Here is a 57671-nt window from a genome sequence, read left to right on the forward strand (position 1 = left end):
GTTTTAAAAGTGATACAGAAATGTTCTGTCGATTTGGGGCGACCTGGGTGAGGTTTGCCTCTTGCATGGTCTGGAACCGGCGAACGAGCGTTGCTGCAGCCTTGAAGGCTTGCATGCCGCGGTGGCACGGTGGTTTGTCAAAACTTGATGGTGAACAAAAACCGTTGCGTGAATTGCGAACATTCCCCGTCGTCCGTCGTCCGCAAAAGGAGCTTGTTTGCAAAGTGATTGATCAACTACACCTTCAGCCGGTTGGCGCTCTTGGTCTGGGCACTGACGAAACCCGACATAGGTTGGCGACCGAAGGCCGTGCCATACTTTCGGACCTCCCTGACCAAATTCACAATCGTGATGACTGCACTTCCCGCGTCCATTGGCTTTAACTTAAACCCGCTCGACCGCCGTTCCGAAAAACGCGACGACCACGCCTTCATCGAACGTCTGCGCAACGACCCGGCATCCCGCTTTCTCGTCTTCAACGGCGACGCCCCGTTGCTCAAGCAAGGCAGCGAGCATGACCCGTGGTTCCTCGCAAGCGAGACCACGGCTTTCGGCGAGCCGCTTCATAGCATCTTCCTCGGAGAGGACAGCAACGGAAGTGGACGCTTCGCACTCGGCTTCAGGGCCACGCCCGACGATGCGTCGAAAGATGTAATGCACGATCGCATCGACCTTCGCTCAATCGCGCTACGGGGCCTCGTTGCGGGGGGCTTGCTCGGAATCCTGGCCGAGGCGAAGTCAATGCTTGACTGGCACCTTCGCCACTCCTTCTGCGCGAACTGCGGCTCCGCAAGCCGCGTCGCGGCGGCCGGCTGGCAACGCATTTGCGATGTTTGCAGCGCGCGCCATTTCCCGCGGGTCGATCCAGTCGTGATCATGCTGGTGATCGATGGTGAACGGTGTCTGCTCGGACGTCAGCGTCAGTTCGCATCTGGAATGTACTCGGCCCTTGCCGGCTTCGTTGAACCAGGCGAGACCGCGGAAGATGCCGTACGCCGTGAAGTCATGGAGGAAGCGCATGTGAAGTGTGCAACGGTTGTCTACTTTGCGTCGCAGCCGTGGCCTTTCCCTTCATCGCTGATGATTGGCTGCTTCGCGCAGGCGAGCGACACCAACATCGTCGTCGATACAGCCGAACTTGAAGACGCCCGCTGGTTCTCGCGCGAGGAGGCCGCAGCAATGCTCGCGGGAACCCATGCGCACGGTCTGTCGGCGCCCCACCCGTTCGCAATTGCTCATCACTTGTTACAGGCGTACGTCGCCCGGGGTACATCGGTGTTGAACGGCTAAATTTGAACGGCCTTCTTTGCCAAGACCCGGTTCGACCCAACCCGGACAACCGGTGTCCCAGTTGGCCGATGTCCGTTCTTTGAGCACAAGGGTCATTGAAGACTCTCGTGAGCCTCCGTTAAGCCGCCATCTTCTTCGCTCCACGAAACAGAGCCTGGAGCGAGAGTAAACAGGACAGTGTCCGTAACGATCACGCGAGGTCAACGGTACGCACAAACTTCAGCAGTTGGTCGCTGACCTCGGCGGCGGCCTCATGTTGTACCCAATGCCCCACGTTATCGAGTTCGAGTCCTCCTGCAAGGCCCGGTAAGCCGGCGCGAAGGTCGTCCAGGCTAAGCGGATATAGCTCTCTCAGACCGTCCGCCTTGCCCCAGATAAAAAACGACGGCTGAAGGATCTTCGCGCCCTTCCACGGAGCGGACAAGACAAAATACGGCTCCGCCGCGCGGTAGTAATTCAACCCTCCGTGGAAACCGGTACGCTGAAATTCCGCGATGTTATGCGCGACGTAATCCGGTGGCGCCCACGAGGGCAACGCTCCGGGAGCAGCCCGATAAAGGCTTCGAGCCGGATCCATTGGACTCCACTGCTGGCCGGTTGGCGCAGTACCGGATGCCCAATACAGAATGCCGGGAATGGTCACCGCGGCATTGGCCCAGGTTTCGTCGGCGTCGGGCCGAATTTGGTCGAACATGTAGAACTTGTCTTGATGCCCTGCCTGTCGCATCCGGTCGAAAACACTGACGTCTCCGCGCGGCACGAAAGGGACACTGAGGCAGAATACCGCCGCGAATCTGTCCGGGCGCATCAGAGCCGCGTTCCACGCATGTGTCGCTCCCCAGTCATGACCGACGAGGACAGCGCGGGGAATCTTTAGCGCATCAAGCAAACCAATCAGGTCGCCTGTCGTGTGCAACGGTGTGTACAGACTTGCGTCGGCCGGAGCCGAGCTTCGCCCATAACCGCGCATATCGGGGGCAATTGCCCGATATCCCGCCGATGCAATGACCTTCATCTGCTGGCGCCACGTATAGGAGGTGTCAGGAAACCCATGGCAGAACAGCACTGCTGGCCCCTCCCCTTGCTCTGTCACGTGCAAGGAAATGCCATTGGTCTCGATGCTGTAGTGTTTGATGCCTTCGCTGAAATCCGAAGTCATGTCATCGCTGTTCGAGGCGCTCATTTCATTTAACTCCTTTAGTCGACGTGCAAGACCCGATGCGGGTCAGGATGCGTCCGTGACGGCTACGACAGCCCCTTCGCCTCGAGCCAGGAGCGGATTACCTGGACGAGTTCAGCCTTGCGTTCGAGCGGCAGCCAGTGGCCTGCGCCGAGCGTCGCCACAGACAGCTCCGTGCAGGCGTTTCGCATGGGCTCGCCGAGAGCGCTGCGGGTGATGTCGCAGATGCCATCGAATTCGCCGTTCACGAACAGCACGGGCTGGCTCAGGCGGCCGCTGTCGGGCGCAGTTCGAGCGTAGGCGATGTTGGCGTCATCGTTCAGATACCACGCGTTACCCGGACGAAAGCCGGTCACACGGAACGCATCAACCAGCGCGTCGAAGTCGGCAGACGGCCAGAGCGCCGCATCCGGCGCGACCGTCGGCGCGCGACGGGCCGAACCGAACCAGCCTCCATTGCGCGAGACCAGCGCAGAGCGATAGACGTGATCCACGGACTTAGGGTCTCCAGACCGATAGATCGCCGCCAGTGACGACGCTATGTCGGCATTGAAGTCGGTCACGGTCTGATCGAAATGCGTCAGGTAGAAGCGGTAGTAGTCCCATTGCCCGTCCGGATACTGATCGGCGGGATAAAGCGTCCGATCGACCAGGGGCAGCAGACTGCGCAACCCGAAGCTCTCGGGCATATACGGAACGGAGACGAAGACAACCGCACGGCTGCGTTTCGCGTGATGCGCAGCGAGCGCCGCGGCCACCGGGCTTCCCAGATCGTGGCCGACCCATATTGCCGGACTCGCGCCCAGATGGTCATGAAGCTCGACCAGGTCGTCCACTACCTCTTCGAGCGCATAGGCATCGGGCGCGCCTGGTGTCGACGAGCCGCCGTATCCGCGCATGTCCGGCGCAATGCAGCGCCAGCCATCCGACGCGAATGCCTCGATCTGCGCGCGCCACATCAGACCCAGCCCAGGCCAGCCGTGAAGGAAAATCATCAATGGCCCCTCAGCGGGTCCGGCCTCCCAATAGCGTGTGGAATGACGGGGTGAGGCGAAGGTGCGGGCGATCATGGCAGGAACATTCTCCGATGTACGGGTCGTCCGGGAAGGACGCGGACTTCGAATTCGATCTGCTTTTTTATCGATTCAATTTCCATCGAAATTATTATCACGATGTTCGATTAAATCAATCAAGCAGATCTCTATTCTTTAAAAGAAGTTCCCTCATCGCACCGCCGCGGCGGTTAGACGCGAGAATTGTTTGAGTTCGGAAGGATTTCGTGGAGGCCGGATCTGACTTGCTCGGCGATTGAAGCTCGCCGCGTCGCAAACTGCGAAAGATGCTTTCCCTTCAACATGCGCTCAACGTGCTCGCTGCAGTCAAGGCCAACGCCTTAGGGCCATGCAACGCCATAGCCGAATGATGTTCGATGACTCAAAATGAAAGAGATGGATCGTTTGCTTCATGTCTTTTCCCATGAATTCCGATACCGACTATCAGTAGTGGTAGCGGCATGAAACGATGTTGATCGGCGCATCCGTAACCTCATAAACTAGACGATTAACTTCGTCGATGCGTCGCGACCAAAAACCTGTCAAATTTGCCTTCAGCGGTTCAGGTTTTCCGATACCCTCGAACGGTGTTCGTAGAGTTTCTTTGACAAGCTGATTGATTCGTTTAACCGTCTTCTTATCTTGCCCCTGCCAGTAGACATAGTCGTCCCATGCCTCGGCAGTCCACATGATATTCAAGGTGCTCATTCGCCAGCTTCGTCCAGCTTGCGCGACTTGACCTTGCCCGCGCGCAATTGGGTAATAGACCGCTCAAGATGAGCAACGTTTGCTGGTGAGCGCAGCAGATAAACCGTCTCCATCAAACTGTCGTAATGCTCCTGTGACATGACAACCGCATTGGGTGCATCGCGACGAGTGATAAGCGTAACGTCTACGTCATCAACCACGTTATCGATAACCTGCTTAAGGTTTGCGCGTGCGTCGGTAAAAGGGATTGTGCGCATTTGTTCTCCTTGTTAACCTGTACCTAAAGATGTACAAGTGTAACGTAGCCGAACCAACATGTACAGCTACCTGTACATGCGCGTTTTCCTCTTCACGTGTTCAATTATCGAACCGGCCGAACACCGCATTGAAATCCGAAAGCCAGTCAGATCACTTTATCCGCCTCATATGACGCGTCCGGCTCTTCTGTCGTCGTCACGACGCTCCGCCTGCTTATCAATTTCCAGAACGATCGTATTTTTTACTTCTGCCTTCGATCAATACGCGCCGAAGATACGGTCGAGCGCAGCGAGGATGGCGTCGCGATGATCCGCAAGGGAGCCGATGCGCCGGCCGAGCGCATTCAACGGAATGGCGCCCATGGCAGGCGTGTCGAGGAAGTGTTTCTCGCCATTGATTTCAAAGACCGGCAGCAAATCGGACGGTTTGCCTGAGAACCCGAGATCCGGGGTAGGTCTCAGAGGAATCACGACGCGCGTCGGCAAGATTCCGACATGGGCACTCTGCACGTCGAGCAGGTACGGTGCAAGGCGCCGGGTCTCGTCGTCGGGGTTACCGTACAGATCAAAACGCGCCATTAAAACGTCCTGTACTTCGCGAGCGGCAGCCCGTCGCGTTCGACCATTGCAGTGTATGCCGCGACCAGCTCGGCGTTGTCGGCTGCCCAACGGCGCGCCTCAGTCTCCTGGATTTCTTCGCGCACACCACGCTCACTCGCGCGCGAAAGGTTGATCCCGAGTTCTTTGGCCCGATCCAGAATTTCAGGCGGCAGCGTGACGTTCGTGGACTTACGCGCCCGGACTTCAAGTGCCTTACCCATGCGCATCTCCATGTTGTAAACCATGTGCATTATAGTCCACATACATGATGGTCGCTATCCAATCCGACCGTCTGCCGGCTCGTGCTGCCGTAGGCATTCCTGCCGGTACGCCAACTTATGGCGGGGAGCAAAGACGCGATAGATCTCTCGACCCGCCTTTGGCGGCCAAACCTGCAAACCGATGAGTTAGCTTTAACCCATGCTGCCACTTCCGCAGAGTTTTAAGATTTCGTGCTCCTCGAGATCGGGACGCAAACGGAGTGGCTGACTGACCAAAGGTTGCTCCGGCGCCCGCCCGGGCCTGGATAGCGCGCCCTTCATCTTCTCAATGGACGAAGACGTATCAGAATCCATCGTCCGCGCCTCCCGCCCCTTGGTCTCGCGACATTTGCGATGCCGGCACCAGCACCTTGCTCTTCCATGCGATCAGCCGATCCACCTGCGTAGCATCGACAACGATCCCACGCCACAGCGCGTCGCGATAGCGCGCGTCCAATTCCGCCGCATCGATTGCGCCAGCCATGTTTTGAGGAGCTGCGAGCGCCGCATCGAATGGCACCACCTCCGTCGTGCATCGCACAATGATCTCTAGCGACGTGGTTCCTGCCTGCGCGTTGCAACCGAGGTAAGCGGGATACACTTCGTGCCCGGACGTCGCGGCAAAATGCCGGCCCACTCGGTCCGTCCACGACAGATCAAAACGGCGACCGCGCGCGCACATCGACTTCAGACCATACAGTGCGAGGCGTGGCGACAATGCATTCGATACCCTCACGGTACCCGTGCCCGCCGGCGTCGCCCTCGCCCATGCCAAGTCGAACGCCAGCAGACAACCTGCGAGTCCGGTACAGGATGTGTTGGGCTCCACGCGTGCGCCCGGCTTACCCAGAAGCGCTGGCTCGACGACATATTCCTCCTGGCGTGCGACGCCAAGAAGTCCGTTGATTGCCTCCATGCCGTCGAACCCCATCGCCTGCAACCACACGGCGGCGTCCGCTGCATCTTCGTAATCGCCTTGCGTCCAGCCGCTGCCTTCCAGCGCGCTGCGACACAGCGAATTCAGTTCGTTGAGCGCCATCTTCATGTCATGCGTCTCCTCGTTCGTTGCCGCCCGGGACGCAGGGAAACGCCCAATCGTCGACCATGTCCGGCGAGAGGTCGTCGAGCGTCGGCGCTCCCTGATAAAGCGTGACCCGGACCCACAGGTTCGACTTCGGATCGAACTTGCTCGCACCGAACATCGACAACTTGGCGCGCATCAGGTCGATGGGCAGCATGTCCTGCGCGAGCAGGTTGTGACGGATTTCGCCGTAAGCGTGCGATGCAAGCGTCTGGATTCGCCGCACGATGGCCCGGTACTCGGGACACTCGGCAACAAACCCTGCAACAGTGCGAACGTCGTCCCCCTGCGCCTTCAACTTGGTATGCAGCCGCAATACCTGACGCGAGATATCCAGCGGCTGCTCCAGCTCAGCGCCCGCTTCTTCAGCACGCACGCCAAGCCTCGGCTCTTCCTTTTCTGCTGACCTGTACCAGAAGAAATGATCATCGTCCCGCTGCGCGGCCGGCTGTTCCATCACCCATCCGTAGTCGCGCTCGACAAGCTCGCGCAACTCGCCAACGGACATGTCCGGATCAAGCGTCAGCGCGTCATCGACAGGCGTCGCGCATTCAATCGAATCCACCAGTTCGGGATAAAGCTCGATCAGCACGGTAACGAGGATTTCCTGCGTCGCACAGGAAAGCTGCGCGGTCGCCCACGAAAGCAATTTGCTCCAGCGGAACGCGCCCTTTTGCTCGCAGGTGATCTGCAATTCACGGGCGAGCCGGGGCAGTTCATCGATAATCAGCGCATTGCGCGCCGCTTCCGGCAGATGATCGGTGTGAACCTGCGCAACATGGCGACCCGCACGCGCAAGCAATCCCATCGCGCGCTCGACTGCGCCACGATCAACCGATTCAACCGCCAGCACGCGCGCCAGTGCCGTCTCGCGAGCGCGTATCCACTGATCGACCTGCACGGGATGACGCACGAGAAACGGCGCCATGCCAAGACCGGTTGCATTGCCTACGCCGAGATAACGCCGGAAGCTGTGCGCCAGCTTGACCGCTGCTCGCGGATTGCGTCGTGCGGCAACGTGTTCCACTAACCGCACGCTGAAGTCGCGCAGCACGAATACGGCGCACATCTGCGCGGAGAAACCTCGGTCGAATGCCCGGCTGTCGACGAGCCGCGGATAATCCGCTATGCCGAACTTGCCATTGCCGTACACCGCCGTCGTCCGGATCAGATAGCCGACCCGTTCGAACGCTGCGGGGTCCGGTTGCCTGCCTGCGGCGAGGCAGTCCACCACGTACCCGAAGTTGCGCACGCTCTTGTTCGCGCGACACAAGACCAGGTCGTTGGCGCGCAAACGGCCCGCCTCCTGCAACGGCACGTTGCCACGCAGATACACAATATCAGCAGCGCTCGGAACGCCGCAAATCAGCGCGGAAGTGATATCCCACTTCTGCGCGATAACGCGGTCGGTACGTTCCGAGTCATCGAGATATTGCGAGAAAATGACCTGACTGTAGCGCTCGCCGTAGGCTTCGATGGTATAGATGCAGACGCCGAAGCCATCGTCATCCAGGTCCATGCTCGTGGCACGAATGCGCCAGTTGTCGTACGCCATCCGTCGCACGAGAGAACGCACGAAGCTCAGGCGTGTACCGTGCATTGCGCCCAGCCGCTCGGTGCGGTTCGTGATATCCGGACTACGAAGCGGTCCGCTGGGCGTCTGGTCGCCCAGCACACGCACACGCTCTTGCCTATCGTCCGTGATTGCATGGATCGCCATCATTTCACTCCTTGCTCGGCCGCCATCGTGCGGGCTATGCGGACAGCGTCCCACAGCGAAGGCAGAATGATGATCGACACAGGCACTGCCGTAATGACGATAAACGACTGCAACGCACTCACCCCACCCGCGCCCATCGTAATCAACACCGCGCCCACCAGACCCATGCCCACGGCCCAGAAAATCTTCAGCCAGTTGCTCGGCTCCCCCCGGTCACCGGTCACCGCCATCGCGATGGTATAGGCCATCGATCCGCCGTTCGTCACCACCGAGAAAAAGCTGAGGAACAGGAACAGCGCGGAAACCAGATTGCGCAGCGGCATGGCCTGGGCAACACCGAGCAGCAGCGCTTCAGGTTGCGTGCCATGGCCGATCACGGCGCCCGGCGACTTCAGCTCAATGCCAATACCCGTTCCGCCAACCAGCGTGAACCACAGCATGGTGATGAGCGGCGCGGCAATCGAGAGCAACACCACCACTTCGCGGATCGTGCGTCCCCGCGAGACCTTCGCGACGTAGATCGCCATGATCGGGGCGTAGCCGATGAACCAGCCCCAGTAGAAGAGCGTCCATGAATTAAGCCACTTGCTGTCGCCGCGATACATCGCAGTCTGCGCGAAATCAACGATGTGCGTGGCGAATGCCTTGAAGAAAACCGTGGTGAGAAATTCCGTCGGCCCGAACAGATAGAGGAAAGCAGCGAGCCCGAGCATCAGCCACACGTGGATCTTGCAAACAAAACGCAAGCCTTCAAGACCGGCGATGCAGGCAGCCGTGAAGATTGCCGTGACTGCAAGAATGACGAGCGCCTGTGTTGTGATTGTATCGGGCACGTTCCAGACGGAATGGAGCACATAGGCAATTTGCAGACCGAGAAAACCGATCGGTCCGATCGTGCCTGCGGCCACCGCGATGATCGATGTTGCATCGGCAATTGCTGCGATCGGTCCTTTGAGAGCACGCGCGCCGAACAGCGGATAGAGCAAGGTGCGCGGCGCAAGCGGCAAGCCCTTGTCGTAGTGCAGATGCATCAACACAATGCTTAGCAGACTACCCAGTACTGCCCATGCGAGAAAGCCCCAATGCAGGAACGATTGCGAGAGTGCCGCGACGCCGGCCGCATACGTCTTGCCCTCTACCCCATAAAAGGGTGGCGGATTGACGAAATGCATCAAGGGTTCGGCAGCCGCCCAAAACGCGCCGCCACCGGCCAGCAATGCGCACATGATGATGACCACCCAGTTGAAGGTCGTATTGGAGGGTACTTGTCCTATACCGCCCAGCTTCACGCGTCCCAGCTTCGAGAACGCGATGCCCAGACTGACCGCGAAGGTGGCGAGCATCAGCACTTGCCAGTAGAGTCCGAAGCCCTTGGTGGCCCATCCGAAAGCGGTATCCACCGCCGTGGATAGCCAGCCCAGATTGACCATCGCTGCGATCAGGAACAGCAGGAAGAATCCGCCGCTGATCCAGAAAATGGGCCAGTCGATGCCGCCTTTGCGATGCTCCGACGCATCGCGATTGGCTTCAATGCTCGGCGTGGTTGGAATTTCCATGTCTCCTCCAGGAGGATAAATTGTTAAGGCACCCATACCAATACGTTGTTGGTTCAAGGTGGTGCCGGTTGAATTGTTCAAGGCCACACAGGGCGATGGCTAATGCACTAACGGACTAGCGCATTAACGCGCCGCCGCTGCGCCGGCCGACGCGTAAAGGTCACGGCTATTTTCTGCATCACGCAAGATCCTCATCCAGTTGCCACCCATGATCTTGGCGATGTCCGATTCGGCAAAACCTGCGTGATCCAGCGCGGCCGTCAGATTCGGAAAGTCCGCACTCGAACGGAACCAGTTGACCGGCTCGGGCCACGCGGCATTGTTCGCGCTGCCTTCGCCGAAATCGGTTTCCTTACTCCAGCGGCCGTTACGCATCCATTCGAGAACGCTGTACGGCTGCCCTTGGCACAGGTCGCTGCCAATACCAACGTGATCGATGCCAAGCAGATCGACGGTTCGCGCCACCATGTCAGTAAATTCACCGCGCGTGCAGCGGCTGCCGTTCTTCAGGTGAAAAGGATAAAGACTGAACCCGACCAGGCCACCGCGCGCGGCCAAAGCGCGTAAAACGTCGTCCGATTTGTTGCGTTTGGCTTCGTGAAAGAAGCTCGGATTGGCGTGGCTGATCACAATCGGCTGCTCGGAAATCTCGATCGCTTCCAGGGTCGAACGTTCAGCGCTGTGCGACATATCCACGATCATGCCGACACGGTTCATCTCCTTGATCACCACGCGACCAAAGCGGGTAATGCCGCTATCTGACGATTCATAACAACCCGTCGCAAGTGGACTTTGGTTGTTGTATGTCAGTTGCATGGTGCGCACGCCGAGATCGCGGAAGACCTCGACAAGACCGATATCATCTTCGATCGGTGAACAATTTTGTAGTCCGTATAAAATTGCTATTTTCCCCATGCTCTTCGCGCGCAACACGTCGTCCATCGTGCGGGCTGGCATGACAAGGTCGCCATGGTGTTCATAGAGCGCGTTCCACTCGGCAATGCGCGACAGCGTTTCGCGCGCATTCTCCCAGTAGACGATCGTCGCGTTGACTGCTGTTACGCCTCCGGCGCGCATCTCTTCGAAGATCTGCCGGTTCCAGTTTGAGTATTGCGTGCCGTCGACAACAAGCAAGGAGCGATGCATGGTCATGAGATGTCCCTGCCGTTCAGGCGCGCGTGTAGGAAGTTTTCAGCGTCGTATAGAACTCGGCTGCATTCGGGCCCTGCTCGCGCGGGCCGTAACTTGACGACTTGCGGCCGCCGAACGGCACGTGATAGTCGGTTCCTGCGGTCGGCAAATTCACCATCACGCAGCCCGCTTGTGCATGCCGGCGAAAATGCGTGGCGTGCTTGAGGGATTGCGTGACGATTCCCGCCGTCAGACCGAACTGCGTATCGTTCGACACAGCCAGCGCCTCGTCGTAGTCGCGCACGGGTATCACGCAGGCAATCGGGCCGAACACTTCGTCGCGATTAAGCTGCATGGTGTTATGGCCGTCATCGAACAAAGCCGGCGACATGCAAAATGCGCGCTCGGGCCGCGCGAGATGTTCGCCGCCGAGCACCAGTCGCGCGCCTTCGCGTTTGCCTATATCGATGTAGCGAAGATTCTGTTCAAGCTGCCCGCCGTCGATAACCGGCCCCATTTGCACGCCGTCGTCCAGCGCGCGTCCCACCTTCACGTTGCGTAGTTTTGTGGTCAGCCGCTCGACGAATTGCCGGTGCACAGCGTGTGTCACCACCAGCCGCGACGAGGCCGTGCACTTCTGTCCCGTGCCGGAATAGGCACCCTGGAACGCACACTCGACTGCGAGGTCAATGTCCGCATCGTCGAGCACGACAAGCGCATTCTTGCTGCCCATTTCCATCTGCAGCTTGATGAGGTTCGCCGCCGCGACGGCCGCGATACGCCGGCCGGTATCGAGCGAACCGGTAAATGAAATGCCGTTGACCGAGCGCGATCCCGCCAGCTCATTGCCAACCGATGCACCCGAACCCATTAACAGGTTGAATGTGCCCGCCGGCAACGCCTGGCGGCTGATGATCTCAGTGAGGGCCCATGCGCTGGCGGGGGTCAGATTGGCCGGCTTGAACAGGACCGCATTGCCGAATGCGAGGGCGGGCGCGATTTTCCAGCACGCGGTTGCCATCGGGAAATTCCAGGGCGTGATGACGCCTACAACGCCGAGCGCTTCCCGCTGGATATCGATCTCGACACCCGGGCGCACCGAATCAGCTTTGCCGCCCAACTGGCGAAGGACTTCGGCCGCGAAGTAATGGAAAAACTGGCCCGATCGATAGACTTCACCGATGCCTTCCGCAAGCGTCTTCCCCTCTTCCCACGCCAGTTGCCGGCCAAGCTCCTGGCTGCGAGCAATCAATTCATCGCCGATAGCCCGCAGCACGTCGTGCCGCTTTTCGAGTCCGGTCGAAGCCCAGACCGGTTGCGCGACGGCTGCGGCTGCAATGGCCGCCTGCACCTGGGCGCTCGTTGCCTGCGTGTAGCGGCCGATCAGGTCGTCTGTGTCCGACGGGCTGCGGTTCTCGATAACCGTCTCGCCCGCTGCCCAGCGGCCGTCGATCCAGTTCAAATAGGTCTGCGGATTCATCATCGTTCTCAATGCGTTTGACATGAGATCGATTCTAAGAACCCGCGTAAAATAATCAAAATCAATTGTTTATATAAAAATATTTATAAAACTTATTCAGATCATGGACAACTTCCCGGATGTGAAGATCACGCAGCTTCGGCATTTCGTGTCGGTCATTGAGCACGGAGGCTTCAAGGCAGCAGCGAAAGCCGTGTTTCGAAGCCAGCCGGCGTTGTCGCTATCGGTTAAGGAACTTGAAACCGCGCTTGGCACCCCGCTCTTCGAGAAGGGCAGCCATGCCACTGCCACGCCCTTCGGCGCGATGTTTTATGGCGAAGCCAGAAAGCTCGTGGAGCACTACGAGCGCACGCTTTCGGCCGCCATCGATGTTGCACGGGTGCGGGGTGGCAGCGTGCGCGTTGCCGCTGTGCCGTCGATCGCGCATGAACTGTTGCCGCGTGCAATCAGCCGGTTCGCCGCGCGTTATCCCGGCATCCAACTGCATGTGGAAGACGGCACCGCTGCGTACATCCACGATCGCGTGCGCTCCGGCGCGATCGATTTCGGAATCGCCAGTGAACCGGAGCAGGAATTCGAGCTGAGTTTTACGCCCCTGCTTGCAGACGTAATGTGCGTCGTCGTGAATTCCGGACACGCGCTGTTCAGGCAACGGCGCGTTGAATGGAGCGACCTGTCGGCGTACCGGATGATAGGCAATGGCACGCTTCGCGCGCTGCCTCCCGCCGTACGCGAAGCGGCTGCCCTGCAGGATGAAATCTTCATCGCCAATACCACCACGCTGCTCGCCGCTGTGGAGGGCGGCGTAGGACTCACCGTGCTGCCCTATCTCGCGAAGCAACGATACCGCGACACGCTACGGTTCATCCCCATAGATGCACCGCGGATCGAACGCACGGTTGGGTTTGTCGAGCTTGGCGGAAGGTCGCTCAGTCCGGCGTCGGATGCGCTACGAGCGAGTTTTATCGAGGACCTCAACGCTTCCCGGTTTTCGGAACTGGTGCGCCGGCTGCTTCCTGGTTGAGTGTGCGTCAGCGCGTCGGATGCATGCCATCGCCGCCAGAGCAGGCAAAAATTTCCGGACCGATAACGTCGGTACTGCGATGTTTGTTTGGCCTATCGTCTTTCGACTGGGTTATACCCGAAACATCATCCTGAGCCCTTCAGGACGTGTCGAAAAGAGTCGATATCCCGGACACGGGACTGAAAGTCCGGTCCGGAGATTGGAGAATTCCACGCGGCCTGTCGCACGGAATTCCGAGGTGAAAGTATGGAAAAGAAAGTGCTCGTCGCGGTCGCCGCCGCGCTGATGTCTTCCGTGGGCGCGCTGCATCCCGAACCCGCCCGTGCCGCTGACGCCGCAGCCTCGGCCACGGCTTACGAAGACTCGACCGTCGATGCATCTCTGGATCCCGGCGAAGAACGCGTCTCCGCCGATGGCGACAATCAGGCGCGCCTGAAGGACCTGCGCTATGCGTATTTCATCGGCTATAACGCGCGCGCCAGGGAAGACTCGACATCCTATGCGACCTTGGGTGACGAGGTAAAACATCCGCCGAAGCAGCTTGCCGCGCCGGCCATGCCCGCATCGCCGAAGCCGTTTGCTGAGCGGGTTGCGCCGCCAAAGCGGGTCGTGGCGCAAGCGGCGTCGCCAAGGCAAGTATCCGCGCCGGTTGCATCGCCGAAGCGGATTGCTGCTGCACGAGTCACGCCGTCCAGGCTGGTCGTCGCACAGGCGGAGCCTGCTCCGCTGAAGCGCGTTCCCGCGCATGTCGCAGCCGTGCCGCAAAAGCATGTTTACCCGCAAGTCGAGTCTGTGCCGCCGAGGCGGGTCTATGCGCCAGTCGCGTCGTTGAAGCAGGCTTCGGTGCAGGTCGCGCCGCCTAAGCGGGCTGACGTGCAACGTGCGCCTTTGAAGCAGGTTTCTACACGGACTACGCCGTCGAAGATGTTTGCGACCGACTCCCAGCCGCCGATACTGATTCCGACGCAAGCCGTAACGGCATTGCCGGAAGCAAAATCGGACGATGACGGTGACGCACAGGTATCACAGAGTCGCTATTCACAGAACGCTCAGCGGGCGCTGCCGCAGTATCGGCAGGCCGATGAGGAATCGCATTACGCCGCGGAGCAACGGACTCAAGCGGCTCCAGCGACCCAAGCGACCCAAGCGGCGCAGAACCGACAGCCCCAGCAATACGCGGCGGCGCCGGCCTATAACCAGTATCCGCCCGCTCAGTACCAACCGGCTTACGCGCAGTCCGCCTACGTACCTCGACCGCCTCCTCAAGCCGCGGTGCGGCAGGTCGTCATAGTGGCACGCCCGCCTGTTTATCCGGCCTATAACCAGATGTACACGCCGCCTGAACTGCGCCGCCCGTACCCCGCCGGTTACGGCAATTCGGGCCAGCCAGCGGGGTATCAGGGATGGGAGTAAGCGCACTCGCTAGCTTGCGCCGCCGGGCGCGCACTGACCTACGTATGCAACGGACCGGTGTCTGCTTTATAGGAGGCTAGAGGCGCTTTCAGTGGGCTCACGTTATGCTGCAATGCGTTTGAAACTGACGTAGTAATCGTCGGTGTAGTAGCAGTCGCCGGTCTGCTTGCGCAGTCCGCCACACACAATGCGGCGCTGCCCGCGATCCGCTGAGCCCGGCGTGCGAACTGTGTATGCGTGGTAATAGCCGCGCGGATGTTGCGGCAACATTCCCGCGCTGTTGCGGAACAAGACACCATCTTCGCCAAAAGGGAAAGGGCCGCCCGCTTTGATCAGACGTAGCGTTTCGGCTGCTTCCCCCGGCAACTGCGCCTTGGTGACGGTGGTTAGCGCGCCTCGCTCCTGCGCGCCCGATGCGGCGGGTGTGCCGCTCGCGGCCTGCCCGAGCTGAGCCGGTGCCTGACTCGCGGATGCGCCCGATTCCTGAGTAGCGTTCCGCGATCCATCCTTGCCGCATCCGCCGAGGATCGCGCTTAAGGCAAGGACGCAAGAGAAAGCCCAAGCTCGCTTCACGATACCGTTGTCTCCGGGTTGACCCGCATTCGACGACCACGAACGATTTAAGGGTATCGCTAATGGCAAAGCGAATCAATGGCCGGCAGACATAGGGGGGTTTATTCAACGACCAGGCCGATGCGCGGGCGCTTCAGCCCTTAACCAACCCACCGTCGACAACCAGGTTTTGTCCCGTCACCGCGCGCGCCCACGGCGAGAGGAAGAACAGCACCGCGTCAGCGAACTCGGCGGGCGTCGTGACGCGGCGCAGCGGTGTGAATCCCGCGACCATATCGAACACGGCTTCGGGCGTTGCGCTGCTGGCATCGGTGGTGCGCAGCAGACCGCCTGACACCATGTTCACCGTGATGCCATCGGGTCCGAGATCGTTCGATGCAGTTCTCGTCAGCGCGAGCAACGCCGCTTTCGCCGCCGTGTAATCGTGATACGGCACGACGGGATTCTGGAACAGATTGGTCCCGACATTGACGATGCGGCCGAAGCCAGCGGCGCGCATCGCGGGCAACGCAGCCTGAATCGTGTTGAGCGCGCCCTTGAGCGCCCCATCGATCTGCTGCTGAAAGCGCGCCCATTTGATGTCGCCGATCTTCGGACGGGCGTCGCCATCGAAGCTGAAATCGGCTAATGCGTTATTCACCACGGCATGCACCGGCCGACCGCTTTTCGCGTGGGCTTCGTCGAAGAGACGCGCGACCGACGCTTCATCGGTGATATCGGCCTGGACCGCCACGACACGCGGCCCAAGCCGCTCGACGAGCGCTTTCGCCTGCGCGTCGCTGCGGCGATAGTTGATGACGACGCCAGCGCCTTCGCGTGCGAGCGCTTCGGTGATCGCCGCACCAAGCCCGCGCGCCCCGCCGGTCACGAGGACGTTTTGTTCAGCCAGTAGCATCGATTTCTCCGAAGGTCGTTTTAGACAGGATCGGAGCATTATGCCGCACGCGTGTTTGGGTCGAATGCTAAGCCAGTGGCGTTTGAGGGGCTTCTCGCTCGTGCGGGCCAGACCGTTTTGTCGAACACATTCCAAGCGTACGTTAAGCGTTCTGGCAGCGACGGGCCGCGCTCGTCAAGTTAACATCAGTAGCGGATGCCTGGACAACGCCCGTGCCAGGAATGAGCTTCTTCCAGCGCCGTAGCCAATTGCAACAGCGTACCTTCTCCGCCGAGTCGGCCGACAAGTTGAACGCCGATCGGAAGTCCCGCGCTACTGCTGTGCAGCGGCAACGAAATACCCGGCTGCCCACTGACGTTGAATGGGAACAAAAATGCCGTATCGGGAAGAAATTCGGCGTTGTATGCCTCGTAGTCTCCAACGCCCATTTTGCAAGCCGAGCCCAGTGGGAACGCGGTCCGCCGCATGACGGGCGTGATAAAAACATCGAACGGCTCAACGTTTTGAGCGATCTTGACGCCCGCAGATCGAAGCGTGTCGATATCCTTCGCGTGTTGCATTCCGTCGATGCTGCGACCTTTCTCAATGTTCGCCCACGTGTAGGGTTCGACGTCGTCCCTTGTCAGTGGATGACCAAACGTGGACGCGGCGTCAGCGAACTGAACGGCCGCCTGAACAGCGATCATGTGCCGGTAGGCCCTCCACGAATTCTCCACGTCAAACTCAAGGTCGTGTTCCTCGATGCTGTGGCCAAGCGCTTCAATCTGAAGGGCTGTCATCCGAATTGCTTGCGCCACCTCGGGATCAACTTCTCCTCCGCCGGGCAGGGACACGCTGAAAGCGCAGCGCAATTTACCCGGCCGCGCCAAGGCTTGAGCAGAGAAAGACGTTTCAGGAAGTGGCAATGCGTAGGGCTCTCCCGTCAGTGCCCCGCCGACGGCATCAAGGTAAGCGGCGGTATCCCGAACCGAGCGCGACAGGCACAGGAATACGGCTCCGCCGTGCCAGAAGTCCGTCGCTGGCGCGACCGTGATGCGCCCACGGGACGGCTTTAGTCCCACCAATCCGCACACGGACGCGGGCATGCGGATCGAGCCGGCGCCGTCGCTCCCTTCGGCGAGTGGGACCATACGGGAAGCCACTGCCGCTGCCGCGCCACCACTAGAGCCACCCGGCGTAAGCTGTGGATTCCAGGGGTTTCTCGCCGGCCCGTTGAGTACGGACTCGGTCGTTAACGCCCAGCCGTTTTCGGGGACGTTGGTAAAACCGAAAGGCACCAGGCCAGCAGCTCGCATTCGACGGACAGCTTCGTTGTCAGCAGTTGAAACCGGATTGTATTTTTTATAGTAACGGCAGCTATTGGTTGTCTGCATCCCTGCCGCAGCTGTCGCAAGATCCTTTAGAAGAAACGGAACGCCGGCGAACACGCTCGTGAGCGGCACCTTCGATGCCTCCGTCCGCGCAAGCTCATACGCTTTCTGAGTGACCGCGTTCAACTGCGGATTCAATGTCTCTACTGCATCGATTGCCACTTCCAGCAATTCGAGCGGCGAGATCTGTTTTTGTTTAACCAACGCCGCAAGTCCCAGCGCATCGGTGTTTGCATAGACTTCTGCCAATTCTTTGGTAGTGCTGCTCATTTCCTGCTCCTTTTCAGCTATTGGTTTCCGCTGGCGCTCGATGGCCAGCGATTTTTTTACTTAAGATTGGCTCACGTCAGGCCGGTATTCTTGCAGTGCCGCCGGAAGCGAGTGCACCGACTCCGCTTTCTGCCGCCTGCGGAACCCAACGAGGTGTACGAAAGCCGCGACGCAGGCAAGTCCGAGCGGGTAAAGCCAGAACGACTTCCAACTTGCCAAAGCGAGGCCGCCGGACGCTAGAGGCGTATAGGAGTTGTAGATATGGCCTGCGATTTGCGCGCCAATCAGCATGCCGAGCCCGTACGTGAAGATCATCACCAGTCCTTGGGCTTGCCCCTTCGCGGCATCCCCGGCAATTTTCTCCGTATAAATGAAGGCCGTGACGAAAAGAAAGTCATAGCAGATGCCGTGGATTGCAATGCCGATGAAAACAAGCGTCAGGCTTGGTGGCACGGAGCCGAAGGTGTAGAGACAGTATCGGACGATCCAGCCAACCATGCCGGCAAAAATCATCCATTTGTAGCCGACGCGCTTGATGAGCAACGGGATCAACGCGATCGCCACGAGATCGCTCAATTGGCCGATCGTCATGACGGTGCCGACCTGTTTGAAACCAACCGCATCGGCGAACGTTGCTGTGTAGGCATAGTAGAACGTCAACGGTACCGAAATCAACATCATGCATAGCAGCAGGACGACAAATTGGCCATTCTTGAACAGCACCAGACCGTCTCGAAACGACGAACGGTGTTGCGCCGCGGCGGAAAGATCTGGACGTCGCTTCGGCAGCGTCAGGCTGACAAGTCCAAGGACTGCCGAGGAAACGGCAGCAATATCGAAGACTATCGTGCTGTCCGACAATCCCATTGAACCGATAAAGAAGCCGGGTACGATCCAGCCCACGTTAGCGAAGATCCGCAGGTAGGGAAAATTCTCCGCCGTGCCGAGATGGTGGAACGCCACGTTATTGGTCAGCGACAACGTTGGCATGAAGCACATGTTGTAGACGAACAGCGTGGTCAGCAGCCAGAACGCATCGTGACGTTCGATAAGCGTTGGGACCATGGCAAGCAAGACCGCCCCGATCAGGTGCAATACAGCGAGCACGCGTTCGGCGCTAAAGTACCGATCGATGAGATAGCCAAAGAGAAACGGAGTAATCAGGGATGCGATCGGAGCAAGCGAGTAGACGTTGCCGATTTCACTACCCAGACCGTGCTTGCTCAATACAAGCCCTGCGGTGACGTACCACGCCCCCCAGATAAAAAAGTTGAGAAACATTACTGCCGCTATACGCACATAGACGCTCATGATGCTCTCTCTTAACTGAAGCAAGACGTTGCATGCGAGTCGAGGCGCGCGCCGGTGTGTCCGGTAGCGACTGCCTGATTGACCCGAAAGAAGGCGTGCGCCAACTTGGCGCGCCGACGGTCAATATGATTTGTTTCGAATGCCATATAGTTCCTTCTGAAAGATGTTGATGCGGCTTACGATGGCTCTCACGCCGGTCGTCAATCCGGATGCGGCAAAAGTGCATTGATCGCGCCATGCCACACCGGATGAAAACAAAGCAGCGATAGATCAGAAGGAATGTTTCATCGCGATACGCAACGCCAGTTGACGCTTGTTGCTTGACGCGTTGAAGCCGGTGATCTGCGCGACTTGTGCGGCGCCCGCGGCCTGTTGATAGACCGCCATCGCATAGACATCCGTTCGTTTCGACAGGAAATAGTCAGCCATCAAATTGACCTGGTGGTATTTGGGACTCGTGTTCGTTGCGTTGTTGTCACCAAAGGTATAGGTATAGGATCCGAGCACGCTGAACGAAGGCGTCAGGTTGTAGTGCACCGCGGCTTCAAGATTCTTGAAGCTCACGTTATGGCCTGCATCACCCCCTTCAAACAGAGTGTCCGTATAACTCAGCAGAAACTTGGCTTCGCCGAGTGTGTACGAAGCGCCTGCACCAAGGATGTTTTGATAAGTCGCCGCCGCGAGATAACTTCCGTAGACCGTGTTAGTGAACCCGGCGCTGTTTTGCAGGTAACTATTCAAGCCAGTTGCGGGGCTGTTTGCACGAAGATAGCCTGCGCCAATCCCGAACGGTCCGTACGCGTAGTTCGCACCCGCGCTCCACATGCCGTTTTTATTGAATTGCCCCGCTATACCCCCAAGGCTGTACACCCCGCCGAACGTCAAGCCTCCGTAGTTCGCGCTTTTGTACTTGATGGTGTTTGTTTCAACGACACTGTTGTCAGTATTGTCGACGTCTTGCGGGTGTGAAAAGTACAACCCCGCATATCCACCATTTGACGTGTACGGAGCAACGAAATCAACAATCGAGTCGTATTGAACGCCCATGGTGAGCGTGCCGTATTGTCTGCTCGCGATACCCACGTAAGCTTGCCGGGTAAATTCCGCGTTGGGTCCATATCCCTGACCGGTGAATCCGCTGAACCCACTTTCGAGTTTGAACACAGTCGACAATCCACCGCCGAGGTCTTCCGCTCCCGTCAGGCCCCAATGGCTTCCCACGGGTACACCGCTTACTGCCTGAACGCTGCTTTTACCACCCTGGTTGGTCGAGTAAGTCAGACCTGAGTCAATCAGCCCATATAACGTAACGTTGCTTTGCGCTGATGCTCCACATGCGTAGGCGAAAGCGGTAAGACCAAGAACAAGACGCGGGTTCACTTTTATCTCCAAAGGTAGTTGCATAAATGCCATAGGCGGCAGTTGCGGTTCATCGGGCATCGCGTAGCAATGCCGCATTCGTTATGTAGTAGTGCTGATAAAACGATCTGAAATTTCTTGTTTCCAGCCGACAAGCCTCAGCGCCGTTCGCCAATAATATTCAGTACCTTGCTAACATGCGTCACGGCACTCTCTTGCTTCGGTCCGAACGCGCGGCTACTTGACTGCGACCGTGAAACAAGCTTAAGTAGAGGAAAATAATTTTTCAATAGGTAAAAACATGTCGGCCATGAAAAAAATTACCCAAACACTGCTTGACCGTATGCGCTCGTCGCTCCAGACGCTCAGCCCGGCCGAAAAACGCGTTGCGATGACCCTGATCGCAGACTTTCCCATCACGGGCCTGAAGACCCTCGTTGAGATCGCAAGCGCGGCGGGCGTTAGCGCCGCGACCGTATCGCGCTTTACGGAAACGATCGGCTTTTCAAGCTTTCCTGAGTTTCAGCGCGCCCTGCACGGTGACGTGGTTGCCCGGTTTTCATCGCCTGGTGCACTGTTCGAGAGACTGCCCGGACCTGCCCCGGATGCGGGCGATCCGGCAAACTCCACCCGGCTGTTTTCGCGCCTCATCAGCCAAACCATGGATTCGCTGAACATGGATGAGGTCCGGTCTTTCGTGGAAAAACTCGCCGACCCCAAGCGAACGATCTACTTTCTTGGCGGCAGGCAAAGCACATCGATCGCACGTTACTTTCAACAATTGCTGCACAACGTGCGAAGCAAAACCGTATTCATCGAAACGGTGGATACCGCCGCCATCGACATGCTGCTGGAACTGGACGCGCGAGCCACGCTGGTAGCCTTTGACTTTCGACGGTATCAACAAGACACGGCGGACTTCGTGCAGGCCGCCGACGCGCGTAAGGCACAGATTGTCCTGATTACCGATCCCTACATGTCGCCCGCCGTCAAGTTCGCCAGCCAGGCATTCATTTGTCACACTGAAACGGGTTTTCCGTTTGACGGCTACACCAGCGCGCTCGCGCTCGTCGATTTCTTCATGCATCAGATTTTCGTCACGAGCGGGGAAAAAGTTCACGACCGCATCTCGCGGCTCGAAAGTGTGCGCGAAGAGTTCGGGTTGGAATACGTGCTGAAGCAGTGAACCGTGCGACGCCGCCATCGCACGGCTCTAGCGTTAGGACGCGGTCATATGCGGATACCCATATGACCGGTCAGCGACGCGCGTCTCCTTGATGGTTCGCGGTGATACCCAGCGCAGGAGGTTGAGCGGCGAACCGGCCTTGTCATTCGTGCCGCTGCGGCGCGCTCCGCCAAACGGCTGCTGCCCGACCACGGCACCGGTCGGCTTGTCGTTTATGTAGAAGTTGCCCGCCGAAAAGCTCAGCGCGTCACGCGCCGAAACGACCGCGCTCCGCTCTTGCGCAAACACGGCGCCGGTCAGCGCATACGGGCTGGTTTCGTCGACGAGTCGCAGCACCTCGTCCCATTTCGCGTCCGGATAAACGTAGACGCTCAGCACTGGACCAAATATCTCTTCGCGCATCGTCACGGCCTCTGGATCAAACACTTCTATCACTGTCGGTTCAATGAAGTATCCGGTTTTGTCGTCGCTTGAACCGCCCGCTACGATGCGAGCCGTGGCATCGGATCTCGCTGCGACCAGATAACCCTCGATCCTCGAGAACGCTTTCCGGTCGATCACCGCGCTCATGAAATTTTCGAAGTCCGTCACGCGTCCCATCTTGATATCGGCGACCGCCACCACGAGGCGTTCCTTGACAGCGGGCCAAAGGGACGAAGGAATATAAGCGCGCGACGCCGCGCTGCATTTCTGCCCTTGGTACTCGAAGGCGCCGCGGATCAACGCGATACTCAGGGTGTCGACGTCGGCAGATGGGTGCGCGAGAACGAAGTCTTTGCCACCCGTTTCGCCGACCAGCCGCGGATAACTCCGATACTGCGTCAGGTTGGCCGACGCCGACCGCCAAAGCGAATCGAACACCATGGTGGAGCCCGTGAAATGCAGGCCGGCGAATTCGCGCGATGCGAGCACGGCTTGCGTAATGGTCGCAGCGTCCCCGGGAACAAAATTGATGACGCCGGGCGGCAATCCGGCCTCTTCCAGCAGTTGCAGGAACAGATAGTTGCTAAGCGCGGCCGTCGCAGCGGGTTTCCATACAACCGTGTTGCCCATCAGTGCCGGCGCGCACGCGAGGTTGCCACCGATCGCTGTAAAGTTGAATGGCGTCGCAGCGTAGACGAAGCCTTCGAGCGGCCGGTATTCGAGCGAATTGCTGACGCCCTTTGGCGAGCGTGGTTGCATCGCGTGGATCTGGCGCGCAAAGCTCACGTTGAAGCGGAGGAAATCGATCAGCTCACACGCCGAGTCGATCTCCGCTTGCTGCACGGTCTTTCCCTGACCGAGCATGGTCGCGGCATTCAGGCGTTGCCGCCATGGCCCCGCCAGCATGTCCGCCGCCTTGAGAAACACTGCCGCGCGGTCTTCGAACGACCAGCGTGCCCAATCGTGCTGTGCGCTCACGGCCGCTTCGATCGCACGCTGGACGTCAAGTGGGCTGGCCTGAGAAACCTGTGCAAGCACATGATCGTGCTGATCGGGACGCGTCACGCCAACTGTGTCGCCCGAAACAACGCGGCTTGCCCCGATCACGACTGGAATTTCAACGACTGCGGATAACTGTGCATTCAGTTCAGAGGTCAGGACAGACCGCTCCTCCGAGTGGGGGCGGTAGGTCAGGACCGGTTCATTGGGCGGTAAAATATCGCTGTTCATGTCATTGTCCAAATAGGATTTTTGCTTAAAAAACATGTCGGGACCGGCTACATATTCGGATAGTTCGGGCCGCCGCCACCCTCAGGCGTCACCCACACAATGTTCTGGGTCGGGTCCTTGATGTCGCATGTCTTGCAATGCACGCAGTTCTGGGCGTTGATCACCAGGCGCTCACTGCCGTCGTCGTTATCGACGAACTCGTACACGGCCGCCGGGCAGTAGCGCGACTCCGGACCGGCATAGATTTTCCGGTTCACATTCACCGGCACTGCAGGATCTTTCAGCGTCAGGTGAGCCGGTTGATTCTCTTCATGATGAGTGTTCGAAATGAACACTGAGGACAACCGGTCGAATGTCAGCTTGCCATCCGGTTTCGGATAGGCGATGGGTGTGCACTTCGAAGCGGGTTTTAACGTCTCATGGTCGGATTGCTGATGATGCAGCGTCCAGGGCATGTTTCCCCCAAGCAGCTTCTGCTCGACGGCAACCATGGCGGTGCCGAGATAAAGGCCCTTGCTCATCCACTGCTTGAAGTTACGCGAACGATGTAATTCCGCATGCAGCCACGACGTCTTGAAGCTCTCCGGATAAGCGGTGAGTTCGTCTCCCTGGCGTCCCGCCTGGACTGCATCGAATGTAGCCTGCGCCGCCAGCATGCCGGTCTTGATAGCCGCGTGCGAGCCCTTGATGCGCGATACATTCAGGAAACCAGCATCGTCGCCGACCAGTGCACCGCCCGGAAACACCAACTTTGGCAGCGACATCAATCCGCCTGCCGTTATTGCCCGCGCGCCATAGGAGACACGTTTTCCGCCTTCAAGAAACGTACGGATTGCCGGATGCGTCTTGTAGCGCTGGAATTCCTCGAACGGCGACAGGTACGGGTTCGTATATCCCAATCCCACCACAAACCCGGCCATGACCAGGTTGTTATCCATGTGATAGAGGAACGAGCCGCCGTACGTATCGCTTTTCAGCGGCCAGCCGGCCGTGTGCATCACCAACCCGGGTTTATGCTTCGACGGATCGATTTCCCACAGTTCCTTGATGCCGATCCCGTAGACCTGCGGATCGACGCCTTCGCGCAGGTTGAATTTATCGTTCAGTTGACGGCCGAGGTGCCCGCGCGCGCCTTCGCAAAACAGCGTGTACTTTGCGTGCAGTTCCATACCGGGCTGAAAGTTCTCAGTCGGTTTTCCGTCACGGCCATTGCCAAGGTCGCCGGTCGCGACGCCTTTGATCGAGCCATCGTCGGCATAGAGAATTTCTGCAGCTGGAAAGCCCGGAAAAATCTCGACGCCTAACGCCTCAGCCTGCTGACCGAGCCAACGAGTAAGGTTAGCCAGTGAGATGACATAGTTGCCGTGATTCTTGAAGTTATCCGGTAGCGCCCATGTCGGCGCGCTTCTCGACCCGGTGGCGGTCAAGAACAGGAAGCGGTCTTCGGTCACATCGACCGTGATCGGCGCGCCTCTTTCCTTCCAGTCCGGAATCAGTTCGGTCATCGCGCGCGGATCCATCACCGCGCCCGACAGGATGTGCGCCCCGATCTCAGATCCTTTTTCCAGTACGCATACGCTCAGTTGAGCGTCGTGTTCAGTCGCCAGTTGCTTCAAGCGGATCGCCGCGGAAAGTCCGGCAGGGCCGCCGCCGACGATCACCACGTCGTACTCCATCGACTCGCGAATTACCGCCGTCTCGCCGGCGCACAAGTCTTTGTTTGCTTCGAAACCCATGACGTCACCGATCCGCTATCACAAGCACAGCTCTGGCAGCGAAAGGTCGACAGACCTGTCCGTACCCTCTAGCGGATAGATGCGCCGCGCATTGCGAAAAGCGATCGAAGCGGCAATCTGCTCGGCATCTTTCGCCGTGCATGCACCATCGGCAATCCATTCGTCCAGTACGATGCCTAGCGTCTTTCGAAACTGCAGCGCGCCCAGAAAATGCAGTTCTGGCAGGCCGAACGCATCCGAACTGAAAAGTTGCTTTGAGAATGGGCCCATTTCCATCGCATGGCGCATGGCAGTCACTGCCGACGGTCCCAGGAAATTCAAAATCGCACCGACGTCGTAATACACGTTCTGGAAAATTTCTGAAAGCCACCCTGCTTCGCGAATGAACGGATAGTTGTGCAACAACGTGACCGGCACGCGCGCCTCTTCCGTCACTTTCAAAAAGTCCGTGAAGTGGGTCGGATCACACGCGTGCATGTAGACGTCGGGGTCTCCGAATCCGACATGCAGTTGCAGCGGGAATTGTTTCTCCCGGCAGATATCGAGCCCGAGGAAAAGACCGAAGCGCAACAAGACGGGGTCCATCAGACGAGGGGCGCCATCCCCCATCGACGCAAGCCATTGGCCCGCTGCTGCTTCGACGTCATGCGCGGACGGCCGCGTCTGATCGATCTTGAAGGTTGCGCGATAGGCAACGACACTCTTCAGACCAACCGCGTGAACGACGCGGGCGCGCAGTTCCGCTTCGCAACGCCTGGCGAAGCTGGCCGCATCGCCATTTCGCGCCACGCTTTCAATGACAGCTTCAATACGTACTACTTCGCAAGCCGCGGCTGCGCCGAGTTGACCGACCTCGAACGGGTCCGTCAGGCGAGCTGATCGATGTCCGGTGTCTACCAGATACGTGTCGATGCCGGACGCACACAGCAGGCGCCGCGACACTTCTTGCGCACCGAGTTCGAGGCGCCGGGCCACATAGGTGTCCGGATCGGCGAAAGGCTCCAGGTCCAGCACCGGCGCGCAATGACGGCGAATGAGCAGCCCCAGCGGCTTGTCGAAATGGCTGGTGCCGGGCGGCGGCGGCAGATAGCTTTCCGACATCAGGCCCTCGAGCCCCTTTCGGTCGAGATCGCTTTTGATTGTGCCGTGGCAGTGATGGTCAACAAGTCCAAAATTGAGGTCGATCATTGCGTGTCCCTAGTAGATATTCCGATAGATGGCGCAGAGTTCGTCTGGCGACTTGTCCTTCACCGCCGCGATCTCGGATCGCTTGACGCTCTGAAACGCATCGTGCAACAGCGGTGGCATCCAGGAGCGTGCTTCGGTATCGTTGGCAAGCGCATCGAGCGCTTCGAGAAGGCTTGCCGGCAACGGCTCGATACCGAGCGAGCGGCGCTCTTCGTCCGACAGATCGGCTGGATCCCGGTCGACCATGGGCGGCAGGGGAAGCTTGTCGCGGATGCCGCTAAGACCGGCATACGCCAGCATGCCAATGAGCAGGTACGGATTGCACAGACCATCCGGCGGCCGAAACTCCAGGTTGATTGCTCGCGCCCGGTCCGCCTCCTCACGGGACGCCGGCGGGCAAACACGAATTGCAGCTTCGCGGTTCTGCAGGCCGAAAGATTTATAACCGCAACTCCAGTGGTGCGGTCCCAACCGGAGGTACGAAATAGGCGCGGGCGCGGCAATTGCGCAAATCGCGGGCATGTGCCGCATGATGCCGGCGACGAAGGAACCGGCCTGCGGCGAAATGAGTGCGGGCGAGTCCTTGTCGTAGAGAACCGGCTTGCCGGCGGCATCGAGAAAACTGAAGTGAACGTGCTGACCGTTACCGACTTCATCCGGCGCAGGCTTCGGGGAAAATGTGATCTTCATGTCTTGACGGCGCGCGACTTCACGAAGCACTTCGCGAATCATCACCGCGCGATCCGGGCCGGCCATCCCCGCGGCCGGACCGCAGGCGATTTCTAACTGTCCCGCCCCGAACTCGGGTTCAACCGTCTGTGGATCCAGGCCGGCTTCGCGCAAGGCGAACACGGCGGCATCGAAAAACTTTGCGGATGTCCGGAACGCATCGAGCGTGTAGACCGGCCTCGCCGCGACTTCCGGCTCACCAAGGCGCGTGAACTCGAACTCGAAAGCGCTGAGCAGGGTCCATCCTGTTTCCTGACGTAACGCACTCAGCGCCGCATCGCAGAACGAGCGCGGACAACAGTCCCATGGCTTGCCGTCACGGTCAACCGATCGCGTCAGCACCATGTTGAACATAGGCCATTCGTCGCGGGCGGCCAGCAACGCATTGGTGCCCACCGGCACTTGCCGTACCTCGTCGAGTGGTCCCCACGGGTTGTCCGCGACCGTTCCGAAGGGCAGGATTGCCTGTCCGGCGGCAGGCCAGCCGACCCCGTAACGGCCAGCAGCACTGAGCTGATCCTGAAGCACCGATCTGCACCGAACAAGGCCAGTGAGATCACACCAGCTCAACATTGCCACGTCTCCGTTCATTTCAACTCCTTCATGTTCCACTTCAAATCAAATGACCTGGCACGGGCTCCAGGCGAAAATTGGGACTCGCCGGGAAACTGCTCAGACTTCTGCAAGCATGATGATCTCGCGGCGCATTGCCAGACGCGCCTCGGGCTCGCCAAGTTCGCGCGCGGCACGGTGCCCGGAGTAGACGGCAGCTGCAATGGTCCCGGGCGCATCGCAATCGCCGATCAGACGGATCGACTGAATGCCCGCGTCCTGCAAGCGTTCGGGTGCGCTGCCCAGCGACTCATAGACACCTTGGATCGGCTCCCTTGACGTGACGAGAAGCACGCCAGCGGCCTCAACGACCCTTGTCCTGTCCGTGTAGACGCAACTGAGAACAACGCCGTCCTGACGGAGCCCGGCTATGGACAACGAAGGCAGGATGGTGACGCCCGACTCAATGAGCCGACGTTGAATGCGTCCCTGCTCGAGTGTGTTGTGCGTCCACGCCGCCACGTCGGGCGCCGGTGTAACGAAGATGACTTCTATGCCTCTCGACACCAGGAGCTCGGCGAGCACGCTGCCGATGTAGTAGTGGTCATCGTCGAACAGCACTAACGGTGACGGCACGTCCGCACCGGCGAGAACGTCGTCCGGCGTCAGCAGCTTCAACGGGCTTGGCGCGTTCAACGGCTCGCGGATCGCCCGGCCAAGCCCATCGCGCCGCCAGACCGACCCGGTCGAGATGAAAACGTGCCGGGCGCCGAACTCAACTATTTCGTCCGGGCCGGTTTCGCTTTCCCGATAAATTTCCACGTTGGTCAGACGGCTTAAAGCGTCTACTCGGTAGTCAATGACCCGCCCCCACGTGGCGAGTCCTGGCAACCTGGCTTCACGCGCCACTCGTCCGCCTAACGACCGGGTGGATTCGACCAGCACTACCTCGTAGCCACGCAGTCCGAGTACGCGCGCGCACTCGAGTCCGGCCGGCCCCGCTCCCACCACGAGCGCGGTGGCGTCGGTGCTGCGAGGCTGAACGCGTTCCGGATGCCAGCCACGCCGCCATTCTTCACCCATGGTTGGATTCTGAGTACAACGAATTGGCGTACTGGTGTGATCGCCGGTCACGCAAATGTTGCAGCCGATGCATTCGCGTATCTCATCGACCCTGCCCTCTTCGATCTTCTTCGGCAAAAACGGATCAGCTATCGACGGACGTGCCGCGCCGATCAGATCGAGCACGCCGCGCCTGACCTGGGACACCATGGTGTCAGGCGAAGTGAAGCGTCCGACACCTACGACCGGCTTGCTCGTCAGCGACTTGATGCCCGAAAGAATCTCCTCCTGATACGCCTCGCCGGCAAAGCGCGATGTGACGCTGTCGTTGGACCAGTCGGCAACGTTGATGTCCCACAGGTCAGGTAACTCTGCAAGAAGCGAAAGGATCTGCGTTCCTTCGGTATCCTTCGACAAACCAATCGGTCCGGCTTGCTCATCGATTGCGAGCCGGACTGCGACGGCGCAGCGGTCGCCCACCGCATCTTTAGTGTCTTCGATGAGTTCGCGCAGAAGCCGCACGCGGTTCTCCAATGCGCCGCCGTACTCGTCGCTGCGGCGGTTGTTCCGGCGCGTGAGGAAGTGGAACGGCAGCCCGAGATCGTGCCCTGCGTAGACATAGATGACGTCGAACCCGGCATCGCGCGCGCGGATCGCCGCAGCACGATGGATCGCTCGCAGCGATTTGATATCGGTCAAGGTCATGGCCCTGGCCTGCACCGGATCGTATCCCCTTACCGGCGTGTTGGACGGCGCCCAGGGTATCTCCCTGCTGGTCCTGTTAGGCGCCGAATAGCCGTTGAAAGCCAGTTCGACGCCTGCGAGCGCGCCGTGTTCGTGGACCGCGCTCGTCATGCGTTCAAGGGCCGGAATGTCCCGCTCGTCCCACAACCGGGCCTCAACATAGGGCGAAAATTCGCTGAGAGGACTGATCTCGCATTCCTCGGTGCAGATAACGCCCCAGCCTCCTTCGGCCTTGACACCTCGCATGCCGGCCATTGCGGACGGGTGCGCGTGCCCCATGCCGTTGCAGTGCGGCACTTGGTAAAAGCGGTTCTTTGTGCGAACGGGACCGATTTGCACCGGCTCGAAAAGGATGTCGTAACGCGGATCGCGCATGTTCTTCTCCAGTCTGTTCGCTGTCAGGAACCAAGCCACGGCGACGCCGCCGGGAGGAACGCTTGCTGCAGGCTGCGGTCCTCCGCATACCACTCGTCAACCGACTCGCAACCGAGGAGCGCGTCGACAAAGACGTCTGCCCATTTGATTGCTTCGGACTCCGTCTCGACCAGGTCCTGGCGGAATTCGACCTGAACATGGGCGAGGCCGCGCCGGCCAGCATTCTCAGGGGTCGTGAAATCGACGCCCAGGTCCAGCGAATACGGCAAGTTGTCGCCGACGACGAGTGCTTCGTCAGATCCGAGTCTGGCGAGTAACGGTTTCGCAACGCGATCGTCATGCGACCAGCTAATGCCGATCTCCCACGGACGTCGCCGCCCCTCCCAGTCGGCTGCACACGAATGGACGGAGATAAAAACAGGCAAGCCGCCCTTCGCCTGCATGGCGTTCAACTCGTCGGAAATAGCTTGCTGATAGGGCTTGAATATCTCGGCGATGCGAGCCTGCCGGTCAGCGTCAGTCAATTCAGCGTTGCCCGGAATCCGGATGCCCCCGGAGACCGCGGGTATCGATGCAGTATCAGTTGGATAGCGGTTGCAGTCGATTACAAGTCGCGAGAAACCGCACTCAATCAGCGTGCAGCGCAAGCGTTGCGCAATCCTCTGCCCGATCACCCGCGTGCCAATGTCCCAGCCGATATGCGAAAGCCTGTCTGCTTCGTCCAGCCCGAGTTGGCCCAGTGCGAGCGGAATTTGTGCGGACGCGTGATCCGAAACAACCAGCCAGTCAAGGCTCCCGCCTTCGTGACGCGCGACGGGCGGTGGATCCTCTGCCGACAGCAACGTAACGCCTGGCGAGAAAGGGCTGAGCGGGTGGATCGTGTTCAAGTAATGCCTCCGTAAAGTGCCTCGCCGACGACCCGTCTTCAGTGTCAAGATAGTTTCATATGGCAATTTTTATAGAATTATGTAACGTTTTTTTCATAAACGCCAGCATCTTCGCATGAAAAATATTTTTCATTTAATTCGACATTTATCATTTCAGTGTTTTTTTACCGGTCATGACATGTGTGCGGAAAACGTCTAAGCACTGTGCTTGAATCCCGCCCATTCCGCCGACAAATCTGCCTTGCCGATCGCAGTTCGCGCGACGGTTACGACAAACCAGCGGTGAACGCCGGGATGACCTCGAACAAATCGCCGACCAGGCCATAATCCGCGACACTGAAAATGGGCGCTTCCGGGTCTTTGTTGATCGCGACGATCACCTTCGAGTCCTTCATGCCGGCCAAATGCTGGATCGCACCCGAAATGCCGACGGCTATGTACAGTTGAGGCGCGACGATCTTGCCCGTCTGGCCGACCTGATAGTCGTTTGGAACAAACCCCGCATCGACCGCGGCGCGCGATGCGCCCAACGCTGCGTTCAGCTGATCCGCCAGCGGCTCGAGCACTTTCGCGTAGTTCTCGCCGCTGCCGAGACCCCGGCCACCCGATACGACGATCTTCGCCGACGTAAGCTCCGCACGGTCCGTCTTGGTCACCTCACGGCCGACGAACTGCGAGATACCTGCGTCCGCAGCGGCTTCGATCTTCTCGAGAATCGCGCTCCCGCCTTCGGCCGCAACGGGGTCAAAACTCGTCGATCGAACCGTGATGACCTTGATTGGGTCAGCCGATTGCACAGTCGAGATCGCATTGCCCGCGTAAATCGTGCGTTCGAACGTGTCGGCCGACTTCACGGAGATGATTTCACTGATCTGCGCGACGTCTAGCTTCGCTGCAATCCGCGGCGCAATATTCTTGCCGTAGGCAGTAGCCGGCGCGAGAATGTGTGAGTAGTGGTTAGCAATGCTCATTACTGTAGATTCGACGTTTTCCGCCAAGCCGGCTGCGAGTTGCGGCGCGTCGGCCAGCAGGACTTTATTGACGCCGGCAATTTTCGTTGCTGCCTCCGCTACGGCCTGCGCGTTGTGCCCTGCCACCAGCACGTGAACGTCGCCACCGATCCTCTGCGCCGCCGCGATCGTGTTCAGGGTCGCACTTTTAAGCGATACGTTGTCGTGTTCTGCTATTACCAAATTCGTCATTTCGTCTCTTTCCGCGTTTTGCTTAAAGCACGTTGGCTTCGATCTTCAGCTTCTCGATTAGCGTCCCGACGTCCGGTACCTTCACACCAGCGGCCCGCTTCGGCGGCTCGGCAACTTTCAGCGTCTTCAGGCGCGGCTTGACATCGACGCCAAGATCGTCTGGCCTGATCGTCTCCAGCGGCTTCTTCTTCGCCTTCATGATGTTCGGTAGCGTCACGTAGCGCGGTTCATTAAGACGCAGATCGGTGGTGATTACCGCAGGCAGTGTCAGCGACAGCGTTTCCGTGCCGCCGTCCACTTCACGCGACACAGTCGCGCGACCGTCAGCCACGACGACTTTCGATGCAAATGTCGCTTGCGGCAACCCGGCCAGCGCGGCAAGCATCTGACCGGTCTGATTCGAGTCGTCGTCGATCGCCTGCTTACCGAGGATGATCAACTGCGGCTGTTCGCGGTCGACCAGCGCCTTTAACAGCTTCGCCACAGCCAGCGGTTGCAATTCCTCCGGGGACTCGATCAAGATCGCCCTGTCCGCTCCAATGGCCATCGCCGTACGCAAGGTCTCCTGCGACTGGCTTAACCCGGCCGAGACGGCGATAACCTCGGTAGCCACACCTGCTTCCTTTAATCGAACCGCCTCTTCAACCGCGATCTCATCGAAGGGGTTCATCGACATCTTCACGTTCGCGAGATCGACGCGGCTCTCGTTTGCGTCGACGCGTACCAGGGTGTTCGAATCGATCACCCTCTTAACTGCCACAATCACTTTCATACTTGAGTCTCGCTTTTTATGGGGCGCAGCCTTTGAAAACCGATACCCTACAAAGGTCGGGCCAGCGGCAGAAAGATTATTTTATTTCATATTTTGATAAATATGAAATAAAGAATAATTTTCTCCATTCCGTTTGCCACGCTGCTATATTTAGACAATCCGGTGCCACCGCCCAGGGAGGTCCTTCATGGTTCGACTGGTCATGATCCTCCTCGGCGTCGACTATCTGCGCACGCGCTGGAAGGCGTTGATGGTGGCGGGATGGCTCAGCGTGGCGCTGGGCGTCGAAGTGTTCATCGACATGATGGATGGCTCGCTCTACTTTCCGCTCAAGCCGTTCGCTTTCGTGCTTTTGCTGGAAGGCCTCTCGACGCTGGCCGTCGCGTGGACTGGCATGGGCGGCCAGCGCACGCTGCGCTACGTGAAAGGCTCAGCCTTCACGCTGGCAGCCGCATTGATCCTGATTGGCACGCTACACGCCAACTTTATCCTCGCGATGATCTTCGGCACGCTCTTTTTCGCCGACGGCGTCCTGCAGATCATTTCCGCCAGAATCGTGCGGTTCCGGCGCTGGCGTCTCGCCATCGCGGGCGGTGTGTTTGAAATGGTGCTGGCGTTCATCTTCTACTCGCCCTATCCCTTGCCGTACGCGGGGACAATTCCCTACTGCGTGTCGCTCGGCCTGCTGTTCGGCGGCTGGAACATGATCCTGCTCGCCATGCGCGTGCGCCGGATGAAGCACAACCCCGCAGTGGCGGATTCCATACAGACGCCAACCGCCGCGCCCGAAACGGAACGGGCCAGTTCGAGCGTATCGGAATGGGACGGTCCGCCATCGGACGACGAACGCGCCCTCACCATTCACGTCTGGATGCCGGCCGCCACCGCCAAGGCCGAGGCGCAGCCACGTGTGATCGTGAACCGCTATATCGCGGCCGTCGACCGGAATGGCGCGATATCCACCGGCCACGCGGCGCTGGAATCGCCTGAAGGCATCTATATCAGCCTGTATCCGGGCACAGAAATCGATCGTTCGCCTGAGGAATTCGGGCGCATGCTGCGTGCGACACGCGAAAACGACATTCCAGGCGTCTTCCAGCCCGACTACCGGACTGAGGCGAATGCGTGGTGCGAGTCGACCGTCAAGGTGCGTATCCGCAACTACGATCCGGAACGCTTGCGACGGTTTTGGGACGCGTGTCGACAGGACAATACTTATAACCTGACGTATCGCAATTGCTCGAGCACCGTGGCGCGCGCGCTCGAAGCGGCGATCGAAGGTGCGTCGGCGCGGGTGTGGGCCAGGTCCGGCGGCTGGAAACCCCTGGTGCGGGTCATGTCGACGCCCGAATTGTGGGTGGCGGCCCAGGTGCGCAAACGCGGCGCAACGATGGCCTGGACGCCCGGCCTGACCCTCGACTACGCCCGCGCGCTCAGCATGCTCGCCGATCCGAGGCCGCTCGGCTGGGTCAAGATGGCGCGGCTCGCGCTCAGGACGATGGTTCGCTCACGTCGCCGCTGGCAGGCTGAGGAGGCCGAACAGGCGAGCGCATCGGCACAAGGCACCACGCGTACAGAATCCTGAAGAAAACAGGCTCGGCGCGCGTGGGGCGTTACTCGGACTTGGAGCAGCAGCCGATCTTGCAATCTGCCTACCGTAGGGACCCGCCGTACATAGATAACGTGGGCCGCAACACCTCGCTGAGAGAGGTAACCACGATAGCAACACAGCAGGCTCTGAGAGGAACCGCCAGGATCCGCCGACGCTCACTGCCCAGCGCGCCTCCTGCCTTTCCTCGGCTGCGCAACGTCCGCTTGGCCAGCCTCAGTATCAGAGGACAAGGCCGCTTTCAGCACCTCTAAAAACTGGCCGATTGGTGGAGGAAGATTGCGGCCTCGCATGGTTGTCACTTGCAAGAAGCGCTCATTCAACAGAGGTTCGTCGATGCGCTTCGCCAATAAGGCCGGCACACCCTCTATGCCTCGCAACGAAATCGCGCTACCCAGCGTGATCGCTCCGGTCAACGCTGCGAATTGATGCATCGCGCTGGAATTGTTGCTGGTGAACAGCGGCTCAAGATGTCTACCGCGCCGCGAACAGCACCAGTCGATAAGTTGACGAACCGTCGTCCCTCGCTCGAGGACGGCCACCGGATAGTCAAAGAGATCGTCAAGCGTGAGGACCTCCTTGTTCGCCAAGGGATGCGATGGACGAAGCAGCGCGCACACCGGCGCGCTCATGCTGAACTCGGCATGAACACTGGGGGAGGTCGATGTCGAAAAGGCGAGCCCTACATCGACCTCCCCCAGCGCAACCCATTGTTCCACCTGCGAGGGCGTTCCAGAACGCAGCACGAACCGCGCTCGGGGATGCTCGGCATGGAAACCCGCGAGAACACGCGGGAGAAAATTTCGCGTGAAGCCTTCAGTGCAACCGACGCTCACGATACCTCGACCCAACGCGTGCGCCTCGGATATTTCGCTCAATACAGCGTCCGCGTCCATCAGCGCGCGCCGGGCATGTTCCGCGAGCAATTGGCCGGAGTCCGTGAGCACCATGCCGCGAGGCATGCGCTCGAACAATGGCGTGCCGACCTCGTCTTCGAGTTTGGCAATTTGCCGGCTGATGGCGGACACGGCCACATGGAGGCTCTCAGAGGACGCCGCCAGCGACCCGGTTCGTGCAACCTCTAGAAAATACCGAAGCGCTATTCCATGAATCATATCCACACCCTTGTGCATTGCCATTTCGGCAATGCTAACCGCCAATTTTGAAATTGTGGCGAATTTATGGCGTTCATAAACTTCGCTTCACATCATTCAGCGGTTGAGAAGAACTCAATGGAATCACGTCAAATCACGCGCGCGTCGGCCATTGCCGGTGCATACGAAATCTTCGATTCGGGCACGCTGCTCGCCGATTTACGACGCCGGGTGACGTTCAGAACCGAGAGTCAAAACCCCTCTGCAATCGGGGCCCTCTATGCGTATCTGCAAACAGAAATAGCGCCGACGCTTTCAAAGCTGGGTTTCGAGAGTCGCATCGTCGATAACCCTGCGCAAGACGGAGCCCCGTTTTTAATCGCCGAGCGTCATGAGGGTGTCCACCTTCCCACCGTGCTGACATATGGGCACGGGGATGTCGTCAGAGGCTACGACGAGCAGTGGCGCAGCGGCATCACGCCGTGGGACATGACCGTCGATGGAGACCGCTGGTATGGCCGTGGAACCGCGGACAACAAGGGCCAGCACTCGATTAACTTCGCGGCGCTAGCGGCCGTTATCAACGCCCGGGGCGGCAAACTCGGGTACAACGTCAAGGTCATATTCGAAACCGGTGAGGAAATCAGCTCGCCGGGCCTCAACGCAGTCTGCGCTGCCGAAGCCAATGCACTTCGCGCCGATGTGTTCCTGGCATCCGATGGCCCGCGCGTCTCGGCGCACCGCCCTACGCTCTTCCTGGGCTCACGCGGCAGCGTGCGGTTCGAATTGCTCGTCGACCTGCGTGAAGGCGGGCACCACTCAGGAAATTGGGGTGGAGTCCTTCGCAATCCGGCGGTCGTACTCGCCCATGCACTCGCAACACTGGTCGACCGCGAGGGACGGATCATTGTCGAGGGGCTTCGACCGCCGCCTATTTCCGCCGCTGTCAGGAATGCCCTCGCCGATATCGAACTCGGCCGCGACGAAAGTTCGCCGCGCATCGACCCGGCATGGGGCGAGCCCGGACTGAGTCCGACCGAGCGTGTCATCGGATGGAACGCCCTTGAAGTCCTCGCGATGCAGTCCGGCAATGCCGATGCCCCGGTCAACGCGATCCCGCCCGTTGCGAAGGCCGCATGCCAGTTGCGCTTTGTCGTGGGTACAGACTGGGAACACGTGCGTGAGCATCTCGAGAATCACTTCGAGACGCACGGTTTCAAACACGTACAAGTAAAGGTGTCCGGCGGCACGCCTGCTACCCGCCTCGACCTCGACGACCCGTGGGTTCACTGGGCGCTCGACTCGATGCGCGCCACCACGAACAAGAAGCCCGCCCTCCTTCCCAATCTCGGTGGCACGGTTCCCAACAATGTGTTCGCGATAACGCTCGCGCTGCCGACGCTTTGGATTCCCCATTCGTATCCGGCCTGCAATCAGCACGCACCGAACGAGCATTTGCTCGGCTCCGTTGCACGCGAGGCGCTCGGCATCATGGCCGGGTTGTGGTGGGACTTGGGTGAGTCCGGGCCGGCTATCGTCAAACATCGGACGTCAGGCGCCTAGAGCGCTCCGCTAAATCCTTTCTTGCCCCAGGCCGAATCATGCAGAAGAAACCTCTCAGTCTGACGCAGGTCGTCGTTGCGACCTCTGCCGGCAATGCGCTGGAATGGTTCGATATCGCCATCTACGCCATCTTCGCGGTTTATATCGCCAAGAATTTCTTTCCTGCGATGAACGAGACAGCGTCAATGCTCCTGACGTTCGGCACGTTCGGCGCGTCGTATCTGATTCGTCCGCTGGGCGCCATGGTGCTCGGTGCATACGCCGACAAGCACGGGCGCAAGAAAGCGCTGCTGCTGACGGTCGGTTTGATGATGGTCGGCACGGCCATCATTGCGATGATTCCGACCTACGCAACCATAGGTCTCGTGGCGCCGATCGGCGTTTTTGTTGCGCGCCTGATCCAGGGATTTTCGGCCGGCGGTGAGTTCGGGGCGTCAACGGCGATGCTCATTGAGCATGCGCCGCATCGTCGAGGGTTGCTGGCAAGCTGGCAGTTCGCGACGCAAGGTTTGGCAACGCTCGCAGCGTCCATTTTCGGGTACGCCCTTGCGAAGCTCATGTCACCCGCGGACTTATCGGCATGGGGTTGGCGAGTGCCGTTTTACTTTGGCTTGTTGATTGGACCGGTCGGTTTATATCTGCGCAGATTTCTCGAGGATGCGCCAGACTTCACCAAGACCACCCATACGGCAACGCCCATACGTGACGTGTTCGCCAAGCAAAAGCTCATATTGCTGGTGTCGATTGGCACACTCACCGTCTCGACCGCCGTGAACTACTTGCTCCAATATGTGCCGACGTTCGCGATCCGCGAACTTCATCTTGACCCGTCCACGGGGTTCGCAGCCAGCATGCTCGCGGGAGCGATGTTGACCGTCATCACCCCGTTCGCCGGCTATCTGTCCGATCGTGTTGGACGATTGAAGCAGATGTCACTGACCGCCCTCTTGTTCCTGGTCACGGGATACCCCGCATTCTCATACGTGGTCTCGCATGTGTCGGTCGGCGCGCTATTCATGCTGGTCGGCTGGCTCGCGCTGCTCAAGGCCATTTACTTCGGTGCGCTGCCGGCCTTGATGTCGGAGCTGTTTCCCGTTTCTACCCGCGCGACCGGCATGTCTATTGGGTACAACATCGGCGTGACTATCTTTGGCGGCTTTACTCCCGCCATCATCATCTGGCTCCTGAGCGCCACGGGCAGTAAAGCTGCGCCCAGCTTTTACCTGATATTCACTGCCGTGATCAGCCTCGGCGCACTGGCTTCGGTGAGCAGGATGCAACGCAAGCCAAAACGAGACTACCGCACGGCGCAACAAGCCGGATGATGCGGCAGGGCATTGCAACTAAACGAGCAAGATTAAAGAGGGGGAGGTGGCCCTCTCCCATGCTTACCTCAGATCTTCGCATCCGTCTCCAAGCTAACAAATCACCTTGTCCAATGTGACGGGAAGATCGCGGATCCGCTTGCCGGTCGCGTTGAAGACGGCGTTCGCGACAGCTGCGCCCACACCGGTAATGCCGATTTCGCCAACGCCGCGCGCGCCCATCGGCGTGTGAGGATCTGCTTCCTCACTCCAGATGATGTCGATCTCCGGCACGTCGAGGTGAACCGGCACGTGATAGTCAGCAAGCGATGGATTCATCACCCGGCCCGTTCTCTCGTCGAACTGGGTTTGCTCCATCAGTGCAAGGCCAATACCCATGATGATGCCGCCGCGAAACTGGCTGGCGGCGGTCTTGGAGTTGATGATCCTGCCGCAGTCGAACGAACCAAGGAAGCGGCTCACGCGGACCTCGCCGGTGACCGCATTGACTCGCACTTCGCAGAAGAGGGCGCTGTGGCTGTGCATGGACCAGTGCGGCAACTCAAATGGCATCGGAGCCTCCGCCTCGACAGTGACTTCCTCGCGCTTGGCGCGGGCGAGTATGGAGGCGTAGGTCTCGAAGCGGCTCTCATCCTCCAGGGCACAAAGACCGCCGTCCCGGCCGCCCACGTCCTCCGGTAGCAGGCCGGAGAGGGGTGAGCTGTTACCGGCGAACCGGAGCAGTTCCCTGACGAGCTTGTGATGGGCCGCAATCACGGCAGCGCCGATAGCCGCCGTCTGCTGCGAACCGCCCGCCAGCACCACGCCCGGCAAAGTAGAGTCAGCGTATTCGAAGTGGACATCGTCCATGGACAGCCCGAGGCGCTCGGCGGCGATCTGGGTTTGGGCAGTCGACGTGCCCATGCCCATTTCGTGCGCGGCGATACCAACAGTCGCCCGCCCTTTGTCGGTCAGCGTGATCCGTGCGGCACCACCCGGCATCCGATAGTAAGGATAAGTACCCGTGGCACAGCCCATGCCGACGAGCCAATCGCCATCGCGCCGTGCGCCCGGCTCCCCACGCGATTCCCAACCGAATCGCTCGCGGCCGGTCTTCCATGCCTCGACGATACCGCGTTGAGAAAAAGGCAGCCCCGTTGTCGGATCCTTTTCCGGTTCATTCCGGATCCGCAATTCGATCGGGTCCATGCCCATTGCGTAGGCGAGCTCATCAATGCCGCATTCCAGACCGAAGGTGCCGACAGCCTCACCAGGCGCGCGCATGAAGGTATTGGCCGTCATATTCATTTTGACGGTCTCGACGTCGAGCAGGAAGCTTCGCGAAGCGTAGGCGCTCTTCGCCGGCAAGATGAATGGCTCCGGCATGTTGTTGTGCGGCGTCATCGCGACCGTGCCGGTATGGATCAGGGCGTCAAGAGTTCCATCGTCCTGAGCGCCCAGTGCCACGCGCTGTTCGGTGAGGGTACGGCCGCCGACAATGCGGAACACGCCTTCCCGGGACAGCATGATCCGCACGGGGCGCTGTGCCAGCTTTGCCGCCGCCGCTGCCAGCACCTGATGCTGCCACACCGTTTTTGAACCAAAGCCCCCGCCGACAAACGGCGAGGTGACGTGCACCTTTTTCTCATCGATACCGAACACCTCGGCGATGGTCCACGCTTCGTGGGCTACCGCCTGCACGGTGTCGTGGATCCGCAGCGCATCCCCGTCCCACGCGAGCGTCGCGGCATGCAGCTCGATCGGATTGTGGTTATGGCGAGGGGTCGTATAGCGGACGTCGATCTTGTGAGGCGCTGCAGCCAGCATGGCCTCGGCATCCTTGATCTCGAGCTTCAGCGGCTCGCCCTGGAAAACACCGGGCTCCGAACCCTTCGCCTTGGCCGCGTCCAAAGACGTTACCCCGTCGCTTCCCGGCTCATAAGTAACGTCGATCAGCGACTGGGCATGGTCCGCCTGCTCTTGCGTCTCGGCCAGCACCAGCGCGATTGGCTGGCCATTCCAGTGAACCTGGTCGTCCTGCATGATCGGCAGGTTATCGCCGCCCGCAGCCTTTTGCTGGGTCATGAACGCTGGCATAGGCTTGAGGCGAGGCGCGTTTTTATAAGTCATCACGAGTGCAACGCCCGGCGCGGCCTCGGCGGCGGCGGTGTCCATGCTGACGATGCGCCCACGCGCGACAGACGAATACTTGAGCGCTGCGTAGGTCATCCCCTCCATGGGGAACTCGGCCGCGAAGCTTGCCCGACCGGAGACCTTCAACGGCCCGTCGATCCGGCTCACCGATGCCCCGATCAAACCGTGCTTGTGGAGAATCAGTGGATCTGGCTTGCCGCCAGGAATAAAGCTGTCAGGGGCGAGTGCGATGGCCTTTTTCATCACCGCTTGCATGGCGTCTTTGAGGATGGGCATTAACGGTTCTCCTGAAGAGCGGTCAGCTTCAGCAGCGTGTCGATGATCACTCGCTGACCCAGTTCGATCTTGAAGGCGTTGTCGCGAAGACCTTGAGCGGCAGCGAACTCGGCCTGCGCTGCTGCACGGAATGCCGCCTCGGTCGCTGCGCCGTCCTTGAGGGCCGCCTCGGCCACGTTGGCGCGCCATGGTTTGTGGGCGACGCCGCCTAGAGCAATCCGCACCTCCTTCACGACGCCGTCCTGCACGTCCAGAACCGCAGCCACCGAGATCAGGGCGAAGGCGTAGGAGGCGCGGTCGCGCACCTTGCGATAACTGGAACGGCCCGTCAGCCCGGGTGGCAGAGTAATGGCGGTGATCAGCTCGCCTGTCTCAAGCACCGTTTCGATGTGCGGCGTTTCGCCGGGCAGGACGTGGAAATCGACTAATGGAATATCGCGTGCGCCGTTGCGGCCCTCCACCGTCACCACTGCATCCAGGGCGGCCAGCGCCACGGCCATATCCGAGGGGTGGGTGGCGACGCAGGCACTGGAGGCACCCAGGATGGCGTGCATGCGGTTGAAGCCGCCTATGGCGTCGCAGCCCGTTCCAGGCGCGCGTTTATTGCAGTGCGCTGCGTCGTCATAGAAGTAGCCGCAGCGCGTGCGCTGCAGAATGTTGCCGCCCACCGTCGCCATGTTGCGAATCTGCGCCGACGCACCGGCAAGGATGGCTTCCGCCAGCACCGGATAACGCTCGCGCACGCGCCGGTCAGCCGCCACTGCGGTGTTCCTGACCCCGGCGCCGATCCGCAAGCCGCTGTCGTCCGTTTCTTCTATTGCGCGCGAGAGGCCTGTTACGTCAACCAGCACCACGGGATGCTCGATGGTCTCGCGCATCAGGTCGACGAGGTTGGTACCCCCGCCCAGGTACTTGGCTCCTGATTGAGCGCCAAGCGTCAGCGCGGCCTGCGGATCCGAAGCGCGTTCATAGGTAAAGGGGTTCATCAGGCGGCCTCGCGCTTGTTTGGCTCGGCCTCAGCTTTACCGAACGTGTCCTGGATCGCGTCGACGATGCCGTTATAGGCGCCGCAGCGGCATAGGTTGCCACTCATTCGTTCGCGTAGTTCGGTGTCGGTAAGGTCGAAGCCCTCAGCGGTCACGTCCTCGCTGACATAGCTTGGCACCCCGCACTTCAACTCCTCGACCATGCCGATAGCCGAGCAAATCTGGCCGGGGGTACAGTAGCCGCACTGGAAACCGTCATGCTCAACGAAGGCAGCCTGCAGCGGGTGAAGCTTGCCCGGTGCGCCCAACCCTTCAATGGTCGTGATTTCGCAATCCTGATACTGCACCGCCAGCGCGAGGCAACTGTTGATCCGTGCTCCGTCGACCAGCACGGTGCAAGCGCCACATGCGCCCTGATTGCAGCCCTTTTTGGCGCCGAAGAGGTGAAGCCGCTCACGGATCAGATCGAGGAGCGATGTCCTCGGGTCAAAGTCCAGCTCGACCTCGTTGCCGTTAATGACGAAACGCATGTTTGCTCCCCTAAGTTCGGGATTGCGCCGGGAAGCGGACGCTTCGCGACTGGCTGTCACCGCAAAACGCCAACTCTTCTGCGGCGGATTGATTGCGATACTGCGCCGGGCTGCTGCACGGACTGCACTTTAATTCACGGATCGCTATTGATCCCCAAGATTGCAGATACAGCAATTCTCGGGCCTCAGTCGGGCATGACCGGGCCGGTGGACTCATTGCACGCGGTGCCATAACGCGCCACGTCTTTAGAAAAACAAGGAGCGCATAAGGCTCGGAACGCTGTTTGCTGGATCGTCTTCAATGACCTACCAAGAGGTTGAACATGAAGGCAACCATCGTGTCCCACTCCCCCGTGTTGGAAGGGGAATCTGAACAGATCTATTTATTCGGATTTGTTCTCGAATCGGAGAGCGGAGCGCCTCCTTATAGGGAAGCAGTTTCCCTGCGCACCGCTCGTGTGCTGGTCGCTCATCTAGAGGATGGCAACGCGTTTGTGGAAATGTTGAGGGTGATCGTTGCAACCGATGCAGCTAACTACAACTCGCTGATCGGCCGCAAATTTGATGATCAAAAAGAGTGGTCGAAAGTCGTGCCGCTGGCCCACCATCGCCTAACAAATTAGGGTCATCAGGCGATGACGTTCGATGTCGGATCTGCCGAACGCGACCGCGTACTGATAGGCCTCTGCTTCGGTGTCGAATGTCCCCAGCACGCCGGAGCCGCGCCTTTCGCGACCTGACTCGGTGATGATGATCATGCAGGTAAATCCAGATGCACCGCGCGTGACGATTGGATGGATCGTCGCGTCCATATAAACCACCAAGGGCGGTTGCATTCCTGCCTCCCGTGTCCAAATTGTCCCGGTGTTAAGAGCTTAGTCCATAGACACGCGGCACGAGCGTTCGTTCGCTGTCCGTATGCTATTCATTCTGGACATATGGCATTCGCTTCTGCGACGAAACCCGCTAGCTATCGAAGAAAGGTGCACACTTTCAGGCCGGGCAATGCAAATGATCCTGCGTGGGTTCCTTGCCCGCGACGCTTAACGCTTTTGCGAACCAAGGCCCCACGCGTCGCTTGCTCCCTTGGTAGGGCTTATTGCGGCGGCGGATGGCCATGATCCTCTTCGCCACCGCGATGCTCGGGCCTGGGCTCTTCGTGATTTGCACCGGGTCCAGGCGGGTGCCCGTAGTTGCCCTGCGGCGGCGCCCCCGGCGGCCGGCCTGCGTAGCCTTCATTGCCGCGTGGCGGCGGCCCCGGAGGATGCCCGCCATATTGCGGCGGCGGTGGATGACCATAACCGGGACCCGGACCCGGACGAGGCGGTGCATGATTGCTCCATCGCTCTTGTTCGTGATACCACGGCTGCCCGTGATAATAACTGCCCCAGTAAGCGCCCAAGGAGAACGCGACAATCGGTAAGCCGATGGTCGCGCCATAGCCCGGGATGGGCACATTTGAACCCTGATACGGATAGCTGAGCGCGGAAGCATCGACCCAGCCTCGCAGGTTCGGAACGGCTACATCGCACCAGGTGTAGCCGGCCACGCAACCGTAAATTGTTACCTGGAGTCCCTGCGGCAACTGCGACACGACGGGATAATCCGGCGCGGGCCCCGCAAACACGTCCACAGGTGCGTTGGTGAACGCGGCCTGCTGCGCGCTCGCGCCTCCCGAGAGGCAAAACAAGCCCGCCATGCCCACACCCAGACTCATATTCAAAAGCTTTTTCATCACGATCATCCTCTGGAAAACAGGTTTTTTATCTTTGTGATCTGGCAAGAAAGCAGCCCCGAATGTAAGACTCCCTCAGCTACTCAAGTTTCGACGCTTTGATTCGATCGATGGCGTTGGTTAGCACAGGCAACGACACGGGCTTCGCGAGATGAGCATTAAATCCGGCACGTATCGCTCTCCTGGCGTCCTGTGCACGTCCGAACCCGGTGAGTGCGATTGCAGGCACCGCGCCCATCCCCGGCAGTCTTCGCAACGCGCCAATAAATTCGTAGCCATCCATTTCCGGCATGCCGATGTCCGACAGAATCAGATCGAAGTCGTCGCTGCTTGCCGCCGCAAGAGCCTGCTTTGCGCTCGCCTCCGCCCGCACGTGCGCGCCCTCGAGTTCCAGGAGCGTGCGAAACGCGTCGAGTGATTCCAGCGAATCGTCGATCAACAAAATTTTCAGGCCCTTGAGAGCGCTCGAATTGACCCGCTCACCCGGGCGGTCCAGGTCTCCCAAAACCGGGCTTTCCGGTAACCAGAGACGAAACCGCGCGCCCTTCCCCACGCCCGCAGACTCGGCCTCGATGCGTCCGCCATGCATCTCCGCTATTTGCTTGACCAGCGAGAGGCCGATTCCCAAGCCACCTCTATCGCGTCTTCCAGCCGCTTCAGCCTGACTGAACATGTCGAATATTTTCGGCAGAAAATCCGGCGCGATCCCTTGCCCGGTATCCGCGACTTCAACACAGATGAAATTGTCCTCGCGCGAGAGCGCGATCCGGATACGACCCCCGCGCGGCGTGAACTTCAATGCATTGCGCACGAGGTTCCACAGCATTTGTTCGACGCGGACCGCATCGGCCTGAATAAAGACAGGCACGCCCACTCCGGACATCGACAGGTCAATGCCGTTCACTGCGGCGTCGGCCATGCTCGCTTCGACCACCGATTGCACCGCGACTGAAACGTCTACCGGTCCTCGCAGCAAAGCCAGTTTGCCCGTGCGAGCGCGCGACAAGTCGAGGAGATCGTCGATGATTTTCGCCTGACCGACGACCGAGCGCTGGATAGCCTCGGCCGCCCTCTGAACGACTGCAATCTCTCTTGCCTCCGGTGCGCGGGTGAGCAACTCGGCTTTCACGTGAATCAGGTTGAGCGGGTTCTTTAGTTCGTGCGACAACACGGCAAAGAACTCATCCTTTAAACGGATAGCGGCCTCCGCCTGAAGGCGTATTTCGCGCTCAAGCGTCAACTGTAACTGCTGCTGGCTTTCGACCCCTTTCTGATCCGTGACGTCGCGAACGATCTTCGCGTAGCCTTTAAAGCCGGCCGCATTGATCGATGTCATCACACCGCTGCAGTAGGCTTGTGAGCCGTCACGTCGCCTGTGCCATCGTTCGTCTTCTGCGCGCCCGGCCCTGGCCGCCTGTGCTCGTTCAGCTGGGGCAATTCCGTCAGCACGATCTTCAGGCAAGAAAATCATGTCGATGGAATTGCCCTGCGCTTCCGCTTCCTTGTAACCGAATATCCGTTCCGCGCCCTTGTTCCAGCTAACAATCACGCCGTCCATATCCTGGACGATGATTCCGTAGTCATCGGTTGTCAGCGCCGCAAGCTTCAGCCGGTCATCACTGGTGCGCGCTTCCGACTGTGCTTGCCGTCGAGACGTGATATCGATCAGCGTGAGCACCGCACCGTCGATGCGATCGTCAGCAGTGCGATACGGCAACAAGCGAGCCAGAAACCACTTCCCGTCGGATGTTTCGACCTCTCTCTCCATCATCTGCAGGCTGCTAAAGACAGCGGTAGCATCGTCAGCCAGTTCGGGGTATTTCAGGCGGTGCGTAAGATCGAGCAACGGGCGACCGACGTCGGACTTGATCAGATTGAACAAGCCGACCGCAGGCGCGGTATAACGTTTAATGCGCATCGCCCGGTCGATGAAAACGGTCGCAATATCCGTTGAAGCGATGAGGTTCTCCAGGTCATCGTTCACCTTGGCGGTCTCGGTCACCTTCGACTCCAGCTCGACGTTGACCGTCACCAGTTCTTCATTCACCGAATGGAGTTCTTCCTTACTCGTTTCGAGCTCTTCGCTAGCAGACCGAAGTTCTTCCACGATCGCTTGCAACTCTTCGTTAGAGGCTTTCAACTCCTCGGTCGATACGTTCGACTGTTCAATGGATGATTGTAGATTCTCCTTGGCGAGATGCAACTCCGCTTCAAGTTGCACCGTAACCGAATCACGCGTAGCAAGGCCGCTCTGATCGCCCTCGCCCCCTTCGCCCCGCGCAACATCTTCCAGTTCATCGAACGAAATGAGCACGACGTCCACGCCCGTTGCTTGATCGTGGTACGGATGCACCCTCATCCTGACTCGCGTGGTCGTCTCACCGCCGGACATACGCACCAAGCGCGTGTCAGAGTCGACGCCTTTTTCTGTCGCCTGAAACAGCGCCGTGCGCAGTTCGAGCCGCAAGTCAGGGTGGATCAGCGTGAGCAGGTTATGTGACGGCTCGCCGCCGGCGTAATGAAAAAACCGCCCGATCTCGCCCGACATATGCACGACCTCGGCATCGCGATCCACAATGACGCTGGGAGGCGCGCCGTGTTCAATCGCCCGTCTATGCAGGTCGGCGGTCGCCAAGCGCGGGCGCTCGATAACCGAGGGCGTCGCGACGCTCAGGTGCGCCAGCCCCTTGATCTGCCGGGGAAACGGCGCAGCAGATGCACGTGGGCGCGATGTCAGGACTTTTGCCTGGTAGATCCGGTTCTTCTTGTCGATCGCTACGAATAGATCGTCGGCAACGTCGGCCGATTCCGAGCTGCCCAAAAACAGGAAGCCACCCGGCTTCAGCGCAAAGTGGAATGTCTGGAAAATTTCCCGCTGGATCGTTCGGTCCAGATAGATCAGCAGGTTGCGACACGACACGAAGTCAACCTGTGAGAACGGTGGATCGCGCAGGAGGTTGTGAGGGGCAAAAAGCACCTTTTCGCGGACCGCCTTGTCGATCACGTAACGACTGCCGGCATGGTTGAAAAATCGGTTTAAACGGCTAGGTGGTACGTCCGTCAGAATTGATTCAGGATAGTTACCTGCTCGGGCAATTTCGATAGCGTGCTGGTCAATGTCGGTCGCGAACAAGTGGATCGCCGGCAGCTCATTTCCTTCCCGCTGATGTTCACATAGCAACATCGCGAGCGAGTAGACCTCTTCTCCAGTGGAACAACCAGGTACCCACACGCGCACCGGATCGTCCAACGCTCTTTCGCTAACGATCTTCGGAATCACCTCACGCTCGACCGCTTCGAATGCTTCACGATCACGGAAGAAATTGGTGACACCAATCAACATGTCCTTGAGTAGCGGCGACGTTTCCTCGGGATGCGAATCCAGGAATTGCTCGTACAACGGCAGACTGGGAAGTGCATTGACTTGCAGACGCCGCTCGATGCGCCGAAGAACCGTTGCCCGCTTGTAGTGATGAAAATCGTGACCCGTGCGGGTGTGTAGAGTGGTCAATATTGCTTGCAGCGCGCGCTCGGCGGGCGAAGCGGTTTGCTCTCCAACAGCGGCGAGAGCAACAGGCCCTTCCTGACCAGTTCGCGGCAACTCAATGGCGCGCATGTTGGTCCACAATTCGATCAATTTCTGCGGGATGTCAACAATCGGCAAGACAATGTCCACCATGCCCGTCGCAATCGCATTGCGCGGCATGTCCTCGTACTCGGCGTCCTTCGGACGGTTCTGGTGCAAATGGAGGATGTGAATGGGTTAGAGTCGTCGAACTACACAAACTGATGACGGACGATGAGTAAGCTGAAGAGCCTGGACAAGCTGTTCGATGGGCGACACTTTGATCGCGAGATCATCCTTCTGTGTGTTCGCTGGTATCTGCGCTACAAGCTTAGCCTGCGGGATCTTGTCGAGATGATGGCTGAGCGTGGTTTGTCTCTTGCGCACACGACGATCCTGCGTTGGGTGCAGCGTTATACGCCCGAATTCGTCAAACGCTGGAACCGTTTTAGCACGCCCACAGGACAGTCGTGGCGTGTCGACGAAACGTACCTGAAGATCCGCGGAAGGTGGGTCTATCTCTATCGGGCCGTGGATCGGGCAGGCCAGACGGTAGACTTCATGCTGCGCGCCAAACGCGACGTGGCAGCAGCAAAGGCATTTTTCAAGAAGGCCATCAAGCATCAGGGGCAGCCACCGAAAACCATCACTCTCGATGGTTATGCGGCCTCGCACCGCGCCGTGCGCGAGATGAAGGCAGACGGTTTGCTACCCGCGGACACCGAGGTCAGATCTTCGAAGTACTTGAACAACCTGATAGAGCAAGACCATCGCAACATCAAGTCCCGGACGAAGGTCATGCTTGGCTTTAAGCTGTTCAGGAGCGCCGCAACCACGATTGCAGGCATCGAGTTGATGCATCGCATTCGCAAGGGTCAGTTCAATCTCGCAACGCTCGACCTCAAAGATACCGCTGCGCCTACCGTTTGGAATACAGTCTTCTCGGCTCAATAAGCCATCCTATAAAAATTAACCTCCTCGACTATTTCCGCTATTTGCACCAGAGCCCATACAACCGCCCGCGGCGAGGTCTTCCAGCTGCAAAAGCCGGTCTACGGATTCAAGGGGCCAGTGCCTGCGCAATACTCCGTCCGCCAGGCGCCCCAGGTCATCGGCGTAGGGCTGCTCGAAGCCGTCGACGAGGCGACGATTCTGCAGCTTGCGACCAAGCACGACGGTGTCACAGGCACGCCGAATTGGGTGACCGATCCGGAGACGGGTCAACGTCGCCTGGGCCGTTTCGGCTGGAAGGCCTCCAAGGCCAGCCTGCGCGACCAGGTCGCCGAGGCGCTGATGCTGGACATGGGCGTCACGTCCCCGGTCTACCCGACGCGGATGTGCCAGCAGAACCTCGGCTCGACGCCTTGCAAGACGGCTGCCCAGACGGTCTCCGGTGCCACCGAGACAGATATGGAGAAGATTACGCACTACCTCGAGCTCATCGGCGTGCCAGCACAGCGCAAGTACCCCAGTGGGTACGCGCCTGGATTGCGCGTGTCGCCCGAGCACAATGTTAACGCGATCCGCATCGCCAGCGGGGCTGCACTGTTCGCGCAAAACGGCTGTGCCGCCTGCCACGCGAGCCAGATGAAGACTGGCGCGAACCACCCGTTTGCCGAGTTGCGCAACCAGATCATCCATCCGTACTCGGACCTGCTGCTCCATGACATGGGCCCTGGCCTGGCCGACACCTTGACACAAGGCAACGCCAAGCCCTCCATGTGGCGTACCGAGCCTTTGTGGGGCATCGGGTCGCTGGCCTATGTCCAGGAGAGCCCCGCGATCAACGCCGGCCCCGACCTGCCGCATGATCCGCTATCGATGCCGGTCTCGAAAGCGCGCTACCTGCACGACGGAAGGGCGCGCTCCATCTTAGAGGCGATTCTTTGGCATGACGGAGAGGCCCGGGCTTCACGCCTGAAGTTCGAGGCTTTGACTGCCGATGAGCGAAACGACATCCTTCTGTTTCTCGGTTCGCTTTGAAGTGGGAGCATTGCATCCGATGAGGCGGTATGTGCGCGTGAGCCCGCGCGCATACCGCCAGCGCGACGGGGCGCAAGACGACTGGTTACGCGACACCGAACTGTGCGCTGGCTTCGAACGCACCGAGGCGTTCTTCACGGTTCTAAGCGCACTCTGCTTTCCCTTCCAATCGCAACAAAGGCGACAGAGATAAGCCGATGCCGCGCGACATTTGAAATCTAACCTACCCACTCATAGCCGACTAGGCGCTAGAATCGGCAAACACCTATGAAATGAGTTCATCAATGCGTCGAGAAAGCTACAACGACCTGCTGGCGCTGATTGCCGTCGCGCGCGAGCGCAGCTTCACGCGTGCGGCTGCGCAACTCGGCGTATCGCAATCGGCCTTGAGCCATACCATCCGGGCGCTTGAAACCCGGCTCGGCATGCGACTCCTGACCCGAACCACGCGCAGCGTCGCGCCGACGGAAGCGGGCGAGCGACTCATCCGGACCATCGCTCCCCGCTTTGAAGAGATCGATTGGCTCTGTCGCGCTAAGGCGATCATGTAAAATTCGTCGACCGAAATTGAGACGACCACGATGTGCATGACGGGCAAGACGGGCAAGACGGCGCGCAAGACATTACCACCAGATGTTGCGAAGGTGCTCAAGCGACTGCACTATCCGTTGGATGTGATCCTGCTGTGTGTGCGGTGGTACGTGGCGTACTCCCTGAGCCTTCGCAATCTCGAAGAGATGATGGCTGAGCGCGGCTTTGAGGTTGGCCATTCGAGCGTGCACCGCTGGGTCATCAAGCTTGTACCATTGTTCGAGAAAACCTTTCGCCGGCACAAACGTCCGGTGGGTAAGAGCTGGAGGATGGATGAAACCTACGTCAAGGTGCGCGGCCAGTGGAAGTACTTGTATCGCGCAGTGGACAAGGCTGGCAATACAGTCGATTTCCTCTTGCGGGCGCATCGCGACAAGGCTGCCGCGCGCCGCTACTTCGAGAAGGCCATCGATCGCAACGGCGCGCCTGAGACCGTGACGATGGACAAAAGCGGGGCCAATCTGGCCGCCCTCCAGGCCATCAACGTTGAGCGCGAAACGCCCATCAAGATCCGGCAGGTCAAGTATCTGAACAATATTGTCGAGCAGGATCATCGGGCGATCAAACGCCGCACCAGGCCCATGATGGGATTCAAGGATTTCCGGTGTGCTCGCATCATCCTCTCAGGCATTGAGACGATGCACATGATCAGCAAAGGTCAGATGAAGGACGGTGGCGTCTCGCGAACAGCCGCCGAACAGTTCTACTCTCTGATGACGTAGGAATTCTTATCATAGAAGAATTTTTAGCCTTGTCAGCCTTATCGCGACACTACCCGGTGGCCGACCACTGGCTCCATTTGGTCGGCAAAGAACGCAAGGCCGGCAAAGTGGCGCTACCACCGCTAGCCCGCACGGCGCTTATCAATATCTTCTACACCGTGGGCTATCGGTCACACCAGCGCGCTGGAATCCGAAGACCCGTTGATCGGAAGTCTCGAGCAAGATTCCACAGGCGGCATCACGGGGGCGCGCCGCTGGTACGTAATACGGCGGTTCTTCTTGCAAGCATCCGACGTGATCCAGGCTGAGCAACCGGTGACGGCCGAAAAGCTCAGACGAGCAAATCCACATTGGTTGAACATACGCACGCCACTCATGCCCTGGCTCGTGGCGCCGACCTAACGAGCGTGCGCGATAACCTTCGTCATGCATCCATCGCAACGACGTCGGTTTATCTTCACAGCGACGAGATTAAGCGCGCGGCAGATCGGCGCAGCTTTCGCCGCACGCACATCATCGTAACGAGGGCACCAAATCGGCTTAGCGTGCTTTAAATTCCGAATTCCGAAGCCGCCCCTAGATCAAGTCAATTGCGCTTGTGAGAATCTGACTTGTCTGCGGTAAGCCGTGCGTCTCGTAGATTTTCAATAGCTCGGTCGCACTTAGCACCGGTCGGGTCAGAGTTGCCCGAAGTGCCTTCACCGTCGCTAATACCCGCAATTTATCGAGCCCGTATTGTAAAACGATGAAATCATCGGGGTGGATGATCTCGATGTCGTATGGCTTGACCGCATGCTCGGGAAAATCTCGAACGTTGAATGTGACGATAGCATCGACATGCCCTACTATGCCCGCAGCAAGCACGTGCCGATCATTTGAATCGGGCAAATCCATCGAATCGATAATCTTTTCGTAGTTCGTAATGATGCTGTCCGGGACCGCATCAATCATGAGGTCTCTGGTCGCATGCAATTTGCCTAGGCCGATATCGGGTCGATTCTTATTGAGGTTCCGAATCCATTCGTCGTGAATCTCGTACGTCCAGCGGGCATGGTACAAACCATCAACGGCGAGGCGCATCAACAGATCTCGGAGCGGCGCTGGATACAGCACGCATGCGTCGAGCAGCACCGTGTAGGACCGGGCGCCCGCCATTAATAACCCATGCCCTGTTCTTGTGCTTGCTCCGATAGCTCTCTCAGCGCATCCAGCGACCGCGCTCGTCGTTTTTCCTTAAAAACTCTCACATCGTCAAAGGTGACTTTTCGATGCGATCCTACTTTGTGGAAAGGTATTTCGCCGGCGTCCAACATCCGGACCAAGTACGGTCTGGAGATGTTGAGCATCATTGCGGCTTGCTGGGTGGTGAGGTCCATTTCCTTCGGAATCACTGCAACGGGCTTTCCTTGCGAGAGAAAACCCAGCATATCGGCGAATAGTCGCAGGATTTTGGGCGGCAGCTGAAGGGTGGGACTGCCGTCATTTGGATGCTCCGCCCCCTCCTCAATCAGCACGACGCTGACAGCCCGCGAGTGATCCAACGCGGCAACGATACAGCGTTGCGCGGCCTTTGCGATCTCCACTTCCCTCTCGTCCAAAACCGTATCTAGGACGTCATCTTCATTGGACATGTTTTCCTCGCGCGATGTTAAAAAGCTCGGCTTTGTTCTTTTTGACCGCAGCAAGCCGGTGATCCGTCTGGGCCGCGAAAAGCTTTACCCCGCGGCCCAGACGGATCACCGGCGAATTCATTGTAAAAGAATTATCCGAAATAATCGAAATAAACGCAACCTTTTTTGGAAGGCACAAGCGTTGGAAGAGGCACGTGTTCGGTCAACTCCGACCCGCGTAATACGGAACGTCGGCATTTAGCACGCGTCACACAAGCGCCGGATGTCAAGATGCGCGATCGCCTGACCGGCCTTCTCGAATTCGGCGACTGACGTAACAACAAATGGCATCGTCTCGACCGGGTCCGGTGCCATCCCCGCTTCGCTGATCCGCTGGCGCACGCGCATCATCAGGTGATCGACGACGTGGGGCGAGACGAGATACCAGGGGTGCCGTCACTCAATGCGACGAGGTTTACTCGCCCCGGCGCAGCGTTCTGGGGAGGAAGGCATCGATCTCCGCATCCGAGAAAGTTAACTCTTCGCGCTCCTTGAGCCCAACGCTCGCGTCGGCGTACGCCTTGGACGACGTTCTCGGCGCGTTTTCGTAGATTGACGCAAGACGACCCTGCAGTTCGTCACGTTTCTCGCGAGCGGTCTTCGCATCCATATTGCGATCGTGCAAATCCGTCAACACCGAAAGGTACGATTCACGAACGTTCCACAGTTCGCTCGCCGTCTTCTTGTGCTTCCCGGCCTGCTGCCCCGGATCGCTGTCCTTGGTGTACGTATTGAGCGCAAGGAGCGCCATCGAGACAACAGCGGCAGTCACGACGGCCGGATAGCTGAGTTTGTCTCCGCCGAAAATCGCGGCGATCAGTCCGCTTGTGGTCAAGGCAGACAGGACGATCTGCCAGAACTTGATGCGACCAAGCTTGGTCATGCATCGGTCCGCACACTTTTCATGCGTCTTGGTCGCGTACACCACGCGGCCAAAGCACTCGCGCAACTGCGCTTCAAGCGCTGCGTCAACGTCGTCAGCCTGGGAATTTTGTGCCATAGATTTCTCGCCATTTCTGTCGCGCAGTCCATCCGTACCCCTCGCCCTGGTATGCGCATGCCCCCACGGCGATGTTCCTGCACTGCGTCGCCTTGTATTCAAAGTTTCCGGTCCGCCAAACGTACTGCCCGGCACCCGGCGAGAGCCAGTAGGTTTGAGCAGCGCTTTGTGAGCACAAGAACTCGAAGAAGTCACGGCTCATGTAGTCGTAATATACATACGACTTGTCGCGATACTGGTAACCACGAACGAACTGGCTCGCAAGGGTATCAATCAAATGACCACTGATGGGCACACTCCAGACGTGACGCCAGGCCCGGGCCATCTTGCAAAGGTTTTTCAGATTGGCGTTGCACAAGGCGTCGATGCGCTTCATCTCGGCAATTTCTGGCCGCGGATTTGTCGTCTTCCAGCTCCCTCCTCCGTTGGAGTCTGGATATGTAAAGCTTGCGTCCTTGTTTTCGAAGGCCGGCAACACCTCGAACGTGATTCCGTCATCAAACGGCACCACGACCACCTGCCCGTCGGCGCCGATATTTGTAACCGAATACGTCTTCCTGATAGCCGTTCGTACGTCCTGCAACAGGGCTGACTGCCCGTTGCCCACGTAGTTGTTAAAGCGTACGAATTGTGCATACGGCAACCAGAAGATCATATCGACATCGCTTGTCTTTGCTGTCGCCGTACCGCGCCCATATGAGCCCGCCTGGATGCTGTGATACGTCCTCGACTCGGCGTTCCAGTACTCCAGGTTGAGCCGCCGGGTAATCAATTCGTAGCGGTCCGATATGGATGCCCGCTTTGTAATCGCCAGATTGCTGCACAACGTCCTGAAATCGTCCGCCACGCCCATCGAAGCCTCGATCTTTTTAGATTTGTTGATTACAACCGCGCACACCGTGGATATTGCCCATCACACTGCCCGCGGGATATCAGTGCCGAAAATCTTCTGCCATTCGTCGCCCGCGGCCATGATGCGGTTCTGGGATTCGAATTCGCAGGCCTTCGCGGCGCGGCGATAGGCGGATGCGGCGCGGCTTTGCCAGTCATTACCCAGCATCATCACTTCCCACGTGCCCGGCACCAGCACGAAACCGTCCGCTCGATGATAGAGAAACGCGAAGAAGTCATGCACGATCCAGTCGAAATAGAACCAGTCGTGCGATCGCCAGGGCGACTGCGCGATGAACTCGGCCGCAAGCAGCTCGAGGTGAAACGACTTGATCGGCACCGAGCACCAGGCCTGCCAGGCCTTGAGCATGCGGACGAACGGGCGCAGGTTGCACGCGTTCGCGCTGTCTGACGCTTCCAGACTGTTCTCTTCATCCCAGGGCGCGGTTTCCTTGTACGAGCCGCCGTTGTGTGAATCGCAGTCCAGTAGCGCCCGGGTGTCGTGAGCGCGAAGGCGGGGACCACATCCACGCTGTAGCTGCCGAAATTGACGAGCACCACCTGGCCGTCGCCACTGATGTCGGTGTTCCAGTAGGTCTGCGCGAGCCGAGTTTTCACTTCCTGCAACAGCGCCGACTGCCGGTTCCACATGTAGGCCTGAAAGCGGTGGTACACCTCGACCGGCAGCAAGAAATAGATGTCCACGTCGCGCGGCGGCCGGATCGCGGTGGCCTTACTCCACGAGCCGACGAAAAAGCTGTGATCGGTGTCCGACGGTGTGCCGTAGTAAGTACGGTTCAGGTAGTTCACGACGCCGACGCGTTTGCTGAATCCGTCAAGCCGCTGCGCCGGTGTCAGTGCGAGGTTGCGATCGAACTGCTCGAAGCGTTGCCGCACTGCAATCCAACGGGGCGTCGACTGGTAGGTCGGGAGCCCACTTAGCGCGCTTACCAATGCCAGGGAAGCACCCGAAGCCGCATCCTGTGCAGACCGGCGCGCCAGCGCCGACGCCAGGGTGAAAGGGGCGTTCTGGTCGCCCGCGGCCGGACGGTCGCTGCCCAAGGCGCGCAGCAGCAGGTCGAGATTGGTGTCGAAAACCATGGCACTCCCCAGGGGTCGGAACAATCAGCATACCTCAGCCCTGATTCTGCTTCTCTAAACAGCGCCCTGCCCGCATACAGCTTTTTCGCATGCGGAAAACGGCTCAGTTCGGCCCAGTACAAAAATCGCCACATCTGATAACTGAAGTTACCAAGCTTGACTGATTTGATCTAGAGGGACTCGTCAGGTTAAATTTGGTATCGACGAGTGAATGGCTACGGAGCGCCCATCAGTCTCGGCCGCGACGTTCTAGGGAACATAAGCGCAATCGAAGGCCACCACCTGACCGACGTCCCCTAAGCGTCAGGCGGACACGTCAAAATCCATCTTGGTATGCGCGACGCCGACGACATTTCGAATCAAAATTATGGCAAATAACATTATGTTAAATTGTTATCGCTCACCAAGACGAGAACGTAACTGCATAGGGCTCGTACGTAAAGTTGTCATGTGATGCTACCCAATCGCGTTCGGAAAATGACAATCCGAGTTTTCTGTATTTCCCTGATAGCTTTGCGTCTGGTATGCACCGGACCACGACGCGCAGCGCCGTGCACCTGATCATCAAACAGGTGTTCGACGATGCTTCGGGCACTTGCAATCGACGGGCAAAGCGTCCGAGCGAGCACCAGAACGTTTGCGGCAGGCTTCTGCCCATTGGCTACGACACACGGCAGTCTCTCGCATGATGGATGGCCAGGTCGATCTGCGATATGTCCGGGACAACCTGGGGCATGAATCGGTCTCAACCACGAGTCAGTACTTGCATGCGGACAACGATGATCGGCATCGGGCAACAGAAGCCGGGCTGAGATTAACTGGTAGCGATTTGTGAGGCCAATTGCCCACTACCGACGATTGGCCGAAGTCGACCCGGAGCGGCGACTGAATTTTCCTCAAAGCGGCCATTCAATGTTACCTTTTCACTCGCGAAAGCGGTGCGAGCGGCGGAAGCGGCCCCGTCAATGGACAATCTGGAAATAGCCGGGTAATGCAAGGCGATGTCGTCGGGGCGAGCGAGACGAAATGGAACAGGAACAGGAACAGGAACAGGAACAGGAACAGGAACAGGAATCATCAACGCCGTTAGCCTCGGCCCGCATTTAGTTTTTGGCCAGACTCGTTGGCATTGTCGACGCTTGAGTGAACTGCCCGCGCAGTCTCATCGCTTTCTGCCGCGAGCAGCGAAAGTACTTGCAAATCTCTGCGACCATGGCACGCAAAAGTTAAAAATATGATACTTACATCGAGAAATGGACATGGCGACCATTGATGAGCTTTTAGCGTGGAGTCAAATAGTAACTCCATCGCAGAACTTTACCAATGCAAGGGCGCTTGTTGCGCAAACCGCTGTCGAACTTGTTGGCAATAACTGGTCAGCCTTTCGCCGGACGATCATCCTGAATCCCCATTTGATCGCTCGTGAAAACATTTTGCTGCGTTTTCTCAGGATGCCGCTAGCAACGCTGGACGATCTTGTGTTCGTCAATACGCAGTTAATCGATAATCGGACAGAGATTCCGCTTAACACGGGCCCGTTAGGTGGACTTAAAGCGGCCTGGCCAATGGTCCAGATCCATCATGCACATCTGAGAAGGTTTTATGCGAGCCGGGGAGACAGTCGCTTGCGAGACCTTGTCGCTCTCGTCGCGCCCGTCGCGAATGGGATCGATATCGCTTCAACGGTGCAGATCCTCAGCGCCATAGGTGCCGTCGTGAATGCAATTACGCTACGGAATATTGGCTATCAGGGAAGTTTTGATGGCATTGTCCGAGGGCGCAACGGTCACACAATTGCCATGATCTGCCGACTTTTCGCTCTACATCCTCCTGGATCTGACTTTCCAGGGTTTACAGTCTGGGGGAACGGCGATCACTCATCGCCATCAATGAACATTCGTTTGCATTTCATGAAGCATGTTCTCTTCATCGACTCGAAAGGAGGGTTGGCGGAGAATTCCGCGGAGTTGCTCATTGCAGCTGCCCAGCGTGCTTCTGTTGAGATAGCTCATGAAACATTCGAGCTTCTCACTGAGGCGGACCACGACGGACCTGCATCACCGGACGAATGCGGGGACTGGTGGCGCACATTGAATATCCTCCTACCAAAGGCTGAGTGCGCGAGCCGGATTGCGGATCACGACAAAGACAAGTCGAAGGTACTTGACCTCTGGTGCTCGGGCACAAGTCTTTTGTCTGGCTACATCGTAAATTTTGTCAATTGCGGAGTTATTCAAAGAAACCCTCAACTGCTCGCGTGGTTCCTCGAACATTGGCAAGT

General features: G+C 59.0%; 49 protein-coding genes and 3 pseudogenes (1 of these 52 running past the window's edge). 15 read left to right on the forward strand and 37 right to left on the reverse strand.

Annotated elements, in window-relative coordinates; genetic code table 11:
- Window positions 1-351 precede the first annotated feature (351 nt).
- Window positions 352-1290, forward strand: coding sequence for an NAD(+) diphosphatase (gene nudC, locus GSQ93_RS17655; protein WP_158936959.1), 939 nt, complete (start codon window positions 352-354; stop codon window positions 1288-1290).
- 190 nt (window positions 1291-1480) lie between these two features.
- Here nudC and GSQ93_RS17660 read toward each other — a convergent pair whose 3' ends face one another.
- The 11 genes from GSQ93_RS17660 to GSQ93_RS17710 form a co-directional block, all read right to left on the reverse strand.
- Window positions 1481-2473 carry an alpha/beta fold hydrolase gene (locus GSQ93_RS17660; protein WP_216857629.1) on the reverse strand — a complete coding sequence of 331 codons (993 nt, stop codon included), beginning with the start codon at window positions 2471-2473 and terminating at the stop codon, window positions 1481-1483.
- A 62-nt stretch (window positions 2474-2535) separates the two neighbouring features.
- Window positions 2536-3465, reverse strand: a complete 930-nt coding sequence (locus GSQ93_RS17665; RefSeq protein ID WP_254073918.1) for an alpha/beta hydrolase — start codon at window positions 3463-3465, stop codon at window positions 2536-2538.
- Window positions 3466-3966: 501 nt separating this feature from the next.
- Window positions 3967-4230, reverse strand: coding sequence for a Txe/YoeB family addiction module toxin (locus GSQ93_RS17670; protein ID WP_158936961.1), 264 nt, complete (start codon window positions 4228-4230; stop codon window positions 3967-3969).
- Window positions 4227-4487 (reverse strand): type II toxin-antitoxin system Phd/YefM family antitoxin, encoded by a 261-nt coding sequence (locus GSQ93_RS17675; protein WP_158936962.1) that lies wholly within the window; start codon window positions 4485-4487, stop codon window positions 4227-4229. The genes GSQ93_RS17670 and GSQ93_RS17675 overlap by 4 nt, the downstream gene beginning before the upstream one ends.
- A 258-nt stretch (window positions 4488-4745) precedes the next feature.
- Window positions 4746-5066 (reverse strand): CcdB family protein, encoded by a 321-nt coding sequence (locus GSQ93_RS17680; protein WP_158936963.1) that lies wholly within the window; start codon window positions 5064-5066, stop codon window positions 4746-4748.
- A complete protein-coding gene (locus GSQ93_RS17685; protein WP_254073919.1) occupies window positions 5066-5308 on the reverse strand; it encodes a type II toxin-antitoxin system CcdA family antitoxin in 243 nt (80 codons plus the stop codon). The genes GSQ93_RS17680 and GSQ93_RS17685 overlap by 1 nt, the downstream gene beginning before the upstream one ends.
- Before the next feature lie 343 nt (window positions 5309-5651).
- The gene (locus GSQ93_RS17690; RefSeq protein ID WP_158936965.1) at window positions 5652-6392 is read right to left on the reverse strand and encodes a DUF3726 domain-containing protein; all 741 of its coding nucleotides are present in this window, start codon (window positions 6390-6392) and stop codon (window positions 5652-5654) included.
- A 1-nt stretch (window position 6393) separates the two neighbouring features.
- Window positions 6394-8151, reverse strand: a complete 1758-nt coding sequence (locus GSQ93_RS17695) for a hypothetical protein (protein WP_216857630.1) — start codon at window positions 8149-8151, stop codon at window positions 6394-6396.
- Complete coding sequence (locus tag GSQ93_RS17700) at window positions 8148-9704, reverse strand: BCCT family transporter (RefSeq protein WP_158936966.1); 1557 nt, start codon at window positions 9702-9704, stop codon at window positions 8148-8150. The genes GSQ93_RS17695 and GSQ93_RS17700 overlap by 4 nt, the downstream gene beginning before the upstream one ends.
- A gap of 123 nt (window positions 9705-9827) precedes the next feature.
- Complete coding sequence (locus tag GSQ93_RS17705; RefSeq protein WP_254073920.1) at window positions 9828-10856, reverse strand: dipeptidase; 1029 nt, start codon at window positions 10854-10856, stop codon at window positions 9828-9830.
- 16 nt (window positions 10857-10872) lie between these two features.
- The gene (locus GSQ93_RS17710) at window positions 10873-12339 is read right to left on the reverse strand and encodes an aldehyde dehydrogenase family protein (protein WP_254073921.1); all 1467 of its coding nucleotides are present in this window, start codon (window positions 12337-12339) and stop codon (window positions 10873-10875) included.
- 79 nt (window positions 12340-12418) lie between these two features.
- Here GSQ93_RS17710 and GSQ93_RS17715 point away from each other — a divergent pair, with 79 nt between their 5' ends.
- A complete protein-coding gene (locus tag GSQ93_RS17715; protein ID WP_158936967.1) occupies window positions 12419-13339 on the forward strand; it encodes a LysR family transcriptional regulator in 921 nt (306 codons plus the stop codon).
- A gap of 246 nt (window positions 13340-13585) precedes the next feature.
- On the forward strand, window positions 13586-14752 hold the full coding sequence (locus GSQ93_RS17720; protein ID WP_158936968.1) for a hypothetical protein: 1167 nt from the start codon (window positions 13586-13588) through the stop codon (window positions 14750-14752).
- 102 nt (window positions 14753-14854) lie between these two features.
- On the opposite strand, the gene GSQ93_RS17725 is transcribed toward GSQ93_RS17720, so the two are convergent.
- From GSQ93_RS17725 to GSQ93_RS17745, 5 genes are all read right to left on the reverse strand, one after another.
- Complete coding sequence (locus tag GSQ93_RS17725; protein WP_158936969.1) at window positions 14855-15325, reverse strand: ribonuclease; 471 nt, start codon at window positions 15323-15325, stop codon at window positions 14855-14857.
- 133 nt (window positions 15326-15458) lie between these two features.
- Window positions 15459-16220, reverse strand: a complete 762-nt coding sequence (locus GSQ93_RS17730) for a 3-oxoacyl-ACP reductase (protein WP_158936970.1) — start codon at window positions 16218-16220, stop codon at window positions 15459-15461.
- A gap of 185 nt (window positions 16221-16405) precedes the next feature.
- Complete coding sequence (locus tag GSQ93_RS17735; protein WP_158936971.1) at window positions 16406-17860, reverse strand: amidase; 1455 nt, start codon at window positions 17858-17860, stop codon at window positions 16406-16408.
- 60 nt (window positions 17861-17920) lie between these two features.
- Window positions 17921-19171 carry an MFS transporter gene (locus tag GSQ93_RS17740; protein ID WP_158936972.1) on the reverse strand — a complete coding sequence of 417 codons (1251 nt, stop codon included), beginning with the start codon at window positions 19169-19171 and terminating at the stop codon, window positions 17921-17923.
- Between the two features lie 270 nt (window positions 19172-19441).
- Complete coding sequence (locus GSQ93_RS17745) at window positions 19442-20551, reverse strand: porin (protein ID WP_254073922.1); 1110 nt, start codon at window positions 20549-20551, stop codon at window positions 19442-19444.
- A gap of 289 nt (window positions 20552-20840) precedes the next feature.
- Here GSQ93_RS17745 and GSQ93_RS17750 point away from each other — a divergent pair, with 289 nt between their 5' ends.
- On the forward strand, window positions 20841-21716 hold the full coding sequence (locus GSQ93_RS17750; protein WP_158936974.1) for a MurR/RpiR family transcriptional regulator: 876 nt from the start codon (window positions 20841-20843) through the stop codon (window positions 21714-21716).
- A gap of 33 nt (window positions 21717-21749) precedes the next feature.
- Here GSQ93_RS17750 and pruA read toward each other — a convergent pair whose 3' ends face one another.
- From pruA to GSQ93_RS17790, 8 genes are all read right to left on the reverse strand, one after another.
- On the reverse strand, window positions 21750-23369 hold the full coding sequence (gene pruA / locus GSQ93_RS17755; protein ID WP_158936975.1) for an L-glutamate gamma-semialdehyde dehydrogenase: 1620 nt from the start codon (window positions 23367-23369) through the stop codon (window positions 21750-21752).
- Between the two features lie 47 nt (window positions 23370-23416).
- Entirely contained in the window at window positions 23417-25105 is a 1689-nt protein-coding gene (locus GSQ93_RS17760; protein ID WP_216857631.1) for an electron transfer flavoprotein-ubiquinone oxidoreductase, read from the reverse strand.
- Window positions 25106-25123: 18 nt separating this feature from the next.
- Window positions 25124-26293: an amidohydrolase family protein gene (locus tag GSQ93_RS17765; RefSeq protein ID WP_158936976.1), complete on the reverse strand. Its 1170-nt coding sequence runs from the start codon at window positions 26291-26293 to the stop codon at window positions 25124-25126.
- A 9-nt stretch (window positions 26294-26302) separates the two neighbouring features.
- Window positions 26303-27613, reverse strand: a complete 1311-nt coding sequence (locus GSQ93_RS17770; protein ID WP_158936977.1) for a glutamine synthetase — start codon at window positions 27611-27613, stop codon at window positions 26303-26305.
- Window positions 27614-27694: 81 nt separating this feature from the next.
- Complete coding sequence (locus tag GSQ93_RS17775; RefSeq protein WP_158936978.1) at window positions 27695-29755, reverse strand: NAD(P)-binding protein; 2061 nt, start codon at window positions 29753-29755, stop codon at window positions 27695-27697.
- Between the two features lie 23 nt (window positions 29756-29778).
- Entirely contained in the window at window positions 29779-30642 is an 864-nt protein-coding gene (locus GSQ93_RS17780) for an N-formylglutamate amidohydrolase (protein ID WP_158936979.1), read from the reverse strand.
- Window positions 30643-30908: 266 nt separating this feature from the next.
- Entirely contained in the window at window positions 30909-31844 is a 936-nt protein-coding gene (locus tag GSQ93_RS17785) for an electron transfer flavoprotein subunit alpha/FixB family protein (protein WP_158936980.1), read from the reverse strand.
- A gap of 22 nt (window positions 31845-31866) precedes the next feature.
- Window positions 31867-32616: an electron transfer flavoprotein subunit beta/FixA family protein gene (locus GSQ93_RS17790; RefSeq protein WP_158936981.1), complete on the reverse strand. Its 750-nt coding sequence runs from the start codon at window positions 32614-32616 to the stop codon at window positions 31867-31869.
- A 187-nt stretch (window positions 32617-32803) separates the two neighbouring features.
- Here GSQ93_RS17790 and GSQ93_RS17795 point away from each other — a divergent pair, with 187 nt between their 5' ends.
- A complete protein-coding gene (locus GSQ93_RS17795; protein WP_158936982.1) occupies window positions 32804-34201 on the forward strand; it encodes an HdeD family acid-resistance protein in 1398 nt (465 codons plus the stop codon).
- A gap of 182 nt (window positions 34202-34383) precedes the next feature.
- Here the strand turns inward: GSQ93_RS17795 and GSQ93_RS17800 are convergent, their stop codons facing one another.
- Entirely contained in the window at window positions 34384-35340 is a 957-nt protein-coding gene (locus tag GSQ93_RS17800) for a LysR family transcriptional regulator (protein ID WP_158936983.1), read from the reverse strand.
- Window positions 35341-35457: 117 nt separating this feature from the next.
- On the opposite strand from GSQ93_RS17800, the gene GSQ93_RS17805 reads away from it, so the two are divergent.
- Together GSQ93_RS17805 and GSQ93_RS17810 are read left to right on the forward strand one after the other, a co-directional pair.
- On the forward strand, window positions 35458-36882 hold the full coding sequence (locus GSQ93_RS17805) for a M20 family metallopeptidase (RefSeq protein ID WP_158936984.1): 1425 nt from the start codon (window positions 35458-35460) through the stop codon (window positions 36880-36882).
- 35 nt (window positions 36883-36917) lie between these two features.
- On the forward strand, window positions 36918-38207 hold the full coding sequence (locus GSQ93_RS17810) for an MFS transporter (RefSeq protein ID WP_158937017.1): 1290 nt from the start codon (window positions 36918-36920) through the stop codon (window positions 38205-38207).
- A gap of 93 nt (window positions 38208-38300) precedes the next feature.
- On the opposite strand, the gene GSQ93_RS17815 is transcribed toward GSQ93_RS17810, so the two are convergent.
- Genes GSQ93_RS17815 through GSQ93_RS17825 form a run of 3 tightly spaced genes read right to left on the reverse strand, consistent with a single transcriptional unit; the run spans window position 38301 to window position 42132 of the window.
- Window positions 38301-40583 (reverse strand): xanthine dehydrogenase family protein molybdopterin-binding subunit, encoded by a 2283-nt coding sequence (locus GSQ93_RS17815; protein WP_158936985.1) that lies wholly within the window; start codon window positions 40581-40583, stop codon window positions 38301-38303.
- Between the two features lie 32 nt (window positions 40584-40615).
- Entirely contained in the window at window positions 40616-41602 is a 987-nt protein-coding gene (locus GSQ93_RS17820) for a xanthine dehydrogenase family protein subunit M (RefSeq protein WP_158936986.1), read from the reverse strand.
- Window positions 41602-42132 carry a 2Fe-2S iron-sulfur cluster-binding protein gene (locus GSQ93_RS17825; protein ID WP_158936987.1) on the reverse strand — a complete coding sequence of 177 codons (531 nt, stop codon included), beginning with the start codon at window positions 42130-42132 and terminating at the stop codon, window positions 41602-41604. The genes GSQ93_RS17820 and GSQ93_RS17825 overlap by 1 nt, the downstream gene beginning before the upstream one ends.
- 323 nt (window positions 42133-42455) lie before the next feature.
- Here GSQ93_RS17825 and GSQ93_RS17830 point away from each other — a divergent pair, with 323 nt between their 5' ends.
- Window positions 42456-42755, forward strand: coding sequence for a hypothetical protein (locus GSQ93_RS17830; RefSeq protein WP_158936988.1), 300 nt, complete (start codon window positions 42456-42458; stop codon window positions 42753-42755).
- On the opposite strand, the gene GSQ93_RS17835 is transcribed toward GSQ93_RS17830, so the two are convergent.
- The 3 genes from GSQ93_RS17835 to GSQ93_RS17845 all read right to left on the reverse strand — a co-directional run bounded on the left by GSQ93_RS17835 (window position 42744) and on the right by GSQ93_RS17845 (window position 47573).
- Window positions 42744-42968, reverse strand: a complete 225-nt coding sequence (locus tag GSQ93_RS17835) for a hypothetical protein (protein WP_158936989.1) — start codon at window positions 42966-42968, stop codon at window positions 42744-42746. The genes GSQ93_RS17830 and GSQ93_RS17835 overlap by 12 nt on opposite strands.
- A gap of 260 nt (window positions 42969-43228) precedes the next feature.
- Entirely contained in the window at window positions 43229-43867 is a 639-nt protein-coding gene (locus GSQ93_RS17840; RefSeq protein WP_158936990.1) for an SH3 domain-containing protein, read from the reverse strand.
- Between the two features lie 79 nt (window positions 43868-43946).
- Entirely contained in the window at window positions 43947-47573 is a 3627-nt protein-coding gene (locus GSQ93_RS17845) for a CheR family methyltransferase (RefSeq protein WP_158936991.1), read from the reverse strand.
- A 93-nt stretch (window positions 47574-47666) separates the two neighbouring features.
- Here GSQ93_RS17845 and GSQ93_RS17850 point away from each other — a divergent pair, with 93 nt between their 5' ends.
- The 5 genes and pseudogenes from GSQ93_RS17850 to GSQ93_RS38140 form a co-directional block, all read left to right on the forward strand.
- A complete protein-coding gene (locus GSQ93_RS17850) occupies window positions 47667-48386 on the forward strand; it encodes an IS6 family transposase (RefSeq protein WP_158936992.1) in 720 nt (239 codons plus the stop codon).
- Between the two features lie 39 nt (window positions 48387-48425).
- Window positions 48426-49415 (forward strand): di-heme oxidoredictase family protein, encoded by a 990-nt coding sequence (locus tag GSQ93_RS17855; RefSeq protein WP_301952068.1) that lies wholly within the window; start codon window positions 48426-48428, stop codon window positions 49413-49415.
- A 284-nt stretch (window positions 49416-49699) separates the two neighbouring features.
- Complete coding sequence (locus tag GSQ93_RS17860; protein WP_301952067.1) at window positions 49700-49966, forward strand: LysR family transcriptional regulator; 267 nt, start codon at window positions 49700-49702, stop codon at window positions 49964-49966.
- A gap of 36 nt (window positions 49967-50002) precedes the next feature.
- Complete coding sequence (locus GSQ93_RS17865) at window positions 50003-50728, forward strand: IS6 family transposase (RefSeq protein WP_174254641.1); 726 nt, start codon at window positions 50003-50005, stop codon at window positions 50726-50728.
- A 62-nt stretch (window positions 50729-50790) separates the two neighbouring features.
- Window positions 50791-51282: pseudogene (locus GSQ93_RS38140) on the forward strand (tyrosine-type recombinase/integrase); the annotation flags it as partial.
- Between the two features lie 22 nt (window positions 51283-51304).
- Here the strand turns inward: GSQ93_RS38140 and GSQ93_RS17870 are convergent.
- The 6 genes and pseudogenes from GSQ93_RS17870 to GSQ93_RS38720 form a co-directional block, all read right to left on the reverse strand.
- Window positions 51305-51883 (reverse strand): PIN domain-containing protein, encoded by a 579-nt coding sequence (locus GSQ93_RS17870; RefSeq protein ID WP_047847786.1) that lies wholly within the window; start codon window positions 51881-51883, stop codon window positions 51305-51307.
- Window positions 51883-52359: a helix-turn-helix domain-containing protein gene (locus GSQ93_RS17875; protein WP_158936993.1), complete on the reverse strand. Its 477-nt coding sequence runs from the start codon at window positions 52357-52359 to the stop codon at window positions 51883-51885. Before GSQ93_RS17875 ends, GSQ93_RS17870 begins: the two co-directional genes overlap by 1 nt.
- Window positions 52360-52813: 454 nt before the next feature.
- Entirely contained in the window at window positions 52814-53398 is a 585-nt protein-coding gene (locus GSQ93_RS17880; protein WP_158936994.1) for an SLATT domain-containing protein, read from the reverse strand.
- Window positions 53376-54251, reverse strand: coding sequence for a nucleotidyltransferase (locus GSQ93_RS17885; RefSeq protein WP_158936995.1), 876 nt, complete (start codon window positions 54249-54251; stop codon window positions 53376-53378). Before GSQ93_RS17885 ends, GSQ93_RS17880 begins: the two co-directional genes overlap by 23 nt.
- Window positions 54252-54311: 60 nt before the next feature.
- Entirely contained in the window at window positions 54312-54659 is a 348-nt protein-coding gene (locus GSQ93_RS38145) for a hypothetical protein (RefSeq protein ID WP_254073924.1), read from the reverse strand.
- Window positions 54660-54781: 122 nt separating this feature from the next.
- Window positions 54782-55390 (reverse strand): annotated as a pseudogene (locus tag GSQ93_RS38720) (hypothetical protein); the annotation flags it as partial.
- A 539-nt stretch (window positions 55391-55929) separates the two neighbouring features.
- Here GSQ93_RS38720 and GSQ93_RS17900 point away from each other — a divergent pair.
- Together GSQ93_RS17900 and GSQ93_RS17905 are read left to right on the forward strand one after the other, a co-directional pair.
- Window positions 55930-56225 (forward strand): annotated as a pseudogene (locus GSQ93_RS17900) (tyrosine-type recombinase/integrase); the annotation flags it as partial.
- A 424-nt stretch (window positions 56226-56649) separates the two neighbouring features.
- Window positions 56650-57671, forward strand: the 5' portion of a protein-coding gene (locus GSQ93_RS17905) for a hypothetical protein (protein WP_158936998.1). The gene runs 226 nt beyond the window's last position; the window shows 1022 of its 1248 coding nt (coding positions 1-1022); the start codon lies at window positions 56650-56652; its stop codon lies beyond the right edge, outside the window.

It is taken from the genome of Burkholderia sp. S171, from assembly GCF_009766085.1.
Taxonomy (GTDB): Bacteria; Pseudomonadota; Gammaproteobacteria; order Burkholderiales; family Burkholderiaceae; genus Caballeronia.

What these genes read in the sequence shown, in the direction of transcription:
- GSQ93_RS17805 (WP_158936984.1), top strand. Translation starts at nt 35,458, where the DNA reads ATGGAATCACGTCAAATCACGCGCGCGTCGGCCATTGCCGGTGCATAC.
- GSQ93_RS17775 (WP_158936978.1), bottom strand. Translation starts at nt 29,755, where the DNA reads ATGCGCGATCCGCGTTACGACATCCTTTTCGAGCCGGTGCAAATCGGT.
- GSQ93_RS17875 (WP_158936993.1), bottom strand. Translation starts at nt 52,359, where the DNA reads ATGTCCAATGAAGATGACGTCCTAGATACGGTTTTGGACGAGAGGGAA.
- GSQ93_RS17815 (WP_158936985.1), bottom strand. Translation starts at nt 40,583, where the DNA reads ATGAAAAAGGCCATCGCACTCGCCCCTGACAGCTTTATTCCTGGCGGC.
- GSQ93_RS17845 (WP_158936991.1), bottom strand. Translation starts at nt 47,573, where the DNA reads ATGCCGCGCAATGCGATTGCGACGGGCATGGTGGACATTGTCTTGCCG.
- GSQ93_RS17670 (WP_158936961.1), bottom strand. Translation starts at nt 4,230, where the DNA reads ATGAGCACCTTGAATATCATGTGGACTGCCGAGGCATGGGACGACTAT.
- GSQ93_RS17820 (WP_158936986.1), bottom strand. Translation starts at nt 41,602, where the DNA reads ATGAACCCCTTTACCTATGAACGCGCTTCGGATCCGCAGGCCGCGCTG.
- GSQ93_RS17760 (WP_216857631.1), bottom strand. Translation starts at nt 25,105, where the DNA reads ATGGGTTTCGAAGCAAACAAAGACTTGTGCGCCGGCGAGACGGCGGTA.
- GSQ93_RS17730 (WP_158936970.1), bottom strand. Translation starts at nt 16,220, where the DNA reads ATGCTACTGGCTGAACAAAACGTCCTCGTGACCGGCGGGGCGCGCGGG.
- GSQ93_RS17690 (WP_158936965.1), bottom strand. Translation starts at nt 6,392, where the DNA reads ATGAAGATGGCGCTCAACGAACTGAATTCGCTGTGTCGCAGCGCGCTG.
- GSQ93_RS17735 (WP_158936971.1), bottom strand. Translation starts at nt 17,860, where the DNA reads ATGAGCAGCACTACCAAAGAATTGGCAGAAGTCTATGCAAACACCGAT.
- GSQ93_RS17870 (WP_047847786.1), bottom strand. Translation starts at nt 51,883, where the DNA reads ATGGCGGGCGCCCGGTCCTACACGGTGCTGCTCGACGCATGCGTGCTG.
- GSQ93_RS17885 (WP_158936995.1), bottom strand. Translation starts at nt 54,251, where the DNA reads ATGGGCGTGGCGGACGATTTCAGGACGTTGTGCAGCAATCTGGCGATT.
- GSQ93_RS17825 (WP_158936987.1), bottom strand. Translation starts at nt 42,132, where the DNA reads ATGCGTTTCGTCATTAACGGCAACGAGGTCGAGCTGGACTTTGACCCG.
- GSQ93_RS17795 (WP_158936982.1), top strand. Translation starts at nt 32,804, where the DNA reads ATGGTTCGACTGGTCATGATCCTCCTCGGCGTCGACTATCTGCGCACG.
- GSQ93_RS17770 (WP_158936977.1), bottom strand. Translation starts at nt 27,613, where the DNA reads ATGAACGGAGACGTGGCAATGTTGAGCTGGTGTGATCTCACTGGCCTT.
- pruA (WP_158936975.1), bottom strand. Translation starts at nt 23,369, where the DNA reads ATGAACAGCGATATTTTACCGCCCAATGAACCGGTCCTGACCTACCGC.
- GSQ93_RS17675 (WP_158936962.1), bottom strand. Translation starts at nt 4,487, where the DNA reads ATGCGCACAATCCCTTTTACCGACGCACGCGCAAACCTTAAGCAGGTT.
- GSQ93_RS17835 (WP_158936989.1), bottom strand. Translation starts at nt 42,968, where the DNA reads ATGCAACCGCCCTTGGTGGTTTATATGGACGCGACGATCCATCCAATC.
- GSQ93_RS17765 (WP_158936976.1), bottom strand. Translation starts at nt 26,293, where the DNA reads ATGATCGACCTCAATTTTGGACTTGTTGACCATCACTGCCACGGCACA.
- GSQ93_RS17740 (WP_158936972.1), bottom strand. Translation starts at nt 19,171, where the DNA reads ATGAGCGTCTATGTGCGTATAGCGGCAGTAATGTTTCTCAACTTTTTT.
- GSQ93_RS17700 (WP_158936966.1), bottom strand. Translation starts at nt 9,704, where the DNA reads ATGGAAATTCCAACCACGCCGAGCATTGAAGCCAATCGCGATGCGTCG.
- GSQ93_RS17840 (WP_158936990.1), bottom strand. Translation starts at nt 43,867, where the DNA reads ATGAAAAAGCTTTTGAATATGAGTCTGGGTGTGGGCATGGCGGGCTTG.
- GSQ93_RS17680 (WP_158936963.1), bottom strand. Translation starts at nt 5,066, where the DNA reads ATGGCGCGTTTTGATCTGTACGGTAACCCCGACGACGAGACCCGGCGC.
- GSQ93_RS17665 (WP_254073918.1), bottom strand. Translation starts at nt 3,465, where the DNA reads ATGATTTTCCTTCACGGCTGGCCTGGGCTGGGTCTGATGTGGCGCGCG.
- GSQ93_RS17685 (WP_254073919.1), bottom strand. Translation starts at nt 5,308, where the DNA reads ATGGGTAAGGCACTTGAAGTCCGGGCGCGTAAGTCCACGAACGTCACG.
- GSQ93_RS38145 (WP_254073924.1), bottom strand. Translation starts at nt 54,659, where the DNA reads ATGCTCAAGGCCTGGCAGGCCTGGTGCTCGGTGCCGATCAAGTCGTTT.
- GSQ93_RS17705 (WP_254073920.1), bottom strand. Translation starts at nt 10,856, where the DNA reads ATGACCATGCATCGCTCCTTGCTTGTTGTCGACGGCACGCAATACTCA.
- GSQ93_RS17865 (WP_174254641.1), top strand. Translation starts at nt 50,003, where the DNA reads ATGACGGGCAAGACGGGCAAGACGGCGCGCAAGACATTACCACCAGAT.
- GSQ93_RS17850 (WP_158936992.1), top strand. Translation starts at nt 47,667, where the DNA reads ATGAGTAAGCTGAAGAGCCTGGACAAGCTGTTCGATGGGCGACACTTT.
- GSQ93_RS17750 (WP_158936974.1), top strand. Translation starts at nt 20,841, where the DNA reads ATGAAAAAAATTACCCAAACACTGCTTGACCGTATGCGCTCGTCGCTC.
- GSQ93_RS17880 (WP_158936994.1), bottom strand. Translation starts at nt 53,398, where the DNA reads ATGGCACAAAATTCCCAGGCTGACGACGTTGACGCAGCGCTTGAAGCG.
- GSQ93_RS17785 (WP_158936980.1), bottom strand. Translation starts at nt 31,844, where the DNA reads ATGACGAATTTGGTAATAGCAGAACACGACAACGTATCGCTTAAAAGT.
- nudC (WP_158936959.1), top strand. Translation starts at nt 352, where the DNA reads ATGACTGCACTTCCCGCGTCCATTGGCTTTAACTTAAACCCGCTCGAC.
- GSQ93_RS17695 (WP_216857630.1), bottom strand. Translation starts at nt 8,151, where the DNA reads ATGATGGCGATCCATGCAATCACGGACGATAGGCAAGAGCGTGTGCGT.
- GSQ93_RS17790 (WP_158936981.1), bottom strand. Translation starts at nt 32,616, where the DNA reads ATGAAAGTGATTGTGGCAGTTAAGAGGGTGATCGATTCGAACACCCTG.
- GSQ93_RS17830 (WP_158936988.1), top strand. Translation starts at nt 42,456, where the DNA reads ATGAAGGCAACCATCGTGTCCCACTCCCCCGTGTTGGAAGGGGAATCT.
- GSQ93_RS17715 (WP_158936967.1), top strand. Translation starts at nt 12,419, where the DNA reads ATGGACAACTTCCCGGATGTGAAGATCACGCAGCTTCGGCATTTCGTG.
- GSQ93_RS17720 (WP_158936968.1), top strand. Translation starts at nt 13,586, where the DNA reads ATGGAAAAGAAAGTGCTCGTCGCGGTCGCCGCCGCGCTGATGTCTTCC.
- GSQ93_RS17710 (WP_254073921.1), bottom strand. Translation starts at nt 12,339, where the DNA reads ATGTCAAACGCATTGAGAACGATGATGAATCCGCAGACCTATTTGAAC.
- GSQ93_RS17660 (WP_216857629.1), bottom strand. Translation starts at nt 2,473, where the DNA reads ATGAGCGCCTCGAACAGCGATGACATGACTTCGGATTTCAGCGAAGGC.
- GSQ93_RS17800 (WP_158936983.1), bottom strand. Translation starts at nt 35,340, where the DNA reads ATGATTCATGGAATAGCGCTTCGGTATTTTCTAGAGGTTGCACGAACC.
- GSQ93_RS17860 (WP_301952067.1), top strand. Translation starts at nt 49,700, where the DNA reads ATGCGTCGAGAAAGCTACAACGACCTGCTGGCGCTGATTGCCGTCGCG.